The following is a 53,328-nucleotide window of genomic DNA, read 5'->3' on the forward strand; positions in this document are numbered from 1 at the left end:
CATGTGGAATGGATTTAAAGTGATATTGTGAAAACCTTGAATGAACAGGATGTAACGGAAGATTGCTGCAACACCGAATGAAGGTGCAAAGAACCAACTATGCTGTCCTAAAGGATAAATAAGGAAAATACTTGTGAATACTGCGATTACTGCTGAGAAAGCTAATGCGTTGTAAGGTCTAATTCCAACAAGGCCAGCAATTTCAAACTGACGAAGCATAAAACCTATAAGGCCGAATACTCCATGTAATGCAACGAAGTTCCAAAGACCACCAAGTTGTAGCCATCTTACGAAACTACCTTGGGCTTCAGGACCCCATAAAAATAGAAGACTGTGTCCCATGGCATCACCAGGGGTACTTACAGCTGCTGTTAGGAAGTTACAACCTTCAAGGTATGAGCTTGCAACTCCGTGTGTGTACCAAGAGGTAACAAATGTTGTTCCGACAAACCAACCGCCTATTGCAAGATATGCACAAGGAAGTAGAAGTAGTCCGGACCAACCAATAAATACAAAGCGGTCACGCTTCAACCAATCATCAAGGACATCGAACCATCCTCTCTGTGGGGCGCTACCAACTGCGATCGTCATGAGAAATCGTTTTTAGCTTCGGGATACGCAGTGACTGTAACAAAGATTGAGAGTAATGTGGGGAAATATTTGTATATCTGAAATGCCTTGTAAAGCTTTCCTGACTTTTTTATTAAAAAATAGGTAAGAATACTCCCTTAATTTGTTAAATTATCAGAACTAGCCTAAAAAAAATAGAAAATGCAATCTGACATCACGTCTTTCGATACAATCGAACAAAAAATAGATGGTTCAAGAAAAATATCTAATTACATTATTGGTGGAATGCTTACGATTGGAGGGGTTGGGTTTCTTTTGGCATCTATTTCTAGCTACACGGGTAGGGATCTATTACCGCTAGGTAATCCATCAACATTATTATTTATACCTCAAGGGATAATTATGGGTGCATATGGAGTAATAGCTAATTTATTAAATTTTTATTTATGGTATCTGGTTTATATTAACTTTGGTTCAGGAACTAATTCTTTTGATAAATCATCAAAATCCGTGGCAATCAAAAGAAAAGGGTTATTTAAGGACATTGAAGTCAAGTTGAATTTCGATGAAATTAAATCAGTTAAATTGGATATAAGTGAAGGCTTTAATCCTAGAAGAAGAATCGCCTTAGTACTCAAAGGTAGAAAAAAACCATTACCTCTAAGTGGTGCAGGCCAACTTAAACCACTTCTTCAAGTAGAAGAAGAAGGTGCCAAGCTAGCTAAATTTTTGAATGTTAGTTTGGAGGGTTTAAAATAAAAAAACGGTATATATTAAAATCATCTTCTCTCATTCAGTGTTTGTTTTTGTTAACAAGCTGTAGTTTTAAAAATGAGGTTGATTCAACTTATTATTGCCGAAAACTTAAATTAAACTGTATTGAGGTTAATAAGATAGTATACTTTCAAACTTCAAAAGGTGATTTTAAGGTTGAATTATTTGGTAAAGATAACCCAGTAACAGTTTCAAATTTTCTTGAAAATATTGAAAATAATATCTACGTAAATAAAAAATTTTATAAAATCATTAATTATCCCCAATTAAAATTTATACATGGAGGTGTTAATCCAGAAAATAAATTTTATTTTGAACGAAATCTAAAACTTAATAAGACAAGTCCTTCGATTCCTTTAGAAATAAAATTCAAAGAAGAAATTAAGCCCAGATATAATTATCAAATACAGGATCCTTATGAGATTAAAAATTTAGCTAATACTTTTGAAAGTGGTTCAATCGCTATGGTTAAGAGTGGCAAGAATAACTCATCCTCTACTGAATTTTTTTTTGTAAATAATAAAATCTCTGAATTAGACGGAAGATATTCGATTTTTGGAAAAATTGTTAATGGATTAGATGTACTTGAAAAAATTCAAGAAGAAGACTATATCAAAGAAGTCCGATTATCTTATTAGATTTCTAGAGAATATTTGTTGATCTTTAACATTTCTGTATTGACTCCTGAAGAGCGTTTAAGAGCTACCTTGCCAGTTCTTGCTATCTCAAGAATACCGTAAGGTTCTAGTAATTTCTCTAAAGCAACTAATTTACCCGGATCCCCAACAACTTCTAGTGTCAATGCTATATCTGAAACGTCTACAACTTTTGCACGAAATATTTGAACGATATCTAGGATGTTACTTCTTGTATCTTCTTTCGATGAAACTTTTAATAACATCAATTCTCTTTCTACGGCTGCGAGATTTGTAAAATCAACAACGCCTAGAACATTAAATAATTTATTAAGTTGCTTAGTCATTTGTTGAAGAGTTTCATCGTCACCTTCTACAACCATTGTTAACCTTGAAATACCTTTAGATTCCGCAGGGCCTACTGCAAGGCTATCTATGTTGAATCCCCTCCTAGCAAATAGGCCTGAGATCCTACTTAAAGCTCCAGATTCGTCTTCTACAAGAACTGATAATGTATGTTTCATATTTTAAAAGTTTTTAAATCTTTAATCCATTCATAAGAGATTTTATTAAATATTGAAGGATCTTCATCATGGATACAATGACCTGAATTGGATACTATTTTTAATTTTACCCATCTATGGAAATTTGCAATCTTTTTACCAAGAAACAAAGGTATGAAATTATCTTTTTCTCCCCAAATTAACAAAAATGGAACTTTTTTTGAGGTGCAAAGTTTTCTTAAAAGGTAAGAGGACTGATATTTTTCAACTCTAGAAGACATTCCAATACACATTGCTCTTAATGATCTTGCTGAAGTTCGTCTTAAAACTGGTTTTGTCACCAAATCTATAAGTTCGCTATCAATATTCTTTTTTTTGAAATAGGCAGAATTTAGTCCCAGTTTTATAACCCCTAATTTGGTAATTAAAAATAAAATAATCTCTAAGGGGAAAAATATAAAAAATATTTTTATGAATCTATTTCTAAATTTTTTTAATAAGCTGTTTCCCTTTATTTTTTTTTGGGTTTCCTGTATTTGATCCGGCAGAGGCGATGCAATAACTGATGCAATCTGATCTTCTAATGAAACAGCACATGTTAAAGCCACTAATGATCCTAGGGAATTACCAATAAGAATTACTTTCGCAGAGTTCTTTGGTCTTATAACCTGTTCAATAAAGTTTTTCACTTGTTTAGACCATATCTCATTATCTAATCTTCCAATTTGTCTTATCCCAGGTTGATCTGAATCTCCAAATCCTATTAAGTCTAAAGAATATGAGGCGCAATTCCTTTTTGCAAAATATTCTAAATTGTTTCTCCAATGTTTTCGACTAGCCCCAAATCCATGAAGAAAGATAATTGGAATTTCATTATCTTCGCCTGTAACACTCCAACAAATTTTAAAACCATTCCAATTCCAATAATTAGGAAAGTTAATATTTTCTTTTTTGGAACAGGTATTCATATATTCAAAATTTTCAAGATATTTGCATTATCTACTTTTTTAACAAAAAAATGTATATTAAATGTAAATTATAGTAATCATTAAATTTTACTATGGCTAAGGAAATTTTTAGTATTGCAGCAGTTTTTTGGATACTTATTCCAATAGGATTGGTTGGTGGTGCTTTATTATTGAAGTTTCAGGGTGATTGATTCTCACGAATACATAATAAATTGAGTTATGGTCTACAGGTTAAGTAAATCTTAAATATGAAGATTCTTTTAGTAGGAGCAACAGGCACACTTGGTAGGCAAATAGCAAAGCAAGCTATAGAAGAAGGACACGAAGTAAGATGCTTTGTCAGAAATCCAAGAAAAGCTTCCTTTCTACAAGAGTGGGGATGTGAACTAACAAAAGGCAATTTATTAAATTCTTCTGATATTGAATATGCTTTGCAAGATATTGAAGTTGTTATTGATGCAGCTACCAGTAAACCAGATGATCCTAAAAGTATTTATGAAATAGATTGGGATGGAAAACTCAACTTATTTAATGCTTGTGAATCTTTAAATATAAAAAGAGTAATATTCCTTTCAATTCTTTTAACAGAAAAATTTAGAAATGTTCCATTAATGGATATTAAATACTGTACTGAAAAACTTCTTGAGAAATCTGATCTAGAATATACCATTTTCAAATGTGCAGCTTTTATGCAAGGAGTTATAGGTCAATTCGCCATCCCAATTTTAGATAGTCAAGCAGTATGGATGAGTGGAAATCCAACTAAAATTGCATACATGAATACTCAAGACATGGCAAAAATTATTGTCGCAGCAGTTAATAATCCAAAAACTCATAGAACAACATTGCCATTGGTTGGTCCTAAATCTTGGGATTCAAACGAAGTTATATCCTTATGTGAAAAATTTAGCGAAAAGAAAGCTAAAGTTTTTAGAGTTTCACCTTTTCTGATAAGTGTTACTCAGAAAGTAGTTTCCTTTTTCCAAGATTCTTTAAATGTTGCTGAAAGATTGGCTTTTGCCGAAGTAACTAGTAGTGGTGAATCATTAGATGCTGACATGAGCAAAACTTACGAAATACTGGAACTTAAAAAAGAAGATATGACCTCACTAGAAAGTTACATAAAGGAGTACTACCAACAAATACTTAAAAGATTAAGGGAAATGGAAGCAGATCTAAATATCGAGGAAAAAAAGAGATTACCATTTTAATGTTGCAATTGCAGACTTATATAGTATATTTGTACTATATATATATTATTGATTATGTCTGTTTCTAAGTCTAAAAATCTTGAACGAAAACTAGATAATTTTGCAAAAGAAGCAAAAAATGAATTAAATAATGTTTGCGGATCTTCACTGTGGGAAAGCCTTGGGTTTGTGTTTTTTGATCAATTAGAAGATTCTGAAAAAATTGCCAAAGCAAATTTTTATTATGGTCAACTTCAAATAATTAATGAAATTAAATTTTCTATTTGAATTGAATTTCATATTTTTACGTATTTAATTTTTCTTAAATTAATTTTGGCCAATCTTTTTCTGATAATATGAATTTAGTAAAAGATTAATTAATGATTGAAACTTCAGGTGTAATAGAAAAAGAGCAGGGGAATGGATTTTATTTGGTTACTTTAGAACAACCTGAAGGACATCAATGTTTATGCAGAGCTGCAGGCAAATTGACTAAATTTAGAATTAAATTATTAGCTGGAGATAAAGTGTTAGTTGAGATTAGTCCTTATGATCTTTCTAGAGGGAGGATAACTTATAGAGAAAGAAATGCAGGTGGTTCTAAACCTACTACTAATAAAAATAACCCTAAGAGAAATAATAAATAAAAAGATAATTTAGATAATATTTTTTATCGCTTCTTTAAACTCACTTCTTTGCTTAACACCTTGCCATTGTTTTTTTAATAATTTTTCTTTAAAAAGTTGAACTGTTGGTGTGCCATTAATACCAGCTTGTTTTGCAATATCTTGATCTTTATCAATATCTATTTCAACGCCAAGAACTGCACCATCAAGTTCTTTAATTACTCTTTTTAACTGAGGTTTCAAAACATGACATGGACCGCAACTTGGAGAACTAAAAATTACTAAGATAGGTTTTTTACTCTCGTGATAAAGTTTCCTTAATGCATAACTCCCTTTTTGCCATTCAGAATTTGAATCGAAAGTATCTTCATTAACTTCTTCTTCATTAAAATCTGATGAATTAAGTTTTTTTTCTGGTTCAGGTGTTTCTCTGACTATAGTTTTTGCTAAGTTTTTCTCGGCTAGCCACCTTTCGGTAGCTAATGCTGCCATGCACCCAGTTCCTGCAGCGGTAACTCCTTGTCTCCACTCAGAATCGACAACGTCACCTGCTGCGAAGATACCTTCAATAGATGTTTCTGGTCTTCCCGATTTGCAGGCAATATATCCTTTATTATCTAAATCAATTTTGTGGTTTAAGAACTTCGTATTTGGTGTGTGCCCTATCGCGTAAAAAAGACCTTTTATATTGATTTCCCCTTTACCATCTTGAGAGTGAATAGTTTCTATTTTCTCAAGCCATTCAGAGCCATCTGCTTTATCAACTTTTGTGTTCCAATGAATTTCTATCTTTGGATTAGCTTTTACTCTATCTACCATTGCTGCGCTAGCCCTTAATTTTTCTGACCTAACAATCAAATGCACTTTGCTTCCATACTTTGTGAGATATGCTGCTTCTTCACATGCAGAGTCGCCCCCTCCGATAACAGCTAATTCTTCACCTCTAAATTGTGGGGTCGCTCCATCACATATTGCACAAGCACTTATTCCTTTACTCCAGAATTTATCTTCATTTATCACACCTAATCTATTTGCACTTGCTCCAGTTGCAATAATAATTGAGTTAGATTTTATAGTTCCTTCTAAAGTTTTTAATTCAAAGGGATAAGAATCAGTATTTATTGAGACAACATCACTTTCGTATAAATTAGTGCCCCATCTTTCGGCTTGAGCTTTCATTAGATCCATTAATTCAGGACCAAGTACGCCATCTGGAAAACCTGGATAATTTTCAACAAATGTTGTAGTCATTAATTGGCCACCAGGAATTCCACCAGAATTAAATCCTGTAACGAGCAATGGTTGAAGATTTGCTCTTGCTGCATAAATTGCAGCTGTATATCCTGCAGGACCTGAGCCAATAATTACAACATTTTCTACGTTTGAAGTTTTCTCTTTATTCTCCATTTATTTGCTAATTTCACTTTTAATAATAATAAACAAACCCAAATAATGTAGGGCGGGTTCCACTCGATCGATTTGTTATTTAATCGTTGATTTTTTGGTCTAATAATTTTTTTAATTCCTTTGGGAAGTTTAAAACAGAATCTTTAAAATTTTCGTTCTTTTCACCAATATGTAATATCCACTCTCTAAATTCTTCTGCAATTGCGTAACTATCTTCATATCTTTCTAGAGTATCCATTGCAGAAATTCTGTTGGTTGCCCAACAGGTTGCAATATCGATCCTTTTTCTAATGAAATTTTCCATTGAAGTTCAAAAAGTTGTATATAGATAAACACATCAAACAGCTTGTGTATTGTCTAATAAGTTACAACTTCGTACTTCCAAACAATAATTTAATCTTTAATTTATATTTGAGCAGATTTTTGCGCTAATTATAAAGAAAATATAAAGAAATAGAATTAAACAGCCTCGCTATGATTTGCAAGAAGCCTTTCGACTTCCTCGAAACCCTCTTTGGCTGAATTTATAGCAAGTTCCTCGCTAACTTTTTCTTCTGAAACTAATTTTGAAGATATTTTCTTCAAAAGAGTTTCTTTTTTTTCTCTCAGTGAACTTACAATTTCTTCTTCAATTATAGATTTTATAGCTTTAGAAATTATTTTTTTGTCATTTGCTTCCTCGAATGTTCCCTGAACTAATTCCTGAATAAATAATCGATGAACCTCACTACTCCTTAGAAAGCTTTCTGTTGCATTAATAATTCCTTCAACAAGAGCTTCATCCGGTTCAGAATCATTTTCTGCCAGCTTAAATTCCCAATCTAGATGTCTTCTTTGCCAGCCAGCTGAGTGGAGACTGGGCATGACTGTCTGCGAATAAGTATCAACTGACATTTCATAAATTCTCTCTGCTAATTTCTCGCACCAGTCTTTACCATGCTTTTCTAGGTTTTTCTGCATAGCTTGCCTTGGAACAGCATGTCCACCATGATGACTGTGACATACTCCATCAGGACATTCGATTGCTTTTATACTCATTTGATTATTTAGTACCTTTATATTCTAGATAGCTATTTTTTATAGAAAAGAAAATATATTTTTAACAAAAATCCAAGACTTTTGACTTTCTTCAATTTATATTTATTATGTTTAAAAAATAAATAAATTGACAAAGATACTTATTCCTTCCGAAACAAGCTCTGGTGAAAGGAGAGTTTCAGCTACACCAGAAGCGGTAAAGAAATTAAAAAGCCTTGGATGTGATGTTTATATTGAAAGTTCAGCTGGAAAATTATCAGGATTTAGTGACTTATCATATGAAGAATCGGGCGGAACAATAATAAACAACATAGATCAAAAAATTTGGGGTGAAGCTGACTTAATATTTTGTGTTCAAACTCCATCAGAGGATAATTTAATTAAGTTAAAAAAAGGCGCTATTCTTCTTGGTCTTCTTAACCCATATGGGAATAAGGAGCTTCTTGAAATTATAAATAGTAATAAGATTTCAGCTTTATCACTAGAGTTGCTTCCTAGGATTAGTAGAGCTCAATCTTCTGATGTTCTTTCTTCACAGGCCAATATTGCTGGATATAAAGCAGTTCTTTTGGCTGCAAGTGAGTTAGATAGATATTTCCCAATGCTTATGACTGCAGCAGGGACAGTTCAACCTTCCAAAGTAGTGGTTCTTGGTGGAGGCGTTGCAGGATTACAGGCAGTTGCGACGGCGAAAAGACTTGGAGCAATAGTATTTGTATCTGATATTAGGCCTGCGGTTAAAGAACAAGTAGAGTCCCTAGGAGCAAGATTTATAGAACTTCCTGAAGTTGAGGAAAAGCCAGGAGAGTCCGGAGGTTATGCAAAAGCTGTAACACCCGAATTCCTCTCAAAACAAAAGGCAATTTTAACTAAATATTTATCTGAAGCTGATGTTGCTATATGTACTGCTCAAGTTCTAGGTAAAAAGGCCCCTGTTTTAATAGACTCACCCATGATTGAAAAAATGAGGCCTGGAGCAGTAGTTATTGATTTAGCAGTTTCTCAGGGAGGGAACTGCGAAGGAACAAAATCAAATAAAACTATTATCAAAGATGGGGTAAAACTTATAGGAGCGGGCGAATTACCCTCTTCAGTTCCTTATGATGCAAGTTCACTTTATGCTAAGAACTTAACATCTTTGATTACACCATTTATAAAAGATGGTGTAATTAAATTAGATAAAGAGGATGAACTCATTTCTGGTTGTTTATTAAGCGATGAAGGAGTTGTTCTTCAAAATGAAGTTTTTGAAAATTGAGGTTTTAAAATTATGTCTTTTATAAGTCTTCTTTGGGTTCTTTTACTAGGTAGTTTATTAGGTCTCGAGTTAATTGGAAAAGTTCCTCCTACTCTTCACACACCCTTAATGAGTGGGGCAAATGCAATTTCAGGAATAACAATGCTTGCAGCCTTGACTTTAATTGTAAAAGCAGAAGGTAACGTACCACTTTTAATCATTGGCTCAGTTTCTCTTGGATTTGCTCTTTTCAACGTTGTAGGCGGTTTCTTTGTAACTGATCGAATGCTCGCGATGTTTAGTCGTAAACCATCAAATAAGAACTAATTTTTAATATGAATCTACCTGTAATCATTAAATTCGTTATTGACCTTCTAGCAGTACTTTTACTGGCTTTGGGAATAAAAGGATTGTCAAAAGTAAAATCAGCAAGGGATGCCAACAGATTAGCTGCATTTGCAATGTCGCTATCAGTAGTAGGATTACTTTCTTATTATTTAGGCACTTCTGGAATTGCTATTCAGTCTTGGATTTGGATAATAATTGGATCAATCTCAGGTAGTTTATTCGGAGCAATTCTTGCAAAAAAAGTACCTATGACCTCCATGCCTGAAACAGTGGCATTGTTTAATGGTTGTGGAGGAATGTCATCACTTTTAGTGGCCTTAGGAGTAGCTATTTTTCCTATATCTAGTGGCCAAGAAAATTTTGATATTTTTAAGTCACTGATTAACGAGCTTTCAATATCTGTTTCTATATTTGTTGGTGCCATAACTTTCACAGGTTCAATTGTGGCGATGGCAAAGTTACAGGGTTGGTTGTCAACTCCAGGATGGACTCAGAGCAAAGTTAGACATTTTGTAAATATTGTTTTTGCAGTTGCTTCCTTGATAGCCTTTTTTGATTTGATAAACGGTAATACAAGTTCTATTTGGCTTTTAGTTATAGTTTCTTCTTTATTAGGTATTGGAGTTACTTTGCCAATTGGTGGAGCTGATATGCCAGTCGTTATATCTTTGTTAAATAGCTATTCAGGGATTGCAGCAGCAGCAGCAGGGTTCGTTGTAGATAGTCAGCTTTTGATAGTAGCAGGCGCAATGGTTGGAGCGGCAGGTCTAATTCTTACTCAAGTAATGTGCAAGGGTATGAATAGATCATTGGTCTCAGTTCTTTTTGGAGGATCTTTATCTGCACAAAGTACAGCCTCTTCTGGTTCAGGAGAATATACAAATATAACTTCTTGCAGTGTTGAAGAATGTGCATTGACTTTAGAGGCAGCTAATAAGGTAATTATTGTTCCTGGTTATGGTCTAGCGGTAGCTCAAGCTCAACATACTTTGAGGGAAGTGACAAAAAAACTAGAGCAAAACGGTATTGAAGTTGTTTACGCAATTCATCCTGTAGCAGGGAGGATGCCTGGACATATGAATGTACTTTTAGCAGAAGCAGATGTTCCTTACGAACAACTTAAAGAGATGGACGTTGTAAATCCTGATTTTCCAGCAACGGATGTTGTTTTAGTTTTAGGAGCAAATGATGTGGTTAATCCTCAAGCTAAAAATGATAGCTCTTCTCCTTTATATGGGATGCCAGTTCTTGATGTGCAGGAAGCAAGAACGGTATTTGTAATTAAACGTGGTATGAGTGCAGGTTACTCAGGAATAAAAAATGATTTATTTGATTTGCCAAATACCTCAATGGTCTTTGGTGATGCAAAAAAGGTGCTGAATGATTTGATTGGAGAATTAAAGGATCTTGGGGTTGGGGAGAAATAATAGTATATCTTTTAGTTTTTCAGATTACTTAAAAAATAAGCCATTTCGAGAAGTTTTACCTTGGATAGGTGGCGACTTACAAACTTTGAGAGATACTTTTGTTATTGATTTTGGCAAATCAAAAAAAAATAAAAAAATATTCTTTCCGATTAATAAAATTCTTTCAAAAAAATTTGAATGTGATTATCTTCTAGGGTTTTTAGAATTACCTGAAAACTTAGTCTCACTTAAGGGTTTTGTAATCGTTACACATGGTTTAGGGGGCTCAACTAAACGGTTTGGTTTAAGGAGAATCTCTAGGAAATTAGCAAATAATGGTTTTGGAGTTCTTAAATTAAATCTAAGAGGATCTGGATCTTCGAGATATTTAGCTAAAGGAAATTATTGTGCTAGATGCTCCAGTGATGTTATTTCAGCAATTAATTATTTTAAAAAATTCATTAATTTAGAGTTTAAAGATCTCATTAAGATGAATAATCTTCCAATTTACGGAGTTGGATTATCTTTAGGCGGAACAATTCTTTTAAATGCCTGTTTAGATTACGATGAAAACAAAGGAGAAAAACTTTTAGATGGCCTAGCTTGTGTAAGTAGCCCTTTAGATTTATCATCATGCAGTCTCTGTATTGAAAAATCTAGAAATTATATCTACCAAAAATGGTTACTTCATCGCTTAAAAAATCAGTTATGGGAGGGATTTAATGATGAAGGCAAAATTCTTAATAATGAGAAATTAAGAAAAAAAATTAGAGCTTTAAAAAGTATAAGGGAATTTGATCAGAAATTTACAGCTCCAAGTTGGGGATTTGATTCTTTAGAAGATTATTATGTTAAAGCTTCTCCAATATTTAGAATCCAAAACTTAGTAAAAAAATTACCTCAAATGCTTTTTATTCATGCCAAGGATGATCCTTGGGTTCCATATAATGCAACTTTGAATTTAAGAGGAAAATTTATTGATAAATTTACTATTTTTATAACTGAAAAAGGAGGTCATAATGGTTTTCACTCTATTAATGGCTGCTGGTCAGACGAAGTAGTAAAGAACTGGTTTATTAGTATCTAGGACTATTTAAAAATGGTGTTTTTTTAAAAATCCATTTTTCTATTGGCTTACCGTTAATAATATGTGAGGTAAAAATTTCTGAAATTTTTTCTGGAGAAACTTTCTCGTACCAAATACCATCAGGCCAAATAAGAAGAATTGGGCCGTTCTTACATATCCTTAAACAGTCAGCTTTTGATCTTAATATATGAATGTTTTTTGTACAGGGATCATTCTCAAATTTTTTTAAAGTCTTTTTAAGACATTCCCATGTTTTTTGACCTTCATTGCCTTTAAAGCATTTCTGTTTTGTGGGTGTTGCGCATAGTAGAAGATGCTTTTTAATATTCACTTTTATCCAATACTTACGTATTTTTTCCCTTTTTTAATTTCTTGCTTAACAAAAAGTCTAGCCCAATTATCTACTTCAAGAATATCCTCCAATTCTGGACTTAAATTCAAATTCTCCATATGTGATTCACATGCTTTACTTATAAATGTTGGGATTTCTTGAAAAGAAATTTTTTCTTTAAGGAATTGTTCAACAGCCATTTCATTAGCAGCATTTAAGACTGCAGGCATAGTCCCAGAAGATTTTCCTGCGGCATAGGCAAGTCCCATGCATGGATATTTAAACTCGTCTGGCTCTTTAAAAGTTAATTTTCCAATTTCACTTAGTTTTAATCTTTTCCAATTTGTTTTAAATCTTTCAGGCCAACTCATCGCATATAAAATAGGTAGCTTCATATCTGGCCAACCTAATTGAGCTAATACTGAAGAATCTTCCATCTCAATCATTGAATGAATAATACTTTGAGGGTGAATAACTATTTCGATATTTTCGTAAGAGGTCCCGAATAAATAATGAGCTTCTATAACTTCTAATCCTTTATTCATAAGAGTTGCAGAATCTACAGTTATTTTTTTTCCCATATCCCAATTAGGATGTGAAGTCGCATCTTCCACTGTGACATGCTTTAAATCCTCAACGGCCCAATCTCTGAAAGCACCGCCAGAAGCTGTTAAATGTATGGCTTTTAAACCCTTAGGCATCTCTCCTGTTGAAAAATCTGCATTTTCATAATTAGGTAATCCTTGTAAACATTGAAAGATAGCAGAGTGTTCTGAATCAGCAGGTAAAAGCCTACTATTATTTTTCTTTAATGCAGGAATAACAATTGGCCCTGCTGCAATTAAAGTTTCTTTATTAGCAAGTGCAATATTTTTCCCCGCATTAATTGCTGACATTGTTGGAATTAAGCCTGCACAGCCTACTATCCCTGTTACCACAGTATCTGCCTTATCCCAAGCCGCAACTGCGTTAATCCCCTGCTTTCCACCTAAAACCAAGGGAGCACCATCCAAATCTAAGTTATTAATATTATCTTTTAAATCTTCTATGAGATTTTCATCCTCAATTGCAACTACCTCTGGTTTATGTGTTTTAACTTGTTCAGTTAATAAATTAATATTTCTTCCCGCAGAAAGGGCTACGGCTTTAAACTTATCAGGTTGCTCACTAGCTATTTCGAGAGTTTGAGTCCCTATTGAACCAGTAGAACCGAGCACAGTAATGTATTTCAATTTTCTCTGATATTTCTAATATCTTCCCATTTAAAGGTGTATTTAAAAAACAAAAATTTCAAATTGGTTTTTTTCTTAAAATTTAGACCCTTATCCATGTTGTTATATCCTTTGATTGATCAATAAGTTCAATACCTTTTTCTTTTAACAAATTCCTGATTTCATCCGCCTTCGCATAATCCTTTTCCATTTTTGCTTTCAATCTTTCATTAATAAGCGATGATATTTCTTCTTCTTTTATTTTACTTTCTTTTACTAAAACCTCTTTTTTAAGACCAAGTACCTCAGTCAACTTTTCAAGAGTTTTAAAATTCTCAAGTAGAAAGAGTTTTTCATTTAGGTCTATTTTAAAACCATCAACCCTTTGAAATTGGTTTAAAAAGTTTTTTAATGGTTTCGCTAAATCGTAAATAATTGCTATAGCACCTGCTGTATTAAGGTCATTTCCAAGAGCCTCAGAAAATTTAAGCTTTTTTTGAAATAATTCAAAATTTATTTTCTCTTTATATTCTTCTTCGAGAGTTTCATTTTTATCAATATATCTAAAAGCACCTTTTGTAAGGTCCATAAAAGAAAGGGCTACATTAATGTTTTTCCAAGCTTCTGAAGCACTCCTCAAAGCTTCTTCAGTAAAATCAAGTGGTTTTCTATAATTCACCGTCATAACAAAATATCGCAAAGTCATAGGGCTTATACCTGACTTAATCAGCTCTCTAATAGTTTTAAAATTTTTAAGTGATTTACTCATCTTTTGTCCATTTACATTGACCATCCCATTGTGTAACCAATAGTTCGCTAGCTTTTTGCCATTGGCTGCTTCTGATTGGGCGATTTCATTCTCATGATGCGGAAAAATCAAATCAGAACCACCTAAATGGATATCAATAGTATCTCCTAATTCATCTTTAACCATTGCTGAACATTCAATATGCCATCCTGGCCTACCTTTACCCCATGGCGAATCAAAAAATGGTTCATCCTCTTTGGCTTTTTTCCATAGTGCAAAATCTTGCGGATTAAGTTTTTTACTATTTTCCTCATTAGCCATTCTTCCTTGCTGATTTATATTTTGTTCTTGTATTTTTTGATTACTTAGCTTTCCATAATTTTTATTTTTAAAAACAGAATAATAAACATCTCCATCCCTAGAATATGCATAACCTTTGTCCTCAAGGATTTTTATGAAGGAGCAGATATTGCATATATGATTCGTTGCTCTTGGCATACTATCCGGACGCATTATCCCTAAAGAATCCATATCTTTATGAAATTCAATAATATTTTTTTCAGATACTTCCTTCATTGAACTGCTTTCTTCTTTAGCTCTTTTTAAGATCTTGTCATCAATATCTGTAAAATTTTGAACATACTTCACTTTGAAATCACTGTAAATTAAAAATCTTCTCAATACATCCCAAGCTATATAACTTCTGGCATGACCAAGATGACATAAATCATAAACAGTTACTCCACAACAATAAATTTTTACTACATCATCAATAGGCTTAAAAACCTCAACTCTTTTGCTTAAAGTATTAAAAAGTTTGATCATCTTAAACTAAGTATTTCATAAGGTTTATTTTGTCTCCATCCAATTGTCTCCAATTCCAATATCAACTAAAAGAGGCACACTTAATTTTACACAATCTTCCATAGTCTTTTTTACTAATTTTGTCGTAATTTCCAAAGAATCTGGTTCAACCTCAAACAATAATTCATCATGTACTTGTAAAAGCATTTTTGCGGGAAGATTCATTTCTATGAATTTCTTATTTAGTTGAACCATTGCAATTTTAATAATGTCTGCACTTGAACCTTGAATTGGTGCATTGGCTGCGGCTCTTAATGACTGTGCTTCCATACCAGCTCTTCTTGCAGATTGCAGGTCAATTTCGTAAGGATCTTTCCCTATTAATCTTCCAAGTCCATTTTTATCAAACTTAAATTCTCTTTTTCGACCAAAAATTGTCTTTACATAACCTTTTGATAAGGCAAGCCTTTCTTGGAGTTCAAGAAATTTGAAAATTTTTGAATATCTTTCTTTGTATTTTATTAGGAATTCTTTTGCCTCTGGAGTACTTACTCCTGTTGAACGGGCAAACTTTTTAATACCCATTCCGTAGATAACTCCAAAATTTATTGTTTTCCCAACTCTCCTTTCGTCGGATGATATTTCTTCTTTCTCGAAAATTAATCTTGCAGTCAAAGAATGAATGTCATCATTTTTATGAAACGCATTAATTAGGATTTCTTCTTCCGCTAAGTGAGCAAGTATTCTTAATTCGATCTGAGAATAATCTGCTGATAAAAGTTTCCAATTTTTTTCAGGCAAGAATGCTTTTCTGATTCGCCTACTAAATTCAGTCCTAACTGGGATATTTTGAAGATTAGGATTGCTACTACTTAGTCTCCCAGTCGCTGTAGCAGCTTGATTAAAGTTTGTATGAACTCTTCCTGTCTTTTCGTTAATAAGACTTGGAAGAGCATCAATATAGGTACTAAGTAATTTGCTAAGAGTTCTGTGTTTAATTAAATGATGAATTATTTCATGTTCGTCGACTAATCTTTCAAGAACTACTGCATCTGTACTCCATCCTGTTTTTGTTTTCCTTGATTTTTTCTTATCCAAATTTAATTTTTCAAACAAGATCTCACCAAGTTGTTTTGGTGAAGATAGATTAAAAGTCTCCCCTGCTAATTCATAAACTTTACTTTCAATATCTTCTAAGGTACTTTTTAGTTCTTTTGAGAGTTTATCTAAATAAGGGATGTCGATGGTTATTCCATTCATTTCCATTTGAGACAATACTGGCTCTAATGGCAGCTCGATTTCTTCGAACAATTTGATTAATTCATTTTTTTCTGTTGAAAATCGTTCTTTAAAAATTTTGACGATCTTAAAAGTTAGAAATACATCATAACCGCAGTAAATACTAGCTTCATCAATATCAACAAATGAAAAGTCTTTATTTTTTCCAACTGTTTCCTTAAATGAAGGAGGCTTAAATCCAAATAATCTAAAACTAATTTCACTTAACCCATGCTTCTCCTGATTATTTAAAAGATAGTCTGCTAACAAGGTGTCAAAGGTTACGCCTTTAAGATCAAGTCCGTGATTAAAAAATATTTGCCTGTCAAATTTAGAATTTTGGAGTGCCTTTTCTTTTTTTGGATCTTCTATCCAAGTTCTTAGTTTTGAGAAAACATATTCAATCGATAATTGATTGGTAGTCTCTTTTTTTGTTTGATGACCAAGAGGTATATAAAATAAATCATCAGTTTCTTCTCCAAGACACAGTCCTATCCCAACAAGTTCCGCATCGATTGGATTTAAACTATTAGTCTCTGTATCTAAAGAAACTATCTCATTGGTCTTTTCTAATCTTTGAATTAATTTATCAAGTAATTCAAAATCATTTACTATATTTACTTTGATTTTAGGGATTTTATTTTCACTATTTTCTAATTCAATTTTACTAGAGACCTTTGGATCTTTCTCCTCCTCTTTAGCCACGTTATTTTTGTCAAAACCACCTCTACTAAAAGTTGCATTGAAAATATCAACTTGCCGAAGTAGCGTTGATAATTCAAGTTTTTGCAGTGACTCTGACAGAAGTTCTTGATTTATATTTTTTAATTCATAACCATCATTTAATATCAAAGGCACTTCAGTATTTATTTTTGCTAAATCCCTGGAAAGAAAAGCATTATGCTTGTCGTTTCTGAGCTTTTCTATAACAGAACCTTTGATGAATCCTTTATATTTTTTATCATGGTTCTGCTGAATCTTGTCCAAAGCCTGATAAATCCCATCAAGTGTATCGTTTTCTTTTAGTAGATTAATTGCAGTTTTTGGACCTACCCCTTTAATACCAGGAATATTATCAGAACTATCACCAGTTAGAGCTTTAAGATCAACTACTCTTTCTGGCGCAACACCTAATTTTTCTTTTACTCCATTTTCATTCATAAGAGTTGGATTACCACTTTTTGCATATGGACCACCACCCATATAAAGAACATAAATATCTTTTTGATCATCTACTAATTGAAATAAGTCCCGATCCCCAGAAAGAATATTCACACACCACCCTTTAGAAGAAGCATCATTTGCAATTGTGCCTAGGAGATCATCTGCTTCGTAACCTGGAGATTTAAAAATTGGTAAATTAAGGCTTTTTTTTAAAATGATTTCAAGTTGTTCAATATCTTGAAAAAAAACATCTGGTGCTACATCTCTATTGGCCTTATAATTTGGATCTAATTCATGTCTGAAAGTTGGTTTTTCGGTATCAAAAGTAATACAAACACCCTCAGGACTAATATTTTTGCAATTATCAAGAAGGCTTTTTAGAAATCCATAAGTCACACTTGTTGGGAATCCCTCTTTAGTTGTTAAACCTCCATCAATCCCTTTGCTGAATGCATAGAAGCTTCTAAATGCAAGTGAATGACCATCGACTAAAAGTAAAATTGGTTTTTTAGAGTTTTCAGATTTTAAACTCATTTTCTCTTCTTAGCCCAAGGTGGAATATCAATAAAGATTTGCTCTCCAGGTTCTAATCCATCAATTACTGAAGTTTTATTTCCACTACTGATCCCAATTTCAATTTTTTCAAATTTGGGAGAATTGTTTTTATCAACTTTCAAAATTCCCTTTTCACCTTTTTCAGTGACAATAGAAACTGTTGGCACTAAGATTTTTTCTTCATTACCTTCGATTCTAAATTCAAGATCTGCAGTCATTCCAATTTTAATTTCTTCAGAAATATCTTTAAAATTTAAAGTTACTTCGAATGAGGTTACATTATTATCTTTTACAGCTCTTGTAGCTATTTTTTTAACTATGGCACTATATTTTTTTGAGGGATAGGCCTCAATTCTTACTGAGGCTTCTTGACCTATTTTTATTCTGCCAATGTCACTCTCAGGAACTTTAGCAACAATTTCTAGGCCCTCAGATAGTTCAAAAATAAAGTTTTTGGTTTTAGGGTCTGAACTTAAGTTTGTACTTGGTGTGACATAAGATCCTATCTCCGCATATTTTGCAGTAATCTTTCCTCCATAAGGAGCTTTAATTAGATAGAAACTTTTTTCAGCTTTTGCATCATTAAGTTTGGCGCTACTAATGTTGTAGGTATTTTTATAACTTTCGTAATCTTCTTTGCTTACTGCCCCTTCTTGATATAAATATTCTCTTCTTAAAAATTCAGATTTTTGTTTTTCGACATTTAATTCAAGTTCTTCAATTTTATAGATAAAGTCCTCATCATCAAGTGAAGCTAAAATCTGATCTTTTTTTACAAGATCACCCTCATCTACTTTGATTTCTTTTATTACACCTTGCTTCCGAGGTCCAATATTGCTTGTCCTGATTGCTTTTACTTCACCACTTGTATTAATTGAATCTGAGAGGATTCCTTTTTCAACTTGCACTACAAAATCAGAAATGTCTTTTGATTTGTTTTTCTTGAAGGAATTGGTTATGAAAACGAAAAAAATAGTTAAAGAAACTAATATAATTCCACTTCTTAGATTTATATTTTTTTTTATTAAATCAAGCATTTCTTTTGAAAAATAGTAATTCAGAATATTTGGGAACTAAATAAATAATCAAGTCGATTATAATTAACTTATCCAAGATTGGTTAAGTAAATACTATATTACTAGAAGATGTTTTCTGAATAATTTTTCCATAAATTTTTTCAAATGTTAAAAGCCGGTATTATTGGATTACCAAATGTTGGAAAATCAACTTTATTTAATGCACTTGTAGAAAATGCTAAAGCTCAAGCAGCTAATTTTCCCTTTTGTACTATAGAACCTAATAAAGGTATAGTTTCTGTCCCAGATCAAAGGTTACAAGCGTTAGGTGATTTAAGTTCTAGCCAAAATATTATCCCAACAAAAATAGAATTTGTAGATATCGCAGGACTAGTAAAAGGAGCCAGTAAAGGTGAGGGTTTGGGAAATAAATTTTTATCAAATATTAGGGAGGTTGATGCAATAGTTCATGTTGTGAGGTGCTTTGAAGATAGTGATGTAATTCATGTTTCCGGTAAGGTAGATCCCTTGGATGACATTGAGATAATTAATCTGGAATTGAATTTAGCTGATTTATCCCAACTTCAAAAAAGAAGAGAAAGAATTAAAAAACAGGTTAGAACTAGTAAAGAGGCAGCAAAAGAAGATAATTTACTAGAAAAAATTGAAGAAGAGCTACAGAAAGGACTTTCAGTTAGATCATTATCTTTGAGTGAAGAAGAAAATTTAATAATTAAGCAACTAGGCTTCCTTACTGCTAAACCAATTATTTACGCAACAAATTTGAATGAAAATGATTTAGCTGAAGGTAATAATTTCTCATCAAAAGTTCAGAGTTTTGCAAGCAATGAAAAAACAGAATGTATAAAAATATCAGCGCAAGTCGAATCTGAATTAATAGAGTTAGAACCAGAAGATAAAAAAGATTATCTTATTGGTTTAGGAGTAGAAGAAGGGGGATTAAGTTCTTTAATTAGATCAACATATAAATTATTGGGATTAAAAACTTATTTCACTACTGGAGAAAAGGAGACAAAAGCATGGACCATAAAAGATGGGATGACTGCGCCACAGGCAGCAGGAGTAATTCATACAGATTTTGAAAAAGGATTTATAAGAGCTCAGACTATTTCGTATCAAAATTTAATTGATTCAGGTTCAATTGCTAATGCCAAAACTAAAGGTCTTTTAAGAAGTGAAGGTAAAGAATATATTGTTAATGAAGGTGATGTAATGGAGTTTTTATTTAATGTTTAGTAAGTCTCTTAAGGCTTGCTATTTTGATTTTTGAATTTAAATTCAAAAAATGAAATTAATAAAATTAAGATACATCCTAAGCAACTTCCTATTAAACCAAAAACAATTGTTGTAAAGCCATCATCGTAGCCATATTGTAGTTGTGGTAAGTGAGGGGGTATTGGCATTATTTTTCAACAGAATTTTCAATATCTTCCAGTAAATGTTTAGTTGATCTACTAAAACCATTTGTTTTTAAATAGTTTTGAGCCTCTCTAAACTTTTCAGCTACTCTTTTTGCATAAGGAGTATTCATGGAATTTTGAGTCATGTTCAAAATGCGACTCATTTTATAATCTGATTAAGGTAAACCCTTGATAAGTATTCAAAAATACAAGAATATAAAAATAGGATTTTTTACTTACTAAGAAATTTATTGTGAAAAGTTCTTGATTCTCCAATTTAAAGTTTTTTCAAATTAGAAAAATTGATAATGACAAATATATTATTAATTCTTTTTTTTGTACTTTTATTATTATTATTTTTTTATTCAAAACGAAATAGAGGGTTAGCCCAAAAAACAACAATTATTCCAACTTATGTAACTTTTTTAAAAGAACAAGAATTTAATCCTGACATAAGTACTGATAATTGGGATTTACACAAACTTAGATTAGATAAATTTAAAAGATCACAATATAAGGGATTAACCTTCTTCGTAAGTTCAGAAAATAGAATTTACTATCTTTCTGAAGAAGGGGACAAGGTGTATTGCTAACAAATGAAATTAATTTTATAAATAAGAAAAGCCGATAGAAATTAAAAATATTAATGAAGTATTTTTTTTTATTATCAGAAAAGTTCTATAGGTTTATTGAATGGGAGTGGAATACTTTAAAAAATCTAAGAAGAACAAAAAGAAAGAATTTTTTTCTAAGAGGATCATTTGCTTTATTTAGTTTATTCTCTATTCTTTTTTTAATATTTTCTCCTCCTATCGCTTTTGGATTGTTATTTGGAGAGGGATTGAAATTTAGTGCTTTTTTTATTTGGATATGGATTTTAAATTTGAAGTTTTTTTGAAAATTTATAATTTATTTCTCTAGATTATTTAGAATTAAGAATATAAAAATTTACCCTATGCCAAAAATATTCAAACAAAATAAGTTTGCTTTGTTGGGAGCCAATATATTAATAATTTTACTTTGGGTAAATATATCTTCTTTTTTGATGAATTTATTTCAAAGTGAAAATGCCCCATTTTATATATACAAAATTTCTTTTTTAATCAGATTCCTTCCTCCTATTTGGGTTACATGGTTCCTATGGATAAAAAGAGGTGGTTTAAAAAGATAAATTACAAAAGCATTTTTAAGGATTTACTATAAAAACAAATCAGTTAAAATCTGGAAGCTTACTTGAAATTTTCATGTAAGAATTAGGTAATTGAGAGATTGTTTTTAGCTAAGAAACAATCTCTTTTTTTTTATAAATTTTTTTTCATAAAAAAGTGTTTGTCAGTATCCCTATTGACAAACACTCATGACGATCAAATTTTTAAAAATTAAACAGGTAATCTATTATCAATTTCCACCACTCCAGAGTCCATAAGACGGCCGATTTTAATAACTAAAGCCATATCTAGCCTCGAGAATTCAGATTGATGGTTAGTTATCCAATCAAGTTCAGAGAGAGTTATTACTCCTAAAGTATTTACTTTAAGAAAAAGTAAGCCTAAATTCATTTTAAAAAATTCCTGGGATTATCCAGCCGAATAAGCCATAATTTACAACTAATGCAAATAAGCCCATCATTGCCATTCTTCCATTAGTCCTCTCGGCGTTTTGCCAATAAGTTGGTTTTGAATTTTCCATTTTTTTTGGGGTATAGGTTTATTAAATAATTTGTTTTAAACGAAACCAGGAATTATTTGACCTGTTGTTAGGTATGCTCCAATAGCAGCAATTAGTCCAAGCATTGCGAATCTTCCGTTAAGAGTTTCAGCAACAACTTTTTCTTTTTCGATTGTTTTGGTTTTTGTGTTTGTGTTTTTCATTTGATAAGAAGATAAATAGTTTAAATTTTCATTTTGAAATTGCTTGGTTAGATAAGCAACGAGGGTGGCTGTAAAGAATACAATTACGGCTAAAAAACCTGAAAGTGGACTCATTAAAAAATTCCAGGAATAATTTGTCCAGTTGAAACGTAAGCACCTACTAATGCAACAAGGCCAATCATTGCCCAACGTCCATTAACTTTTTCAGCATTTTGCGGGTAGCTGTCGTATGAAACAGACTCATCTATGTAAGGACGTGTTTCAGTAGGAAACATGTTCTGTCTGCCACCTGATTCAGTAGTAACGTTTGAATTAGCCATTTAAGTTTTGTAATTGTTAATTAATGTAACACTACTATTAATAAATGTAAAGTATTAACTCAAAATTAAGTTATTTTCCTACTTTATACTACATAAATGTAACATAAACATGACATAAAAGTTAAATAATTGTTTTTTTGGCTTACTAAGCTTTACAGATTGGCTCGAAAGCTATTAAAAGTTCAATTTGTTGTTTAAGTATTTATTTTAAATCTTTATAAAGATATCAATTTGGTAGAAAAAACTACATCATTCTGAAATTTGAATAATTAGTTTTTAGATATAACATTATTCACTTTATTATGGAATTCGCAAAAAAAATTATGACCGAAAAAGCTGAAAAGCTTAATGGTAAAGCCGCAATGCTTGGAATGTTTGCTCTTATAGGGGCTTATTATTTTACTGGTCAAATTCTTCCAGGAATTTTCTAGTTACAATCCTTTTTAAATTTTTTTCAGGGCTTTATCAAGCCCTTTTTTACTGGATGATTATATTATTCCTTGTTAATTATCTAATAATTCAAATAATTTACTTATTAAAAGCTTTCTTTTAAAAAGAGTTTTATCAATATATTTTTTATTCTCTTCTTTTAAAATTTCCTGACCATTTGAGCCCAACCCTTTTAAGACAAATTCTTTATCTTCTTTAATCCACTTATTTATCATTTCTCCTGTTGTCTCTACGTGGAATTGCAATCCGTAAGCCAAATTACCAATCCTAAAAAACTGTTCCTTACAACGTGCACTACTTGCAATGAGTACTGCTTTATTAGGTAATAAAATCCTATCTCCGTGCCAATGCAGTACATGAAAAGGGTCTTCAAACAGTGCTTTAAAGTCTTTATTTGATTTATTAATAAAAATTTGAGACCATCCAATTTCTGGTAATGATTTTGGAGGTGATCCATATTTAAGAATTTCTACATCTCCTCCAGCAGCACTCGCTAGCAACTGAGCACCTAAGCAAACACCGATTATAGGTCTTTCATTTTCTAATTCTTTTTTTATAAAGTCTCTCTCTAACTTAAGCCAGGGATATCTGTCTGTTCCAATATCTTTAACTCCCATTGGTCCACCCATAATTAAAATTAAGTCACCTTTTTTTGTTTGTGGCAGAGAATTTTTATTATCTAAACGAATAATTTCAATTTTCAAATCTCTTTCTTTAGCAAATTGTTCAAAAAGACCTGGCCCCTCTATTGCTAAATGCTGCAAAACTAATACGCGTCTTATTCTCTTCATTCACTTTCCATTATTTCAGCTGATTCAGAACAGATATTGACGCTAAACCACTTCATTGCCGACCAAGTATTTTCTTGGTATGTCCCTGCTGCAATACTTACAAAACAGTCATTTTCATACCAACTCCGATAACTGGGAGTTACTCCCGTTCCTTTTAATCTATTTTCTAATCCTTTTCCAAATTTTTTAACAACAAGATTTATAGCTTCATTCTCAACTTCTCTTTGCTTTTCATTAGCAAAACTTACTTGTGGTATAAAAAATAGAATTGATGCAAAAAGTAAACGTATCATTGAGTCTTTTCTTTATATGCAGTTAATTTCATATAGATTAATTAATTTTTTAAAATCATCAACTCTATTTTGTCCATTTTTTAGTGGTCTTGAGGAGTCAAGAACGGATGCACAGCATAATTGCCAGCTAGATTTTTCATCTAATCCTAATTTCTTACATATATTTTTTGGGGCTTTGATAACTGTATTTATTTCTGCTATGTGTTGAGTAATTTCCCATAATTCTCCTTCAAGAAAGTCAAGTTCAATGCTTGATAATAATTCTGTAGCAACGTAATCCTTAACTAGCTCAGTTAATTCCACAATATTTTATTGGAGCAGAAGAAGTTAAATTATCTCTTAGTATTTGTATAGCAAGATAAAAAAAAAGGAGCTAGTTTCAACCTCATCTTGAAACTCCTATCGATAATTAAGAAACTACATCATTTCGTATTGATCAAGTTTGGTTTTTAATTTTGTTGCTTGTTTAATTAATGACAAAGATTCTTTTCTGCCAGTTGAATTATTAGCCTGGACTATAAGATCAGCGTATTTCTTTGCGATTTTTTTTTCCATGATTTAAGGTATTTAAGTACCGTTTTTGAATCTTTCAACTAGCGAGTAACAACTAGAAGTAGATAAGGAATCAACGGTTAAAACCTCAGAGTCAACAAATTGGAACGGGTTAACTCGTATTTTTAATTTATAATCAATTAATAAAAAAGCTGTTGGTATCTACGATTACATTGTTTTCAAACCCTGATTTAATTTATAGTTATCCATAAATTAGATTAAAAATTTCAATTTTCTTTTTAATGCAATTAATAAAAAAAAGGGGGTTAAACCCCCCTTCGGTTTATTAAAAGACCTAATTTACTAATTACCTAAACCTAGAGGAGCCCAAAGAGTTGCTTCAGAACCTATAACAGGGACAATCCCTGTAGTTTTTGAATTAGAAACTTTATTTTTAACAATAGGAGTATCTTGTTCTCCTAAAGCTGCCCATAAAGTTGATTGATGAGCGATAACTGGTTGAACTTTTAATGGTTGAGATTGAAAAGAGGGCTTTTGGGTTCTTATAAGTTGGACTCCAAGAGAACCAACAATAAATGCTCCAAGAAAGCCTGCAAATACAGCAGTAATATTGTTACTACTTACTGAGGTAGATACGTTATTAGACATAATAGTTATGTGACTAAATTTCATTTTTGACTGAAGTCCCCGTTCCTTGGCTTCAATCTTAATGCGGCTCGTAAAACGAGATGAACGTTTATTGTAGTCTACGCTACATTTTAACTATAAGTACAATTTAATTTACAAGATGTTAATGGCAATACAAAAACTTATTAAAAAATAAGAAATTAAATTTTAAAGTGAAGAAAATATATTTGAATTTTTTTGAGTAAAAAATAATTGATTATTTTCATAATTGTTTGCAGAATAACTTTCGGAAACAACAGTTCCGTGAGTTACCCCAAAAATAAAACCAAGTAAGATCGCTAAACGCATCCAAGTATATAAATTTGAAATTAATTTCCCTCGAATTAAGAATATATGATGTTGTTATTTATACTAAATAATTTTTTATCCCCCAAGATATGACATTGATGGATGAATTTTTTGATTTTTGTCAGTTGTTTTCTCTAATACTTTAAATCGATCTTCACTATAGTTATCTTCTCTAGCTTCCCAAATGCTCTTGATTTTATTTTCCAATTCATGGAGATTAATTGGTAGAGACAACCATGGTTTTAGATTTATACCTTCATTAGAAAAAAGACATGTATAAGCATAACCATCGCTAGTTATCCTCAATCTATTACAATCCGAACAAAAAGGATTACTTATTGAAGAGATTGTACTTACAAAACTATTTGAATCACTCATGTACCATCTATTAGCAGTTTGACCCTCCTTTCTTCCGTATTCTTTTAATCGATGTTTCTTCTTTAATAGCCTAATAATTCTTTCGGAGAAAAAAACATCTGACGGCTGCCAATTATTAGATATCCCTACGTCCATATATTCAATGAAACGAATTTCTATAGACCTTTTTTTTGCAAAATCAACTAATTCAAAAATTTGATTATCATTAATCTCTTTTTTTATAACTGCATTTATTTTTAATTTTCCCGCCTTTGGATTAAATCCAGCATTAATTGCATGATCTATTCCTTCAAGGACAGTAAATAATTTTTCTTTGCCAATAATTTTATTTTCCTCTCCAATCATGTTTGAAAAAATATCAGGATCAATCGCATCTAAACTGACTGTTATGCGGTCTAAACCATTTTTAAAAAGCTCATTAGCTTTTTTCTTAGAGAGCAAATATCCATTTGTGGTTAGAGAAATATCCTGTAAATTAGCTACTGGATTTGATTCTTCTAATCTTTGCGATTTAATTTCATACAGAAGTTCATCTAATTGAGGACTCAATAAAGGTTCTCCTCCAGTGATTCTTAAAGAATTTATCCCTAATCGACAACTGACTAAAATTAACTTTTTAAATTGTTCAATATTTAAAACATCCAAACTATAGTTCTCAGGCTTACAGTAGATACACGAAAAATTGCAATTTTGTTTAAGAGATAACCTTAAAACTTTTAACTTTCTTTTTCTATTATCCTCCAATTGCTTAAATCCCATTATTCATATTCAAGAATTCTCTCTTGGAATTTATATTAATCAAATCTCCATTGTTTGCATAGAAATATTTATGGGGAATTTGATCAACCCATCCGAGAAAATTTTTCTTCCCAGAGGATAACTTTTTTTTTAATTTAAAATGATTTTCTTCATTGATGGGATAAATTCCGAATAATGGTTGTGCAAGAATTCCATCATGGGATATTACCGCAAAATTTTGGTTTTCTTCCCATGATTTAAAAAGTGAATAAATTAATTTTGTATTCAAATTAGGCATATCGACTGGGATAATTAGGATATTTTTAGTAGTTTTTTTAAAAGATGAAAAAATTTGTTCTATACAAGTTAAGGGTCCATCAAAGGGTTGGGCATCTGAAATAAACTCAACATTATTCCTTTTATCAACCTCCTTTGAATGAGAAGTATAATTTGATATTACAAAAGTCTCTAAATTAAGGTTATTTAATATTTTTATTTTGTGAGTCAGCCAATTGCCTCCTTCATGATGTTTAATTAATGCTTTATCAGATCCCATCCTTGAACTCTTGCCACCAGACAAAATGAATGCTTTAAATTTTTTATGTTTTATTTCCATAACTTAGGTAATATTTTCCCACGAGTATTTTATGTATCGGATAATACCAATAATCAGATTACTAATTGCTCCCAATTTTGATTTTATTAGTGCTGACTATACATTCTAGTCTTTTAAAAAAGTTGTATTTCTTAAAAACCAGATTTCGTATTAAATAATACAAATGAATGCATTGATCGAAATATAAATTGCTTGAAATTAATCTCGAAAAAATTTTATGTTAAGTGATGTTTGGTCTTTAAATGGCAGATATAGAACTCTTCACCTCACCTGGTTTGCCTTTTTTCTTACTTTTGTTGTTTGGTTTAACCTCGCACCTCTTGCAACTACTGTTAAAGCCGATTTAGGTTTATCTGTTGCTCAAATTAGAACAGTAGCAATATGTAATGTTGCTTTGACTATCCCTGCAAGAGTTTTGATTGGAATGTTATTGGATAAATTTGGCCCAAGAAAAACTTACTCAACAATCTTGATATTTTCTGTCGTCCCATGTTTATTATTTGCTAGTGCTCAAGACTTCAATCAACTTGTTATTGCGAGATTGCTTTTGTCAATAGTAGGAGCAGGTTTTGTTATCGGAATAAGAATGGTATCTGAGTGGTTCCCTCCCAAAGAAATTGGTTTGGCTGAGGGAATATATGGAGGATGGGGAAATTTTGGATCTGCTTTTTCTGCCCTTTCTCTTGTTGCCGTAGCTGGATTTTTGTCTTTTTCAGGAGGGTTTGAGTTGCCAACTGGAGCTGTACTTAATTGGAGGGGAGCTATTGCTCTTACAGGAATTATTTCTTTCGTTTATGGAATTATTTATTTCTTTAGTGTGACTGATACACCTCCAGGAAAACCTTATCAAAGGCCTGCAAAAACAGCTGGTTTAGAAGTAACGAGTATAAGAGATTTTTGGGGTTTAATTGGGATGAATGTCCCATTCGCAGCAATTCTTTCAGTCCTATGTTGGAGACTTCAAAAAGTAGGTTTCCTTACTTCATCTACTTATCCAATAGCCTTAATCGCAGTTTTAGCGTGGTTTATTTTCCAAACTTGGGGAATTATAAGAACGAATATTGAATTATTAAATGGAACTAAAATTTACCCTAAAGAAGATAGATATGAATTCAAACAAGTAGCTATTTTGGAATTAACTTACATTGTGAATTTTGGATCAGAATTGGCAGTAGTTTCAATGCTTCCTAGTTTCTTTGAATTTACATTTGATTTACCTAAAGCTGTAGCCGGAATTCTTGCATCATGTTATGCATTTGTGAATTTAATAGCTAGACCTGCCGGAGGATTGATATCTGACAGAACAGGCAATAGAAAAAACACAATGGGATTCTTAACTATGGGATTAGGGTTTGGATATCTATTGATGTCTTTAATAAAACCTGGAACTTTCACAGGATCAGCAGGAATTCTTATGGCTGTATTTTTAACTATGCTTTGTTCATTTTTTGTTCAATCAGGAGAAGGTTCAACTTTTGCTTTAGTTCCCTTAGTTAAAAAAAGAGTAACAGGACAAATAGCTGGATTGGTTGGGGCTTATGGAAATGTTGGTGCAGTAACTTATCTAAATATTTATAGCCTTTTACCTTTATGGATGGGTGGAGGTAAAGATCCTTCTCCAGAAATAATTGCTGCTTCAAATAGTGCCTTCTTCCAAGTCTTAGGTATAGCAGGATTAATAGTTGGATTCTTCTGTTATTTCTTTTTAAAGGAACCTCAAGGATCATTCGCGGATGCTTATGAAGGCGAAAAAGCTGAAAATTACGTTTAACCAACAACTATTGAGATATTTATAAAAGAAATTTTATGAATTTTACTAAAAGTCAATGCCCATATTGCGGTGTTGGCTGTGGTTTAAAAATGAAGCCTAAAAGTTCGGTTTCTGATGATAAATGGTTAGTCAGTGGAGATAGGGATAGTCCTTCAACTCAAGGTAAATTGTGCGTAAAAGGAGCAACAGTATGTGAGACCTTAAAAGATGGGAGATTAAAAGAACCACTTTACAGGGAAAATTTAAATGAAGAATTTAAAGAAATTTCCTGGGACGAATCATACGAAATTATGAAAGAGAATATTTTGAGTTCTATAAAAAATTATGGACCTGATTCAATAGCTATGTATGGCTCAGGTCAATTTCATACTGAAGATTATTACGTAGCCCAAAAGCTTCTCAAGGGGGCAATAGGCACAAATAATTTTGATGCTAATTCAAGACTATGTATGAGCTCAGCAGTAGCTGGATATAACAGAAGTTTTGGCTCTGATGGCCCACCTTGTTGTTATGAAGATATTGATCATTGCTCTTTAATTTTATTAATAGGGACAAATACTGCAGAATGTCATCCCGTTCTTTTTGATCGAATTAAAAAACGTAAAAGAAACGTAAATGATAATTTAAAAGTAATAGTAATTGACCCAAGAGAAACTGAAACTTCATCCATAGCAGATTTTTATTTACAAATTTCTTCTGGAACAGATCTATTTTTATTTATTGGGATTGCGAATTATCTTTATAAGAATCAATTAACTGATCAAAATTTCATTGATAAGTCGACCGAAAGCTTTTTTGATTTTGTAAAACATATACAAAAATGGGATTTAAAAAAAATAAGTGAAATTTGCAATATATCCGAGAAAACAATTATTGATATTTCAAAATTATGGGGAGAAAGTAAAAATGTTCTAAGTCTTTGGTCGATGGGTTTGAATCAAAGGCAAGAGGGTACAGCAGCAGTAAATGGGCTAATAAATCTTCATTTAATGACCGGCCAAATAGGCAAAGAAGGTTCTGGTCCTTTTTCCTTAACTGGCCAACCAAACGCTATGGGTGGGAGAGAAGCAGGAGGACTATCGCACCTTCTTCCAGGATATAGATTTGTAAAAAATAAAATAGATAGGAATGAAATTGAAAAAATATGGGGGTTCCCTGAGGGAAAGATATCTGCAAAACAGGGTCTATCTGCATTTGAACAAATAGAAGCTATAAAAAAAGGATCTGTGAAAATTTGGTGGATTGCAGCTACGAACCCTTTGGTTAGCATGCCTAATTTAAACTTTGTAAAAAAAGCACTTTTAAAATGTCCTTTGATTATCCTCAACGAATCTTATGAACAAAGTGAATCAATTAAATATGCTCATCTAGTATTGCCCGCAGCTCAATGGAGCGAAAAAGATGGTGTTATGACAAATTCAGAAAGAAGAGTAACCCTTTGCCCATCTTTCAGAGAATCGAATAAAAATTCAAAACCAGATTGGCAAATATTTGCTGAATTAGGACAGAAGATAGGCTATTTCAAACAATTTGAATATGAATCTTCATCGGAAGTTTATGATGAATTTTTAAAAACTACCACAAAAAGATTATGCGATATGAGCGGATTATCATATCAATTATTAAAAAATCATGGTCCTCAACAATGGCCTTATCCTAAAGGCAGCTTACCTAGTACATCTTCAAAAAGATTATATGAAGATGGTTATTTCCCAACTGAGACTGGCAAAGCAAATTTTTGTATTGATGATCCTATTGGGTTGGCTGAACCTCCTTCAGATGAGTACCCACTAATTTTGACAATTGGAAGATATCTAAGTCAATGGCATACAATGACAAGAACTTCTAAAGTTCCAAAACTTACAAAAAAGAATCCAGAACCGTTATTGGAAATTAATTCTAAAGATGCTTTATCTTTAAAAATCAAAAATGATGAAATAGTAAAAATTAAATCCAAAAGAGGGGAAGTTCAAGCAAAAGTTCAGATTACTGACAAAATTAAAGCAGGTACAGTTTTTTTACCAATGCATTGGGGTTTTAGTCAAAAAAATATGTGTGAAGTAAACTCTTTGATGCATGAAAAGTCATGCCCGATATCAAAACAACCGGAATTAAAAGCATGCTCAGTAATAATTGTTCCAAACTAGTCAATAATCTTATTTCAGAATCTCATCAAATGCTCTATCCAAATTGTTGTGTTCATGGCTTGGTCTAACTAATTTGCAAAAAGCAAATCTATCTAATTCGTTTAAATTTCTCCATTTTTCAACTGAAATATTAATTCCCCTTGCTAGTGCCGATTTTAAAACTTGTTCAGGAACTTTATTTTTATTTTGCCAAGGTTGATTAATTGAAATTTCTATTTCTTTTGCTTCTCCATATTTTGAATTAGATGTAATTTCTTTTAAAAAAGTTTTTAAATCAATGAGATCTTTTTTTGAATCTGGCCAATCTACTATCTTATTTTTTTCAATTAAATTAAAATCTTGCCAATGAGTAAGTTTTAATTTTATTCCAATTAAATCAAGTTTCCTTCTTACACATAAAGGAATGCATCTTAAGTCTTTAATAAAATCATCCTCGAAATTAAAATAATGATTTGATTGACTGTTAACCAAAATTAAATAGATATTTTATTAATAAATTAATGCTAAGTATAAAAAATTGATATTAGCTTTATTAAAAATTTTATTTTTTGTATTATTGAATAAATTGCTAAATGGAAATGGATAAATCTTTAACTCATATTAATGAAAGGGGAGAAATGAACATAGTTGATATTTCAGATAAAGTAGAAACTAGAAGAGAGGCTTTAGCAGAAGGATATATTAATTTAAACAAAGAAATATTAGAAAAAATAAAAAATGAAAAAATTAAAAAAGGTGATATTTTTGCAGCGGCTAGATTTTCTGCAATAAATGGTGCAAAAAAAACCTCAGAACTTATTCCTCTCTGTCATAATTTATCGTTGAATAAAATCACAATTGATTTTGAAATTTGTGAATCAATGAAAGCAATTAAAATTATTGCTTTTTGCAAATCTCATTCTAAAACAGGTGTTGAGATGGAGGCTCTTACATCAGTTTCAATTGGTCTTCTCACTCTATATGACATGCTCAAAGCTTTAGATCCTTTTATGACTATTGATAATATTCGCCTTTTAGAAAAAAAAGGTGGTAAAAATGGAATATTAAAAAGAAGTTAAGTACTCACAATAATGGGAATTGATATTAACAATCAGGGTCTTTATTTAAACGATGCTATTAAAAAAATCTTGGAAGAGATGGATACTTTAATGGTGAATAATGAAATTTTACATAAGGAAGAGATAAATTTAGATGAAGCACTTGGAAAAGTTTCTATGGAGGAAATCTTATCTGAGGAAGATATGCCAGGTTATAGATCATCAGTTATGGATGGATATGCGTTAGGAGAATCAACTAAAGGGAATAAATGGAAAATTGTCGGAGAGTCTTTTCCCGGAAAGCCATTTAATGATCTTCTTAAAAAAGGTGAAGCTGTAACTATTAGCACAGGTTCATTTGTGCCAGATAATTGTTTTTCTGTGATTCCTCAAGAACAAGTTTCTTTAGAATTATTAAAAGGAAATGAGTATATTATTAAAAAAGAAACATCATCTAATAACTCTTGGATTAGAGAAAAAAATGATCAAGTATTTAAAGGTGAAATATTAATCAAGAAGGGGGTAAAGATTACACCTGGGATTTTAAGTAAATTAGCAAGTTGTGGGATAAAAACTATAAAAGTTAGTAAAACTTCTAAATTGGGTTTACTAATTACTGGAGATGAACTTATCAAATCAGGAACTGTAAGAAAGAAAGGAGAAATATGGGAAAGTAATAGTATTTTGATAAAATCAATTGCAAAAAATCTTGGATTTGAAATTAATGAAATTCATATAGAAAAGGATAATTATCAAAATATAAAAAATTCTCTTAGAAATATTTCTGAATTTAATGATGTGGTTATTTCAGTTGGCGGGATATCAGTGGGTAAAAAAGATTTTTTAAAAGATATTGTTAACGAGATAGGAGAGATTAAATTTTGGAAACTATTTTTAAAGCCAGGAAAACCCTTTGCTTTTGGATTGATAAACAAAAAAATTCCTTATTTTGGATTACCTGGGAATCCCGTTTCAGCAGCTATTACTTTTATCCAACTTGTTTGGCCCGCACTTCAGAAACTTGAAGGAATTACTAATATTGAATTCCCTCTTAGGATTAAGGTTAAGCTGAATTCTGATTTGAAAAGAAGAAAAGGGAGACCTGAATTGCTTAGAGGCAAACTTATCGTTAATGAAGAAGGTGAATTAATTGCAGATATTTCTGAAGAACAATCCTCATCAAAGATTAGTTCAATATCTAATTCAGATTTATTAATAGAAATACCTTCTGAAATTGATTTTTGTCAAAAAGGAAATTTATTATGGGCACAACTTTTAAAAAATAATTTTTTATAATTCAAAGCCTAATTCAGTATTCTTTTTTACCCATGAGGATCCTTTGAAAGTCCATTCTTTTTTCCAAAAAGGAACTTTGTATTTTGTAAATTCAAGTATTTCTTGGAGATATTTATTTGCAATGCCTCTATGATTTGCACTTACTGCTATTAAAATAATAGGTTCGTTAGGGTAAATAAAACCTATCCTGTGTAAGAGAAAAATACATAAATCATCCTGTTTTTCAGAAATTTTCATTAAATATCTTTTAATATAATTTTCGGTCATTCCTTTATAATGAACAATTTCTAGTTTCTTTAAATCATTTCCAAATTGATCAAAAGGCCTTACTCTTCCAATAAAAAGAGAGTTTGCTGAATTCTTATTGACCTTCTCCCAAAGTTCGAATTCTTTATAAGGATTAAAAGTTTCTTCTAGGATTTTAAATTGTATTCTTAAATTATCCACCGGTAAACATTGGCATAAATGCCACCTCATCATCTGGATTAATCTTCGCATCCATATCTGTAATTTCTTGATTAATAGAAACGATAATATTATCTTTAGGTAAATTAGAATTAATTAATTTCCATACAGAAAAAACCTTCATTTGAGAGCCTTCAATTGTAAGAAATTTTTCATTCCATCCTAGATCTTCAGCGATACTAGATAATAAAACCACCTTAATTTTGTTAGATTTTTCATTTTCCATCTATAGTGATCTAGTAACTAATGGTTTAATTTTAAGTGGTTTCTATAGCTTTGCTTACTGTTTCTGATACTCGTAACACAAAAAATGATGAGAGTGGAAATTATCTACTTCAAGAGGCTGAGAAATCAGGACACAATATCTTTAATAAGATAATTTGCAAAGATGATATTTATTTAATTAGAAAATATATAAGCGATTGGATCTCAGATCCAAATATTGATGTGATTATTACAACAGGTGGTACAGGAATTACAGCTAGGGACGTTACTCCTGAAGCTGTTAGACCTTTATTAGATAAAGAGATTGATGGTTTTGGGGAAACTTTTAGATTTTTATCATTTAAAAAGATAGGAACAAGTACTTTACAAAGTAGGTGTATTGCGGGGTCTGCAAATGGTAAGTTTTTATTCGTTTTGCCTGGATCTAAGGATGCTGTGATGACAGGTTGGCAAGATATAATTTCTTATCAACTTAATGAAAATACAAAACCTTGTAACTTAATAAATCTCATTGATAAGCTAAAACAATAATTCTCTAGTTTATTTATTTATTAGAAATTGATTTGAGATTACTTTTTGATTTTTTATGCATTTAAGTAGAGAAGGATCTTTTATTTCATTTTCTAATTTTGATAATTGTTCAAAACTATTATCATTCCAAATACTCCCTAAAGAAAAAATTGCATATTTAGCGATTTCTAATTCTTTATTTAAAGAATATTTATAGAGCAATTTACAAACTATTTCGCTTTCTCTTCTTTTTAAGATAGAGATTATCTTGTAGTTGATTTTGAAATTATCGTAAATTTTTATTTGATCAATAAAATATAATAATTTTTCATCAGTTAATTGATGAGCTTTGAAATGGAGAATATTAAGGCCTGCAATCCAAAAATCTATTTCGCAAATATCGAATATTTCTCTTATTAATTGAAGTTCAATTTCTCCTCCCCAGGGCTCTAAAGCATTAATTATATGAATATTTAACTTATTATTTTGATAAAGATTTTTTAGTAAAAGATCTTTTGCATTTTTTTCATTTGTTAATTTAAGGGCCTCAATTAATTCAACTTTAAGGCCAAATTTTTTTATCATCTTTTCAAGTAAAAAATATCCTTTCCTTTCTTGCATACCTATCTTTTCCGCAATAACTTTACGAATCTCAAAAGATAATTCCAATGAATAGTAGGAAAATAGAATATCAAGATCTAATTTTTTTGAACCTAATCCATTTAAAACTTCTAATATTTCAGATTCACTTTTGCTCATTAATATGTTTTTAGGTTTTTAACTTTGCATTAAATTTGTTGATTAAAATTTCTTTGATTAAATTATAAATTTCATGTTTACTAACTTTTTTAAATTCGGTTTCACCTAAAGTTTGCAGGTGATCTTGTCTTCCTCCAATACTGACATTATATCCATCCTCAGTTCCACCTCCCTCTTTTTTTACCTTTGTGCCGGTCATGCCAATACCACCCATATGAGCTTGCCCACAATTATTTGGACATCCTGTCCAATGGATTTTAACCTCCTCTGATAATTCAAGTTCTCGATCTAATTTTTCAGAAATATTCCTTGCTATATCTTTGGTATTTGCAAGAGCAAAGCTACAATAACTACTCCCTGTACATGAAACGGTACTCGCTGAAAAATGGGATGGATTTAATTTGAATTTATTAATAATTTCTTCATTACCAAATTCTTCTAAAATGCTATCTTTCAGGCCAACAATAATTAGATTTTGATCTTCGGTTAGTCTTACTTCACTTTGTCCATATTTTTCACTTAATCTTGCAATTTCTTGTATGTCTTCTACACATAATCTTCCTACAGGAATATGTAATCCAGCAAAGTAAAGATTGTTTTGTTTTTGTTTATTAATCCCAAATAAACTTCTTTGTTTTTCATTGAAAATTGAGCCTGGATCGTTCGACAAAGTTCCAAATTTTTCTTCTACAAGTTCTCTAAATTTTTCAATACCTATAGAGTTTAAATAATATCTAAATCTTCCTTTATTTCTTAGAAATCTATCTCCATTATCTCGCCAAAGGGAAGTAATAATTCCAGTTATTTTACATATATCTTTTTCTTCTACCCAGACATCTAGAGGTATAGCATAAGCATTTAAATTTGCTGATAAAATTCCTCCAACCCAAACACCAAAGCCTAATATTCCATTTTTAAAAACAGGATGAAAGATAAGATCATTATGTAGAAGAAAATTATCTTTTGCTCCGGCAACTGCAGTATTCCACTTCCTCGGTAAATTGGAGAATTCGGGGTTACCATTACCAGAATTTGTTAAGTAATCTTCTAATTCAGAAGTATATTTTCTTGTATCAATAATTTCTTCAGGATCAATTCCCGCTAGTGGATTGCCAGTAACATTTCTTGGATTATCCATTCCAGACTGAACGGATGTGATATCAACCTCTCTAAGTCTTTTAATAATATCTGGTAGATCATTTATCAAAACACCCCTTAATTGAATATTTTGCCTAGTTGTTATATCTGCAGAACCGTCTTCTCCGTATCTAGCAACTATTGAAGCGATTACTCTCAACTGATTAGAGTTTAAAATTCCATTGGGAACTCTAAGCCTCATCATAAATCTTCCAGGAGTTTTTGGTCTCCAAAAAAGGCCATACCACTTTAAGCGCATTTGCAAATCTACTTCATCCATCTCTTCCCAGCCTTTAAGAGCATAATCATCTAATTCTTCAAAAATTTTCAGACCATCTTTCTCCGCCTTTTGCTTTTCAATCTTATTTAATTTTTTATCATTTAAATAATATTGCATATTAATTTTTATTTATTTACTTTTATAAGATTTTAGACAATTTAATGTTTTCTCATATACAAATGTCAATAAATATTGATTATTTATTTTTGACACCGAATTCCATATTTTAGGAAACTCTTAAGCTCATAAAAACATAAAGGCTTTTTCTTGACAGGATCACTTATCCGTAATTGTGAGACACTTCTGTCCATCCTTTTCGGTGAAGTTCGTGCCACTTTTTCCAAGCTGAATCTATGTTGAGTTTTTCAGAGGATTTGTACCCTCCTGGTTCTCCAAGGTGATTTGTGTAGAAAAGATGAGTATGAATTTTTAAATTAGGTTTGGGAGAATTTTTGCATTCTTCGAAAAAGATCATTCTGCTGCCTTCGGGATTTAGTAGACATCCGTTGGGTTTGCTAGTGCTACAACCAAATGAGTACTTAGGCTCCATAGTTTATCTTATAATCGGCTGGTTGATTATTAATACGTTTGTACTATAAATTATATCCTCCTTGTTTTGCTGTCAATCCTTTTAAGGTAAAGTACTTATTTACTAATAATTATTTTGTTTTTTAATAAATAAGATAATTTCTTTAAGCTTATGAACTACAGGGAAGATCTAGAAATCAAACTACAAAAAGTAACGCTTGCAATGCAGGAAGTTGCAGATGATATCCACAAAACTAATCCTGAGAAGCAAAGAATAATTTCTAAACTTATTGAATTTAAAGAAGCAATCATTTCAAAGGGAATTGAACTTAATATTGAATTAGAGGCAGCCTAGAAAAATTCCAAATCTCATGAATGTTTAATAACTTTTAGAATAATGTTATTAACAAAGAAGGGTTATTTATCAAATGCAGCCTGGTACTTTTGAATTATTGATCCTAGTATTTATCTTTTTAGGTCTTCAAGCCTGGTGGATTATCCCAATAGTTATTAAAAATAATAAATTAAATAAGAGAGGTAAGGATTTAAGAGAGGAAATTAAGCAATTAGAAAAGTTATATAAGAAATAAATTAGTTTATTATTTTTGCAAACTACCTATTATTAGTGAAACTTAAATATCTAATGCAAATAAAAACATTTATTCCATTTTGTTTCCTTTTTATTGGGACTTTAGCTTTGCCACAACCTTCTCTTGCTGAAGAAAAGATTGAAGTTATACCTATTATTCAAAGTTCAAAAGGACTTAGTGGTAAAAATTTTAATTATCTCGAGGGGAAGCCTGTATTAAGACTTTTAAAAGTAAAGATTCCGGTTGGCTTGAAAACTCCAATTCATACGCACCCTTCCCCAATGTTGATTCATGTCACCAGAGGAAGATTAAAGCATGTGAGGGGTGAAGAAATTTATTTCTTTTAAGCAGGCGGAGCATTTATAGAGAGTAATAATGGAGGCCCCACTATTTAAAAAATGTAGGAAAGAAGCCAGCCATACTTCACGTGGGAGTTGTATCAGTAGTAGGAATGCCTACAGCCATAAATAAATAAGTTTTTTCTAAGTTATTCAATCTGCATTTTGAGGATTCAACATTTAAGAAGAACAGCTGTAATGAGAGATGCCTCCGTAGTTAAAATATTGACTTGGCCTTAAACAATTATATTTTTGATCTGTTTCTGAGGATTGTTCTATATATGGGTTACTGAAAACATCCTGCAACTCTTTTATTTTTTTGTAATTTCCTTTTTCAGCTTCTTCATATGCAGGGACGACCATCCATTCACGCCATGTATAGACTGGATTAAGAGATTTCATCGAGTCCGATTTTACTTTAATATTTCCCTCTTTTTTCAAGACTGATTGCCAGTTTTCAAGCCATACTTCCCACCTATTATTGAGCTCATCATTAATTGGTAAATAAAAACTGTCTTTTAAAGAATCTAATTTATCCGGTATTTCAGAGAGTTTACGGAACAAAATTGTATAGTCTGCTTTTGAAATGACCATGAGATTAAAAAAATCATTTATTAGAGTTTCGTTGTAGTGTTCTAAACCAAGCTTGTTTGCCCACATTTTCTTCAACTCTTTGTTCATTAATTCTGAAAAATCCTTTTCGATTTGATCTAACTTTTCTTGATCTTGTTTGCTTTCTGAAAGTAACGGACTAAGAGAGGAACAGAATGTTTTAAAGTTAATTGCCGCAGCAGAAGGTTGGTTGAAAAATGAGAAATGTTCACCTCCACCTGTCCATGGTTGATATCTTGGATCAAATAATTCACAGAATCCAAAGGGGCCATAATCCAAGGTATAACCTCCAGCAGCACAATTATCACTATTGAAGTTACCCTGGCAATAACCAACTCGCATCCAGTTGGCTATAAGTGATATAAGTCTTGATCTGTATAAAGAAGCCAGTTTTATTACCTTACTTTCAATTGAAATCTCACATTCAATTTCATCTTTATAATTTCTATCAATAAGATGTTGAACTATCATCTTTAGTTCATTGAAGGCCTCGTCATGCGCATTATTACGAACTCGTCTTGCAAAAAGTTCAATCTGGCCTACACGTAAAAAAGATGGAGCGACTCTTGTAGTAATTGCAGCTTGATTATCAATCATGATGTCAGGTTCAAAATACCTGGAACCTTTTGAGTACCACGGTCTTCTAACTATTTCTGAACGTGAGACATAAAGTGTTAAAGATCTTGAGGTAGGGATACCCAAGGCATCCATTAATTCTTGTGCAAGAAATTCTCGTACGCTAGACCTTAAGACAGCTCTACCATCTGCTCCACGACAGTAGGGAGTTGGACCTCCTCCTTTAAGTTGCATTTCCATTCTTTTCCCATTGAATAAACCTTCAAAAACAGAAATTGCTCTGCCATCGCCATAACCATTGCCAGTGCCAAAGGGACATTGCTGGGTATATTCAGTCCCGTAAATTGATAATGCATAACCTGTTGCCCAACCAACAGGACTCATTGGATAATTAGCAACAGAAATATCACCTGAGAAAAAACGACAAAAATTCTTGTCTTTAGTAAGATCTGAGCTTAGCCTTAGTTCTTTAAAAAGTTTGTTGCTATGGGAAATATATTCTGGTTCTGGGATAGCAGTTGGAACAACTGGTACGTAATGACCCGAATATACTGAACGCGGCTTATGATCATTTCCATCTTTTTTTGATTGAGGATCTGCTTTAAGAGAATCCATAAAAGAATAGTCAGATAGTTGAGAAAATTCAGAAAAATTTTCTGTAAGCTTTTCTTTTAATGAATCAGATTTGGTTGACATCAAATTTGTTATCTATTCTTTAAGGTGCCCTAATTTCTTTAAATTAAACACCTAAATGTATTTTATATAGATTCTATTAGGGATGTTTTTGCCGATACGTTTGAGATTTAAAATAAGTTAAAATTTTATACTTAATTTAAAACAGGGTCAGCGCTAAGACATTTTTTTTTGGAAAAAATTTTTTGGCTTTTAAAAAATAAAAAATAACTTCTCCGATATATTAATTTTTAAGCAAGAACCACTGTAAATACTTATATATTGACGAATTTTTTTTAAGTTTGCTTTAAAATAATGTAAAAAAGTTTCACAATTTAATTTGTTGATCGACTTATACCACCCCCCTTATTTCTGAACTATATTACTTTTAAAAATTTTCTAACTTACCCAACCTTTGAGCAAATCAAACACACTAATAAATAGTCCAAAACCAATAATTGGGGGCGCAACCCATCTTGTCATGAATTTCAAATAACGTGTCGTTTTGATTCCTACTTTTGAATCACTAAGTTCTTCATTAAACTTTCCAGGAACTACCCATCCCATAAAGAAAGTGACCAAGAATCCACCAAAGATAAGTAATACGCCTCCAAAAATCGAATCAATAGTTCCAAGAGTGTTTAAGTTCAGTGCAGAAGGAATGCCTGCTAAGAACAGGAAAAGAGTTATCAGCCAAACAGATTTTTCTCGTTTAAAACCAAATTTATCCATTAAAGAGGAAACTGGAACTTCCAATAATGAAACAGAAGAAGTTATTGCTGCAATATAAGCTAATGCAAAAAATGCAACAGCTACAATTCTTCCAACCGCTCCATATGAACCAAGGCCTGTAGGAATTGATATAAATAGGGCGCCAACTGTTGATTCAGAAATAGCATCACTTAAACCAAATGTTAAAACAATAGGAAAAGTAATAAGTCCTGCCATAAGACCCACCAAAGTATCCAATGAAGCAACTCCAACACTTAGTTTTGGAAGATTACTCTTTTTATTTAAATAGGAAGCATAAGTCACCATAACTCCAATTCCTAAACTTAAAGAAAAGAAAGCTTGTGTAAAAGCATTTCTTATTGTTTGAGGGTTCCTTAATTCATCAAAGTCAAACTTAAACAAAAATGTTTTGTATCCTTCCCATGCGCCTGAAAGTGAAGTGGCCCATATTGCTAGCGATATTAGAATTATAAAAAGTATAGGCATAAAGAATCGTGTCACCTTTTCGATCCCTTTTTTTATCCCGGATGAAACTATTATGGCTGTAAGAACAAGACTTAATAGGTGCCCCAATAAAACACTGCTACCACTACTAATTGAGCCAAAGAAAGTTTCTGCTTCACTTAAATTTTTTGGTAATCCAAAAAATAATGAATGGAACAAGGTATCTGCGGTCCACCCCATAATGACTGAATAATATGATGCTATTCCTAAGGGAGCTATAAAGAAAAGAATTCCTAATGGATACCAATTTTTCCCAGCTAACTTTACTGGTGCAAGCAATGTGCTGACAGTTGCGTTTCTTCCTAAAGCCATTTCAGCAACAAATACCGGAAGGCATACAATTAACACTATTAGTATGTATAAAAGTACAAAAGCAGCACCTCCACCTTGAGAGGCTCTGTAGGCGAAACCCCAAAGGTTACCGAGGCCTACTGCGCTACCAGCAGCTGCAAGAATGAATCCCAACTTACTAGTCCATTGTTCTCTTGGAGAAATTTTTGAGTCCAAAATTAAAATCTGTTTTTTTATAGTTGATTTATAACCCATAAATAAAAATTAGTTAATACATTGCTTAATAAAAACTAATCTTTATTCAATTATTTTTTTTGCAAAAAGATTTAAAATCTAAAAAACATCTTATTATTGCTATGACTATTGAAACGACTATTCTAGATTTTCAACTAAGTAATACGTTTGAACAATATGAATCTCATATGAATGCTGAGGAACAGCAGTCGATGTTTAAAGAAATGGGAGTTAAAACATTTTATATTGGTAAATCCTTAGATGATCCTCAAAGGGCAACTGTAATTTTTCAAGGACCAGAAAATGTTCTATACGATATTTTTATGAATCCTGAAACAAAACCTATTGTTGAAGCTTCAGGGCATATTTATGGGGGGACAAAAATAACTCGATGGATTTCTTGAAAAAATAAATATTTTATGAATTATCAACTTTTAATTGAATCATACTCATTTGGGACATCCCTTTCTGAGCAAGAAATAGAACTTTTAAGTTTGGAACTTGAAACTCAAATTATGAACATTAATATATCAACAGAATTTAGCTGTTTTAAATCTGCCCCCACCCATATTTGCGAAGGTCTAAATTTAAAAAAAGATACATATTGGATTATGTGCCTTGCTGAAATATTAGATTTACATAAGCCCCCTAAATTTGGGAAAACGAAAAGTGTGGAGGTTTTCGATTTACTTCTTGAAAAAGGACTTGTTATTGGTTAATTATTTAATTATTTGAGTTTTAAAAAAATAAGTTATTTTTCTTTATCCTGATAGGATTAGCTTGAATTTAGAAAAAAAAACAAAAATGGAAGATTCTGGTCAATTGATATTGGTAAATCTTATTAAGCTAACCAGATCAAGTGAAAATAAATTTAAACTAGGAAATTTTAAAGGAGCAATAAATGACAAAATGAAGGCTAATGCAATATTGAAATCAAAATCTTGTGATGAAAAAATTATTGAAAAATATAGAGAAGAATTATCTAGTTTATATTCCTCAAAATTTGATCTTATATTCGATCATAAGATGAAAATTGATGAAATAAAGAGAAATGAAATAGTAAAAATGTTGGAACAAAAAAGTAAGGAAAGATTAAAAAATCTTGATTATAAGGGAGCAATAAAAGCATTAAGGAGGGCAGAAAAATATTTTTTAAATTAATATCAACCTAAATCTCAAAGATTTTATAAGAAAACAAAATTATTAGTTTGAGTATAAAAAAATAATGCAAGGGTTGATTTTTCTCCAGAATTCGTTTTTCTAAAGATATATCATTTTTGGTACTTCTCATGGTTATGCCCCAATCTACATTGGAAAGCTTATTATTTTTTTTGATACTTTCTCTTGTTGCAACCTATATTGTTAATTTAAAGTATTCTTCAAAATTAAAAATACAGAAGTAGTTATTTATTTACCTTTTTCTTATATTAAAATTATTTCCTTGGATCACTCCAAGTCTCTTTGTATAACCAGCTCAAAAAAGTAAGAGTAAGTATATTTCCAAATGCATAAGTTATTCCTAATAGTGGGTCATAAATATTGGCAATAATCGTCGACATTATAAAGATTATTAACCCTGAAACAACCAAATCCTTAATAGGTAAATGGTTAAAATTTACAGAATTTATCATTTGATAATTGTTTTTTAATAGATTAAATTTATTATAAAACCAACAAGTACCTTATTTATTTATAAGGCAATATAATCTAAGATATGAATAATTTTAGAATTGCTAAAATAATTATAGTCTTTTCATCGTTATCGTATTTGAGCGCTTCTTTTTTAAGAAATTATAATTCTCCAGAAAATATAGAAAAAAGATGTATTCTTAAATTTGAAAAAGATTTTAAAAATAATTTGGAATTATCTCATGAAGAATGGAATCAAATTTTAGATTTAGCTGATAACAATTATTTAAAATGTATGGGAATTCCTTAGTATTAATTATGGGAGAGGCAAAGAGAAGAAAAAATTTAGGTATTCCGCCCAGAGAAAAAACTGAAGATATAAAGTTGCCTCAACTTGATAAAAAAGCCATACAACAAAAAGTAAGGTCTACTTTATATAAATATCCAATTATCCCTTTTCTTTTTTATGGAGCTGCAATATTGATCCTAATCGGAGGTTTATTTTATGTTTCCAAATCCTTCAATATAGTTTAATTAAAAGGATTATTAATTTTGATATTTATGATTTTTTGGCATCATCAATAAAAAAAATTTAAGGATAATAAATGAGCAATTTTTATTATGCAAATATAAGCAAAGAAATAATATATGAGAATTATTTAGGATTGACACATTCTTGAGGTGCTGTAATTTTAGATTAATTTAAAACTATTTATGAAAAAAATAAACAAAAAATATGCTGAAATAATGCGCCAAGCTGATAATGCAGTTGGAAGAAAAGAAGTAGTTAGTTTATTAAAAAAAGCTGCAATAATAATGTCTAAATCTGAAGAAAACTTAGCTGCTTAAATTAGAAAACTATTTTATTAGGATAAATAAAAGACCATAAAGAATGATTGATGAGGATGTAGCCATAATTATAAATGGTAGGATCATGCCTGAGTTTAACCATCTTAAAAGTCTAATTTTTTTGTTAATTACTCTTGGCATTTCTTCAGAATCCCTTAATTACAACTTAACAAGTAAATAAATGGTGTAAATGATTATTTAATCTTTTTAAATATCATTCTTTAGCTATTTAGGAATTAAATTTTCTAGAGAAAAATATTTTAATTACATACGAATTTTTTGTTTTGAAAGAAATTTTTAGGTAATTAATACCTTGTATTCTGCAAATTTCTCAAGCAAAATTTAGAAATATTTGATTTCTAAATAATGATTCAAAATTTAAAAGAGAGCACTGAAGAATTTAAAGATTATGATTCAGAACTGTTACTTAAGATTCTGCATAAAACATCACTCGAGAACAAAAAAGGTGATGATAAAGAACTATTTGTAGATGAAAATTGGAAAATTAATTCAAAAAATATGAGTAATATAATCCCTTCAGATAATTCAAATTTGAAAAGAATATTATCAGATATTTTTCCAAATAAAAAAATAGTGATTCAGGATAATAATGATGGGTCGCAAACAATTTTCTTATCCTGATTTAGGAGATATTAAAACCTTATTTATACTATCTATTCAATATTTATTTTTTTGAGAAAAAATTTAGTAAAAATTACTCTCGCAGAATTATTTTAAAGATGTTATCGTTCACTAACGTTCATCCAAGTTTATATCTCTGGACGCATGAAATGGGAGTAAGGAACGGGATTCTCATTAACTGCAAAAAACCATGAATAACCTCTTACAAATAAGAGAAAAAATCAAAAGAGCTAATAGGCTATATGAAGCCCAGCTTTTGGCTACAAAAAGTGGAGAAGTTACTCCATACAGAAGATCCGTCTTCGAAGAAAGAATCAGGCAAACTCAAAAGGAAATTAAATTGAAAGATTCAAAAAATTAAATTTTTTTTTGTAACTGATTAAAAAAGAGGGATAAATCCCTCTTTTTTTCGGAATATATAAAAAAATCTGTTTAAAAAATTTTATTTTCTTTTTCTGTATTATTAAAAGAACATAATTTTGCTGATTTTACTATTGATTTAAATTATATAAATGGCAAATTTAATTCAGTAATTAAGAGTTAAATAAAGATGTTTAAAAAAAAATATAAACAATTTAATAACTCATCAAATAAATCAAGCTTAGATCAATTCTTGTGGTTTATAGAAAATTATTTACCAAGTAAGAAAGATCGAAGTGTTCAAAAAAATTTGTATATGGATAATCTAGAAGTGGAGACTATTAAGAAATTTTCTAAATTAGCCTCTATTCGTTCTAAAACATTATTCCCAACTCCAAAAAATACGATAATCTCTTTTACCTTTGGTAGTTGGGCCTTACCTTACCTAAAATTGCTTAAGAAAATAGGAATAGCTAAGTAAGAAAATTGTGATGAACTAGGACTATATTTATCCCAAAAAAATAAATAAAGATTAAAAACTCTCACAAAGTTCTTTTCCAAATTTAAGGAGTAATACTTACTTTACATAAAAAATACAATTGCTAAGTTTAAATTAAGAGATCTATGCATTATGTTTCTAAATTATCTGCCTAGTGAGATGGTTGAAGTTGTTGGTTTAACAATGATTTTTTCATTTCTGGTGGGAACTATATTAATTTTGTTATTTACATCAGATCAGGCAAATACAAAGAATTTGTATTTAAAGAAGGCTAAATAAATTTTAAATAATTTATCCTCACATAAAGAACTAATTAAAAAAAAAATTAACTCGCAGGATTAGAACATAATTTTTATTATTGATACATAAACAAACACAAAATTATGGGCGAGGCTAAAAGAAGAGAAAAATTAGGTTTACCGCCTAGACAAAAACAATTTGAAACAAACAAATCTGATAGATATTTTTCGTGGCTTCCAATTACTAAATCTAGAATTAAAAAATATCCCTACATGGGAGTAGCTACTATGGCACTTGGAGCTATAATTTTCTTAGTCAGTGGTGGAGCAAATAGTATTAATTAATTAATTAGATTTTTGATTTAGCTTATAATGTATTTAAGCTTTTTTTTGTAATAGTCTTAGGCCGGAAATAATAGAGATTATTGATGCTATACCAAGAAATATCGAGTAAAAAGGTTGCAAATTGATAATGCCAAAATTACCTGTATGCCATTTGATTAACCAAAAAACATCTACTCCTAATGGTTGAAGAATACTATAAATAGTTCCAGATAAAATAGTAATTAGTAAAGGGATTGCTGAAATTGCAGTAATTTTTCTGTGAATTTTTCTTTTATTTGTTTTTAATCTTTCCATCTATCTCCTCAAATAAATATGTAATTCTTTTTCGTTTTTGCATGGCATCCATTTATCTTGGTTCTTATGTATTCCTTCACAACCAAGTTCTAAAGATCTTTTTTCAGCGTCCTCTTCAGAGAGAAATGTACCCCTCATATGCGCATGAGAATAAATATTGAAATTTAGAGATAAGAAAAATAAAAAAATAAAAAATTTAAAATTTCTAAGAATAATATGCATTATTTCAAATTTAATATTTGTATTAAGGAGAGATTTTATCAAATATTTTTGTTTTGCCAGTTTTACTAAATGAAACTACTTTGTAGTTCTCATAATCATGAGAGTGTGAGTCATGAGAATGCATTTCCATTCCAGGAGAGCCAAATGGCATGCCAGGTACAGCTATCCCATTGATATTTGGTTTTTCTCTAAAAAGTTTGTTGATTGATTCAATCGGGACATGTCCTTCAATCGTATAGTTAGCTATTTCAGCAGAGTGACATGATCTCAAATTATTGGGAATTTGATACTGGTTTTTTATTACTGAGACATCTTCAAGGATATTATCAATAACTTTTAATCCATTATCTCTTAAATGATTGACCCATTTTTTGCAACAACCACATGATGCTGATCTGTAAGAAACAACTTTTGGGATATCTATATTTTCTTGAGTAGCTGCACTAATCCTATCAACGTTAATTGTATTTGCAAAAAGAATTCCAGAAAAAATTAGATAGTTTAAAAATTTTCTTTTAATAAATACTTTATCAAATGCCATACTAATTAAGATGATTAAAATTAATATTTAAATCAACCATAAATGAAAATTTATAAAATTGCTATTTAATCAAAATCAAGACACTCATAATTGTCATTAAAAGATTTTCGATAAAACTAATAATTCCCAAAGGAGTTTTTGCATATCCACCGATACATGCACAATTTAATTTTAATTTATCCAAATAAACGGCCTTAAATACTGAAATCATTCCAGAAATTCCTAAAACTAGAGCAATAAAAATAATTGGAGAAGGTGGAGAAGAATTCAGAAAACTTATCCCAATTATTAATTCAAAAAAAGGATAAATATATATCCAGCTATCAAATTGAGAAGATATTAAATCATATTTCTTATAACTTGTTCCAAAAGCTTCAATATCCATAAGCTTAAGCATTGCTAAAAGACAAATTGATATACCCATAAAAATTTGGAAACTTTTAAGCAATGTAATGGTTATCAGGAATGAAGTACCAAAGACTGCAATTAAGGGTGTAAATGACTTAATCTTCATTTTTAACTTTTAAGGATAGATTCACAAATACTAGATGGATTTGCTTGTTTAACTATTTTTAGTCTTTTGATAAGTTTGTCTCGAGCTACTTGATGTTTTAAATATTTAATACATAGATTTTTTTCCTGATATACCTCTGCTATTGGAGCAATCTTTAAAGCAATAGCAAAAGTACCAATAACTAAAAGAATGTTTATAGCCAGTCGAATATTTGGTCGAAAATTTGATTTCATTCGGATTCTTTATTTTTGTCTATAACTTCCTTTAAGTATATATATCTTTAAGCTCGTCATTGTAACCATTTTCTTTTACAAATTTCTCTAATTCCTTCAACTCTTTTTCTTTCATTATGTAGATTTGGATATATTGTTTTTCATATCTTCAATTTGGTTGATTAATTCATCTAACCATTCTGTATTATTTTCTGATCTTTTCTGAAAATATCTAATTTTAGGTTGATTGATTTCTAGTGTCTCATAATCTCCACTCATAAATTCCCCCTCAATTTATACTCTGCATAATTTATCTAGAGAAATTATGCTCATCAATAGGCTCTAATACTTATTTGACGTTTCCCATGGGTTACAAGTCACTTTTTTTAATAGTATAAATATCAAGGAATTTATCTCTCAAAAATATGGCAACTAATGAAGAACTAGAAAGAAGAATTGAGACTTTAGAAAAAGAAGTACAACACCTAAAAGCTGTTCTGCAATATCAAATGAGAAATAAGAAAAAGTGAGTTATTAAAGCGGCATATTTATAATTATTTGCTGTTTAGTTTGTTATGGAGTGAAAGTTTTGCCTACTCATTATTCAAACTAAAAATTAAGATGGAGGAGATAGTTTTATTTTAGGAAATTGAATTTGAATATTGATATTTAAGATAAATTTGTTTCTATATGTATGTATATATAAGTATTTAAAATGATTAATTCAATAGCTATTCCATTATTAGTATTAGGCTTTTTAATCGCTTACAAAAGATTCAAAAGAAAGAAAAGGCAATTTCATGCACCTCCTACAAATCAGCTTCCTAGTTAAGTATTAAATTCCGTCTTCGTCTTCTCCAAAAGGACTGTATCTAATATCCCAAATAAGAACTACTGCTATTGATAATAACAATAGACAAAAAACAACTTGAGAAGGTGGAAATATCATAAATTCAATCTAACAATTATCTATAGTATTTGCTGATGGAAATTTAAGGTGTAAGCACTATTGTTAGGTGCAAAATGTTTTAAATAATATGTTACTGAGCAATCGACTCTCTCAATGATCTTTCTTTTTTTATTAAAGAATTATATAAAAAAAAGGGCGTTAGCTTCGCCCCAATTAAATTAAAAAAGCGGGATAATCCCCATCACCCAGCCTTTTTCAAATCCTAGCACTACATATGGTGTTTGTAAGTAATAAATATTACCTATTGATGGGGTTGTTTGTTTTTATTAAATTTGTCATTATAGGAGTCCCCATCACCCAGGCTCGTAAGAGTCTTTTTTTTTGGTTATTTTCTTTATTCAGGCTTATTAACTTGTTAATTAGTGTTTAAAGACTTTTTATTTAATTTTTCAATTCGATAATTAATAATTAAATAAAAGTTATTTTGTTAATGCAAACATACATAGTTCACTGGCAATTCCCAGATCAAGAAAGTCATATGCAAGGTGCTGAAGCTTTCGCCGGTTTTGTAGAAGGAGGATGCGAAGGTGATGAATTTGATGGGTTTAAAGTTGTTAATCGAGTAGTAAATCCTGAGGGAGCTAATGGTTGGGCAATTGTTGAATCTTCAAACCATCAGAACATTTGGAAATGGAGTAATATCTGGGTGGATAATTTTGGAGTAGAAATTGAAGTAACACCAGTTTTAACAGATCATGAATTTCTCTCTGTCCACAAAGAAATTGCGGTAGCCTCCGATTAGTGGTGAATTTTTTAATGATTAACTTTCGTTCTAATACAGACTGACTAGACTTATTTTTTTATGGAAAAATTCTCTTCTCAAGAAATTGAAAGTCAATACAATTTAATAAAAATCCTTTTAGCTGAACCTAAAAAGTATAAAGATGCAATTGATGCAATTAAGAAAGACGTCGCTTATATGCCAATAGAGCTTAAAAAAAAACTTAAGGAAGAAAATATAACCTTATGAATGAAAAACTATATATTTAAATCTAACCAAGAGAATCTAAGTCTCTTCTATGGTGAACTGTATTAGCTTCATTACTTGAAATTTGCTGTTCTCTCATTAAATCCGCAAGTGTTGGAAAGTCTTTTTCATTTTCAAGATCTGTTGAATTTTTATCTTGGATTGCAAATTGCGATATTTTAAAATTCATGATTAATTACCTCAAAATTTTTGTTGAATTCTGATTACAGAATCTGGATGGTCATGAATGTAAGAGTCGAATTCTCTAGCAAGAATTAGACAATCATGCGCATTGATAGCGTAGAAACCGACTTGATGAGTTTTGTTAAATGAATCTTTGTAACTCAAAACAAATTTATTACAAGATTGAATTGGTGTTGAAGGCATTCAAATAGTTTCTTAACTAAATATGTTCTAGCTAGGCGCAACAATATTTTGATTTATAAGAATGTACGGTTTGAGGTACAGTAATATACGGATAAAGGATCAACAATTAAATCTTGAAAAAGATATAATATCAAAAATTTTTTATGAATTTACAGAAACTTTTGATCCTCATTTGTTAGAGAGATAATGCAGAATCATTAAAATAATACAAAATGATTCTTGGTAAATAATCCTATATATGCAAAAACATTTTAAAACTTGAGATTTTGAAAACCATTTATGAAATCTTGAACAAAGCTTAAATAAATAAAATTCAAAAATTTGGGACCTATTAAACAAATAGAAACTCCATATAGTAAGTCAATTTTTAAGTATGAAGAACCAAAATTTAGTAAGTAAATGATGAAAACCAAAGGCGCTATTATAAGTTGAGCAAATATTTTTAGAAAAAAATTCATATCGCTATCCCCCACAGAATTCCAAACACTTAATCCATCTCCCTTACTTGGTATGGCATTCATTCCAATTGAAATAGAAATAATTATTCTTAAAAAATCATGCCAATTCAAGTTTGCTAATCCAGTTGTTGATAGTTTATTTATGATCGTTGGGTAAGCTACTAATCCTCCCAAAAACGAATTTAAAAAAAATGGAGCGGTTGAAATTAAAATATCCTGATACAAATGTTTAGGTCTATTATGAAGTACATATCCTGATGAATCTTTGAAATTGTAGTAGCAAACATCTATAACCTTTGCCTTGAAAATAATACAAAACAAATGATGTGAAAATTCATGAATAATTACTCCCGGCATATAGAAAATTGACCTTAATATTAATTTCATTTGCTGATTAAGAATCCTCCTCTTGTCATTAGGTTATAAATCATACATAAAATTTTGATTAATTAAAATATAAAGTCTAAATCAAAATATAAATATTACTGGGTAATGAAATTTCTTCAATTGGAACAAAAATAATATTTGGGTCTAGAGGAGCCTTGGGCTTTCTTGAGAGAAATATTAATATTTAATTAGGCGAATATAAAATGTGACGAGACATATATTACTAGAACAATATTATGTGTTTTATGTATCAAATATTTTGTGAAAATTTTTTTGTAAGAGAATGTGTTTGGTACTTTTTATCATGTTCGAACTATTAAGGCATGTAATTTTGCTTCTTTTCTAACTCTAAACGCATTTCATCTGACTTCCTTAAAGGTTCCATTCTTATTTCTTCTTCTTCTTCTTTTAATGAAGAATCAAAACCTTCACTTTCTATCTTTCTTATTTTATCAATACTTCTTTTTTCTCCCATAGTGAGATCAGTAACTAAAAGCAATTCTTGAGTTAACCTCTCTATGTCTGGCTTTTTAAAAAGATCGATTTGAATTGTAGCTTGTTTACCATCTGCATCAAAACCTTTAACTATAAAACTGTACCTATGTTTCTTCCCAAGAAAGCCCAAGGCTCCAATAGGCCCAAAAATTATTGTTGTTGTTACACCAGTATTTACTCTTCTGTTTGAATAGCCACTTTTTATCCAAGAAGTAACTCTAGTAACTGGTATGGATACGTCAGGAGAAATTATTTCTTCACCTGTTATTTGAATTGGAACTCTGCATTCCTTAAAAGCTTTTTCAATTCTTCTTTCAACAGTATCGGGCGGACCATTCTTTTTAAGATTTCTTCTTGGCTTGAAATTCTTCCTGATATCAGCTTCTATTTTTGCAAACTTCTTTGCTGGACATGTTGATTGGTAAGCACCTGCATAAGCAGCTGATATATCAAATACTGAAGCAAATAAAAGGATTAAAGTAAGGAAGGCAGAGTTTTTTCTCATTAAAGAGATGAAATTATTTTTAAATCTTAATTGAATTAAATATTGACGTCTAAAGTGTTAATAATTATTTATCCTTATGAGAATTAATTTACTTCGCTAAAACTTGTATTAATTTGAGTATCATTTTCTAAAAATAATAATTTGCGGCATAGTTATAAAATTAATCGCTAATCAACAACCTATTGCTTAACTAAAGGGCCGCTATTTTTTTTCTTTCATATAGTCTCTAAACTCTATAGCTGCTTTATAAATTATTGAATAAACTTCGATTGTTACCCTTAAGATTACAACAGAAAGAAGACTAATTATAAAACCAGATAAGTAAAAACCTTTCAAGTATGAATTTGAAATCAATGCATGAATCCAATCTACAAAAAATCCAAATGCAGCTCCTATTCCAAGACCTTGGCCAACCGCATAGAAAATATTGAAGAGTTGAAGTGTTATGTATTTGTCAAAGACATAATCATCTTTCAAAGTTTTAAAAATAGATGCGAATGGATTTTCTGTTTGTTTTTTGCAAAATCTCCAAAGCGTAAAAATAGCGCATAAAAAACTAAACCAAGCGGGAGCAGATAAATAAGGATTTGACTGGCTAATTTCTTTAAGTCCCACAAGAATAAATAGTAATACTGAAGCACCTACAAAATAAATAATATATTTCTCTTTCTTATCCCTTTTGGCTAAAGCTGAAGAGAGATTCTTTTTTTCAGTCATTAATAAACTTTTTCTGTAATTAAGTAATCTATAGTATCATTCTGGTTGAACTAATTGCATTGTGGACGATTTTTCCAAACTGGTGAATTGCAGTTAATTTTTATGGATGTTTTTGTTGATGACTTGACCT

Annotated in this window: 77 protein-coding genes and 1 pseudogene (2 of these 78 cut by a window edge); 33 read left to right on the forward strand and 45 right to left on the reverse strand. The window is 30.8% G+C overall.

Annotated features, from left to right (window positions below; translation table 11 throughout):
• A protein-coding gene (gene psbD / locus JJ842_08340) for a photosystem II D2 protein (photosystem q(a) protein) (protein ID MBO6971918.1) crosses the window boundary here: on the reverse strand, positions 1-591 show its 5' portion. Its footprint begins 486 nt before the window's first position; only the first 591 of its 1,077 coding nucleotides appear in the window; its start codon is at positions 589-591; its stop codon lies beyond the left edge, outside the window.
• A gap of 180 nt (positions 592-771) precedes the next feature.
• Here psbD and JJ842_08345 point away from each other — a divergent pair, with 180 nt between their 5' ends.
• A complete protein-coding gene (locus JJ842_08345; protein MBO6971919.1) occupies positions 772-1,329 on the forward strand; it encodes a photosystem I assembly protein Ycf4 in 558 nt (185 codons plus the stop codon).
• A gap of 47 nt (positions 1,330-1,376) precedes the next feature.
• Positions 1,377-1,982, forward strand: coding sequence for a peptidylprolyl isomerase (locus tag JJ842_08350; GenBank protein MBO6971920.1), 606 nt, complete (start codon positions 1,377-1,379; stop codon positions 1,980-1,982).
• Here JJ842_08350 and ilvN read toward each other — a convergent pair.
• Both ilvN and JJ842_08360 read right to left on the reverse strand, forming a co-directional pair.
• Positions 1,979-2,503, reverse strand: a complete 525-nt coding sequence (ilvN, locus tag JJ842_08355) for an acetolactate synthase small subunit (GenBank protein ID MBO6971921.1) — start codon at positions 2,501-2,503, stop codon at positions 1,979-1,981. The genes JJ842_08350 and ilvN overlap by 4 nt on opposite strands.
• A complete protein-coding gene (locus JJ842_08360; protein MBO6971922.1) occupies positions 2,500-3,450 on the reverse strand; it encodes an alpha/beta fold hydrolase in 951 nt (316 codons plus the stop codon). Before JJ842_08360 ends, ilvN begins: the two co-directional genes overlap by 4 nt.
• A 92-nt stretch (positions 3,451-3,542) precedes the next feature.
• Here JJ842_08360 and petM point away from each other — a divergent pair, with 92 nt between their 5' ends.
• The 4 genes from petM to infA all read left to right on the forward strand — a co-directional run bounded on the left by petM (position 3,543) and on the right by infA (position 5,287).
• Positions 3,543-3,641 (forward strand): cytochrome b6-f complex subunit PetM, encoded by a 99-nt coding sequence (gene petM / locus JJ842_08365; GenBank protein MBO6971923.1) that lies wholly within the window; start codon positions 3,543-3,545, stop codon positions 3,639-3,641.
• Between the two features lie 57 nt (positions 3,642-3,698).
• Positions 3,699-4,661: an NAD(P)H-binding protein gene (locus tag JJ842_08370; protein MBO6971924.1), complete on the forward strand. Its 963-nt coding sequence runs from the start codon at positions 3,699-3,701 to the stop codon at positions 4,659-4,661.
• Between the two features lie 54 nt (positions 4,662-4,715).
• Positions 4,716-4,928: a hypothetical protein gene (locus tag JJ842_08375; GenBank protein ID MBO6971925.1), complete on the forward strand. Its 213-nt coding sequence runs from the start codon at positions 4,716-4,718 to the stop codon at positions 4,926-4,928.
• Between the two features lie 92 nt (positions 4,929-5,020).
• A complete protein-coding gene (gene infA, locus JJ842_08380) occupies positions 5,021-5,287 on the forward strand; it encodes a translation initiation factor IF-1 (GenBank protein MBO6971926.1) in 267 nt (88 codons plus the stop codon).
• Between the two features lie 9 nt (positions 5,288-5,296).
• Here the strand turns inward: infA and trxB are convergent, their stop codons facing one another.
• From trxB to JJ842_08395, 3 genes are all read right to left on the reverse strand, one after another.
• The gene (gene trxB, locus JJ842_08385) at positions 5,297-6,673 is read right to left on the reverse strand and encodes a thioredoxin-disulfide reductase (GenBank protein MBO6971927.1); all 1,377 of its coding nucleotides are present in this window, start codon (positions 6,671-6,673) and stop codon (positions 5,297-5,299) included.
• A 79-nt stretch (positions 6,674-6,752) separates the two neighbouring features.
• Positions 6,753-6,977 (reverse strand): hypothetical protein, encoded by a 225-nt coding sequence (locus tag JJ842_08390; GenBank protein ID MBO6971928.1) that lies wholly within the window; start codon positions 6,975-6,977, stop codon positions 6,753-6,755.
• 155 nt (positions 6,978-7,132) lie between these two features.
• Complete coding sequence (locus JJ842_08395; protein MBO6971929.1) at positions 7,133-7,711, reverse strand: EF-1 guanine nucleotide exchange domain-containing protein; 579 nt, start codon at positions 7,709-7,711, stop codon at positions 7,133-7,135.
• A 127-nt stretch (positions 7,712-7,838) separates the two neighbouring features.
• On the opposite strand from JJ842_08395, the gene JJ842_08400 reads away from it, so the two are divergent.
• Genes JJ842_08400 through JJ842_08415 form a run of 4 tightly spaced genes read left to right on the forward strand, consistent with a single transcriptional unit; the run spans position 7,839 to position 11,789 of the window.
• A complete protein-coding gene (locus JJ842_08400) occupies positions 7,839-8,969 on the forward strand; it encodes a Re/Si-specific NAD(P)(+) transhydrogenase subunit alpha (protein MBO6971930.1) in 1,131 nt (376 codons plus the stop codon).
• Positions 8,970-8,981: 12 nt separating this feature from the next.
• A complete protein-coding gene (locus tag JJ842_08405) occupies positions 8,982-9,275 on the forward strand; it encodes an NAD(P) transhydrogenase subunit alpha (protein MBO6971931.1) in 294 nt (97 codons plus the stop codon).
• An 8-nt stretch (positions 9,276-9,283) separates the two neighbouring features.
• Entirely contained in the window at positions 9,284-10,723 is a 1,440-nt protein-coding gene (locus JJ842_08410; protein MBO6971932.1) for an NAD(P)(+) transhydrogenase (Re/Si-specific) subunit beta, read from the forward strand.
• A complete protein-coding gene (locus JJ842_08415; protein MBO6971933.1) occupies positions 10,704-11,789 on the forward strand; it encodes an alpha/beta hydrolase in 1,086 nt (361 codons plus the stop codon). The genes JJ842_08410 and JJ842_08415 overlap by 20 nt, the downstream gene beginning before the upstream one ends.
• Here JJ842_08415 and JJ842_08420 read toward each other — a convergent pair.
• The 5 genes from JJ842_08420 to JJ842_08440 all read right to left on the reverse strand — a co-directional run bounded on the left by JJ842_08420 (position 11,779) and on the right by JJ842_08440 (position 18,917).
• The gene (locus JJ842_08420) at positions 11,779-12,120 is read right to left on the reverse strand and encodes a (2Fe-2S) ferredoxin domain-containing protein (GenBank protein ID MBO6971934.1); all 342 of its coding nucleotides are present in this window, start codon (positions 12,118-12,120) and stop codon (positions 11,779-11,781) included. The genes JJ842_08415 and JJ842_08420 overlap by 11 nt on opposite strands.
• A 2-nt stretch (positions 12,121-12,122) precedes the next feature.
• Positions 12,123-13,352: a 1-deoxy-D-xylulose-5-phosphate reductoisomerase gene (locus JJ842_08425; protein ID MBO6971935.1), complete on the reverse strand. Its 1,230-nt coding sequence runs from the start codon at positions 13,350-13,352 to the stop codon at positions 12,123-12,125.
• An 82-nt stretch (positions 13,353-13,434) separates the two neighbouring features.
• Positions 13,435-14,904, reverse strand: coding sequence for a cysteine--tRNA ligase (locus tag JJ842_08430; GenBank protein MBO6971936.1), 1,470 nt, complete (start codon positions 14,902-14,904; stop codon positions 13,435-13,437).
• A 24-nt stretch (positions 14,905-14,928) separates the two neighbouring features.
• Positions 14,929-17,859, reverse strand: a complete 2,931-nt coding sequence (gene polA, locus JJ842_08435; protein MBO6971937.1) for a DNA polymerase I — start codon at positions 17,857-17,859, stop codon at positions 14,929-14,931.
• On the reverse strand, positions 17,856-18,917 hold the full coding sequence (locus tag JJ842_08440; protein ID MBO6971938.1) for an efflux RND transporter periplasmic adaptor subunit: 1,062 nt from the start codon (positions 18,915-18,917) through the stop codon (positions 17,856-17,858). The genes polA and JJ842_08440 overlap by 4 nt, the downstream gene beginning before the upstream one ends.
• Before the next feature lie 144 nt (positions 18,918-19,061).
• Between JJ842_08440 and ychF the strand changes: the two genes are divergently transcribed.
• Positions 19,062-20,153: a redox-regulated ATPase YchF gene (ychF, locus tag JJ842_08445; protein ID MBO6971939.1), complete on the forward strand. Its 1,092-nt coding sequence runs from the start codon at positions 19,062-19,064 to the stop codon at positions 20,151-20,153.
• An 8-nt stretch (positions 20,154-20,161) separates the two neighbouring features.
• Here ychF and JJ842_08450 read toward each other — a convergent pair whose 3' ends face one another.
• Complete coding sequence (locus JJ842_08450) at positions 20,162-20,320, reverse strand: hypothetical protein (GenBank protein ID MBO6971940.1); 159 nt, start codon at positions 20,318-20,320, stop codon at positions 20,162-20,164.
• Positions 20,320-20,463 carry a hypothetical protein gene (locus JJ842_08455; GenBank protein ID MBO6971941.1) on the reverse strand — a complete coding sequence of 48 codons (144 nt, stop codon included), beginning with the start codon at positions 20,461-20,463 and terminating at the stop codon, positions 20,320-20,322. Before JJ842_08455 ends, JJ842_08450 begins: the two co-directional genes overlap by 1 nt.
• A gap of 162 nt (positions 20,464-20,625) precedes the next feature.
• Between JJ842_08455 and JJ842_08460 the strand changes: the two genes are divergently transcribed.
• Together JJ842_08460 and JJ842_08465 are read left to right on the forward strand one after the other, a co-directional pair.
• A complete protein-coding gene (locus JJ842_08460) occupies positions 20,626-20,910 on the forward strand; it encodes a cytochrome B (protein ID MBO6971942.1) in 285 nt (94 codons plus the stop codon).
• A gap of 362 nt (positions 20,911-21,272) precedes the next feature.
• Positions 21,273-21,488, forward strand: a complete 216-nt coding sequence (locus JJ842_08465) for a hypothetical protein (protein MBO6971943.1) — start codon at positions 21,273-21,275, stop codon at positions 21,486-21,488.
• Between the two features lie 208 nt (positions 21,489-21,696).
• Here the strand turns inward: JJ842_08465 and JJ842_08470 are convergent, their stop codons facing one another.
• From JJ842_08470 to JJ842_08485, 4 genes are read right to left on the reverse strand one after another with little or no spacing between them, the layout of a single operon-like run.
• On the reverse strand, positions 21,697-21,876 hold the full coding sequence (locus tag JJ842_08470; GenBank protein ID MBO6971944.1) for a hypothetical protein: 180 nt from the start codon (positions 21,874-21,876) through the stop codon (positions 21,697-21,699).
• A gap of 1 nt (position 21,877) precedes the next feature.
• On the reverse strand, positions 21,878-22,006 hold the full coding sequence (locus JJ842_08475; protein MBO6971945.1) for a high light inducible protein: 129 nt from the start codon (positions 22,004-22,006) through the stop codon (positions 21,878-21,880).
• Positions 22,007-22,041: 35 nt separating this feature from the next.
• The gene (locus JJ842_08480) at positions 22,042-22,302 is read right to left on the reverse strand and encodes a high light inducible protein (GenBank protein ID MBO6971946.1); all 261 of its coding nucleotides are present in this window, start codon (positions 22,300-22,302) and stop codon (positions 22,042-22,044) included.
• Entirely contained in the window at positions 22,302-22,508 is a 207-nt protein-coding gene (locus JJ842_08485) for a high light inducible protein (protein MBO6971947.1), read from the reverse strand. The genes JJ842_08480 and JJ842_08485 overlap by 1 nt, the downstream gene beginning before the upstream one ends.
• 323 nt (positions 22,509-22,831) lie before the next feature.
• Here JJ842_08485 and JJ842_08490 point away from each other — a divergent pair, with 323 nt between their 5' ends.
• Positions 22,832-22,939 (forward strand): high light inducible protein, encoded by a 108-nt coding sequence (locus tag JJ842_08490; protein MBO6971948.1) that lies wholly within the window; start codon positions 22,832-22,834, stop codon positions 22,937-22,939.
• Positions 22,940-23,011: 72 nt separating this feature from the next.
• Here the strand turns inward: JJ842_08490 and JJ842_08495 are convergent, their stop codons facing one another.
• The 7 genes from JJ842_08495 to JJ842_08525 form a co-directional block, all read right to left on the reverse strand.
• Positions 23,012-23,749, reverse strand: coding sequence for a type 1 glutamine amidotransferase (locus JJ842_08495; GenBank protein ID MBO6971949.1), 738 nt, complete (start codon positions 23,747-23,749; stop codon positions 23,012-23,014).
• On the reverse strand, positions 23,746-24,042 hold the full coding sequence (locus JJ842_08500; protein MBO6971950.1) for a heat-labile enterotoxin alpha chain: 297 nt from the start codon (positions 24,040-24,042) through the stop codon (positions 23,746-23,748). Before JJ842_08500 ends, JJ842_08495 begins: the two co-directional genes overlap by 4 nt.
• Positions 24,043-24,054: 12 nt before the next feature.
• On the reverse strand, positions 24,055-24,345 hold the full coding sequence (locus tag JJ842_08505; GenBank protein ID MBO6971951.1) for an inward rectifier potassium channel: 291 nt from the start codon (positions 24,343-24,345) through the stop codon (positions 24,055-24,057).
• A 114-nt stretch (positions 24,346-24,459) separates the two neighbouring features.
• Positions 24,460-24,597, reverse strand: a complete 138-nt coding sequence (locus JJ842_08510; GenBank protein ID MBO6971952.1) for a hypothetical protein — start codon at positions 24,595-24,597, stop codon at positions 24,460-24,462.
• Positions 24,598-24,897: 300 nt separating this feature from the next.
• Positions 24,898-25,203 carry a hypothetical protein gene (locus tag JJ842_08515; GenBank protein ID MBO6971953.1) on the reverse strand — a complete coding sequence of 102 codons (306 nt, stop codon included), beginning with the start codon at positions 25,201-25,203 and terminating at the stop codon, positions 24,898-24,900.
• 402 nt (positions 25,204-25,605) lie between these two features.
• On the reverse strand, positions 25,606-26,667 hold the full coding sequence (locus tag JJ842_08520; protein ID MBO6971954.1) for a radical SAM protein: 1,062 nt from the start codon (positions 26,665-26,667) through the stop codon (positions 25,606-25,608).
• On the reverse strand, positions 26,657-27,262 hold the full coding sequence (locus tag JJ842_08525) for a molybdenum cofactor guanylyltransferase (protein MBO6971955.1): 606 nt from the start codon (positions 27,260-27,262) through the stop codon (positions 26,657-26,659). The genes JJ842_08520 and JJ842_08525 overlap by 11 nt, the downstream gene beginning before the upstream one ends.
• 217 nt (positions 27,263-27,479) lie before the next feature.
• On the opposite strand from JJ842_08525, the gene JJ842_08530 reads away from it, so the two are divergent.
• Entirely contained in the window at positions 27,480-29,033 is a 1,554-nt protein-coding gene (locus JJ842_08530) for a NarK family nitrate/nitrite MFS transporter (protein ID MBO6971956.1), read from the forward strand.
• 35 nt (positions 29,034-29,068) lie between these two features.
• Entirely contained in the window at positions 29,069-31,180 is a 2,112-nt protein-coding gene (locus JJ842_08535) for a nitrate reductase (GenBank protein MBO6971957.1), read from the forward strand.
• Positions 31,181-31,189: 9 nt separating this feature from the next.
• On the opposite strand, the gene JJ842_08540 is transcribed toward JJ842_08535, so the two are convergent.
• A complete protein-coding gene (locus JJ842_08540; GenBank protein MBO6971958.1) occupies positions 31,190-31,654 on the reverse strand; it encodes a nitrate reductase associated protein in 465 nt (154 codons plus the stop codon).
• A 104-nt stretch (positions 31,655-31,758) separates the two neighbouring features.
• Here JJ842_08540 and moaC point away from each other — a divergent pair, with 104 nt between their 5' ends.
• Complete coding sequence (gene moaC / locus JJ842_08545) at positions 31,759-32,238, forward strand: cyclic pyranopterin monophosphate synthase MoaC (GenBank protein ID MBO6971959.1); 480 nt, start codon at positions 31,759-31,761, stop codon at positions 32,236-32,238.
• A gap of 12 nt (positions 32,239-32,250) precedes the next feature.
• The gene (locus tag JJ842_08550) at positions 32,251-33,513 is read left to right on the forward strand and encodes a molybdopterin molybdotransferase MoeA (GenBank protein MBO6971960.1); all 1,263 of its coding nucleotides are present in this window, start codon (positions 32,251-32,253) and stop codon (positions 33,511-33,513) included.
• Here the strand turns inward: JJ842_08550 and JJ842_08555 are convergent.
• Both JJ842_08555 and JJ842_08560 read right to left on the reverse strand, forming a co-directional pair.
• Positions 33,508-33,960: a molybdenum cofactor biosynthesis protein MoaE gene (locus JJ842_08555; protein MBO6971961.1), complete on the reverse strand. Its 453-nt coding sequence runs from the start codon at positions 33,958-33,960 to the stop codon at positions 33,508-33,510. The genes JJ842_08550 and JJ842_08555 overlap by 6 nt on opposite strands.
• Positions 33,953-34,204 carry a MoaD/ThiS family protein gene (locus tag JJ842_08560; protein MBO6971962.1) on the reverse strand — a complete coding sequence of 84 codons (252 nt, stop codon included), beginning with the start codon at positions 34,202-34,204 and terminating at the stop codon, positions 33,953-33,955. The genes JJ842_08555 and JJ842_08560 overlap by 8 nt, the downstream gene beginning before the upstream one ends.
• A 35-nt stretch (positions 34,205-34,239) precedes the next feature.
• On the opposite strand from JJ842_08560, the gene moaB reads away from it, so the two are divergent.
• Positions 34,240-34,734 (forward strand): molybdenum cofactor biosynthesis protein B, encoded by a 495-nt coding sequence (gene moaB / locus JJ842_08565; GenBank protein MBO6971963.1) that lies wholly within the window; start codon positions 34,240-34,242, stop codon positions 34,732-34,734.
• Positions 34,735-34,743: 9 nt separating this feature from the next.
• Here the strand turns inward: moaB and JJ842_08570 are convergent, their stop codons facing one another.
• From JJ842_08570 to JJ842_08580, 3 genes are all read right to left on the reverse strand, one after another.
• Positions 34,744-35,472: a hypothetical protein gene (locus tag JJ842_08570; GenBank protein MBO6971964.1), complete on the reverse strand. Its 729-nt coding sequence runs from the start codon at positions 35,470-35,472 to the stop codon at positions 34,744-34,746.
• Between the two features lie 10 nt (positions 35,473-35,482).
• On the reverse strand, positions 35,483-37,006 hold the full coding sequence (locus tag JJ842_08575) for a ferredoxin--nitrite reductase (GenBank protein ID MBO6971965.1): 1,524 nt from the start codon (positions 37,004-37,006) through the stop codon (positions 35,483-35,485).
• A gap of 163 nt (positions 37,007-37,169) precedes the next feature.
• Positions 37,170-37,439 carry a DUF1651 domain-containing protein gene (locus JJ842_08580; GenBank protein ID MBO6971966.1) on the reverse strand — a complete coding sequence of 90 codons (270 nt, stop codon included), beginning with the start codon at positions 37,437-37,439 and terminating at the stop codon, positions 37,170-37,172.
• A 150-nt stretch (positions 37,440-37,589) separates the two neighbouring features.
• Between JJ842_08580 and JJ842_08585 the strand changes: the two genes are divergently transcribed.
• The 3 genes and pseudogenes from JJ842_08585 to JJ842_08595 all read left to right on the forward strand — a co-directional run bounded on the left by JJ842_08585 (position 37,590) and on the right by JJ842_08595 (position 38,482).
• The gene (locus JJ842_08585) at positions 37,590-37,772 is read left to right on the forward strand and encodes a hypothetical protein (protein ID MBO6971967.1); all 183 of its coding nucleotides are present in this window, start codon (positions 37,590-37,592) and stop codon (positions 37,770-37,772) included.
• 73 nt (positions 37,773-37,845) lie between these two features.
• Positions 37,846-38,007 carry a hypothetical protein gene (locus JJ842_08590; protein MBO6971968.1) on the forward strand — a complete coding sequence of 54 codons (162 nt, stop codon included), beginning with the start codon at positions 37,846-37,848 and terminating at the stop codon, positions 38,005-38,007.
• Positions 38,008-38,060: 53 nt separating this feature from the next.
• A pseudogene (locus tag JJ842_08595) lies at positions 38,061-38,482 on the forward strand (cupin domain-containing protein).
• A 43-nt stretch (positions 38,483-38,525) separates the two neighbouring features.
• On the opposite strand, the gene JJ842_08600 reads toward JJ842_08595, so the two are convergent.
• Both JJ842_08600 and JJ842_08605 read right to left on the reverse strand, forming a co-directional pair.
• A complete protein-coding gene (locus JJ842_08600; GenBank protein MBO6971969.1) occupies positions 38,526-40,229 on the reverse strand; it encodes a YdiU family protein in 1,704 nt (567 codons plus the stop codon).
• A gap of 375 nt (positions 40,230-40,604) precedes the next feature.
• Positions 40,605-41,948, reverse strand: a complete 1,344-nt coding sequence (locus tag JJ842_08605; GenBank protein ID MBO6971970.1) for a sodium-dependent transporter — start codon at positions 41,946-41,948, stop codon at positions 40,605-40,607.
• A 140-nt stretch (positions 41,949-42,088) separates the two neighbouring features.
• Between JJ842_08605 and JJ842_08610 the strand changes: the two genes are divergently transcribed.
• From JJ842_08610 to JJ842_08620, 3 genes are all read left to right on the forward strand, one after another.
• Positions 42,089-42,370: a DUF3764 family protein gene (locus tag JJ842_08610; GenBank protein MBO6971971.1), complete on the forward strand. Its 282-nt coding sequence runs from the start codon at positions 42,089-42,091 to the stop codon at positions 42,368-42,370.
• 15 nt (positions 42,371-42,385) lie between these two features.
• On the forward strand, positions 42,386-42,685 hold the full coding sequence (locus JJ842_08615; protein MBO6971972.1) for a hypothetical protein: 300 nt from the start codon (positions 42,386-42,388) through the stop codon (positions 42,683-42,685).
• Positions 42,686-42,770: 85 nt separating this feature from the next.
• Complete coding sequence (locus JJ842_08620) at positions 42,771-43,127, forward strand: hypothetical protein (protein MBO6971973.1); 357 nt, start codon at positions 42,771-42,773, stop codon at positions 43,125-43,127.
• Between the two features lie 272 nt (positions 43,128-43,399).
• Here the strand turns inward: JJ842_08620 and JJ842_08625 are convergent, their stop codons facing one another.
• On the reverse strand, positions 43,400-43,597 hold the full coding sequence (locus tag JJ842_08625; GenBank protein ID MBO6971974.1) for a hypothetical protein: 198 nt from the start codon (positions 43,595-43,597) through the stop codon (positions 43,400-43,402).
• An 83-nt stretch (positions 43,598-43,680) separates the two neighbouring features.
• Between JJ842_08625 and JJ842_08630 the strand changes: the two genes are divergently transcribed.
• From JJ842_08630 to JJ842_08655, 6 genes are all read left to right on the forward strand, one after another.
• The gene (locus JJ842_08630; GenBank protein ID MBO6971975.1) at positions 43,681-43,905 is read left to right on the forward strand and encodes a hypothetical protein; all 225 of its coding nucleotides are present in this window, start codon (positions 43,681-43,683) and stop codon (positions 43,903-43,905) included.
• Between the two features lie 8 nt (positions 43,906-43,913).
• Positions 43,914-44,129, forward strand: coding sequence for a DUF2839 family protein (locus JJ842_08635; GenBank protein ID MBO6971976.1), 216 nt, complete (start codon positions 43,914-43,916; stop codon positions 44,127-44,129).
• Between the two features lie 681 nt (positions 44,130-44,810).
• Entirely contained in the window at positions 44,811-45,086 is a 276-nt protein-coding gene (locus tag JJ842_08640) for a hypothetical protein (GenBank protein ID MBO6971977.1), read from the forward strand.
• A 190-nt stretch (positions 45,087-45,276) separates the two neighbouring features.
• Positions 45,277-45,447: a hypothetical protein gene (locus tag JJ842_08645; protein ID MBO6971978.1), complete on the forward strand. Its 171-nt coding sequence runs from the start codon at positions 45,277-45,279 to the stop codon at positions 45,445-45,447.
• A gap of 189 nt (positions 45,448-45,636) precedes the next feature.
• Positions 45,637-45,927 (forward strand): hypothetical protein, encoded by a 291-nt coding sequence (locus tag JJ842_08650; protein MBO6971979.1) that lies wholly within the window; start codon positions 45,637-45,639, stop codon positions 45,925-45,927.
• Positions 45,928-46,328: 401 nt separating this feature from the next.
• Entirely contained in the window at positions 46,329-46,529 is a 201-nt protein-coding gene (locus JJ842_08655; GenBank protein MBO6971980.1) for a DUF2839 family protein, read from the forward strand.
• A gap of 33 nt (positions 46,530-46,562) precedes the next feature.
• Here the strand turns inward: JJ842_08655 and JJ842_08660 are convergent, their stop codons facing one another.
• The 6 genes from JJ842_08660 to JJ842_08685 all read right to left on the reverse strand — a co-directional run bounded on the left by JJ842_08660 (position 46,563) and on the right by JJ842_08685 (position 48,591).
• A complete protein-coding gene (locus tag JJ842_08660) occupies positions 46,563-46,823 on the reverse strand; it encodes a hypothetical protein (protein ID MBO6971981.1) in 261 nt (86 codons plus the stop codon).
• Entirely contained in the window at positions 46,824-46,961 is a 138-nt protein-coding gene (locus tag JJ842_08665; protein ID MBO6971982.1) for a DUF3721 domain-containing protein, read from the reverse strand.
• A 106-nt stretch (positions 46,962-47,067) separates the two neighbouring features.
• The gene (locus JJ842_08670) at positions 47,068-47,586 is read right to left on the reverse strand and encodes a metal-binding protein (GenBank protein MBO6971983.1); all 519 of its coding nucleotides are present in this window, start codon (positions 47,584-47,586) and stop codon (positions 47,068-47,070) included.
• A gap of 61 nt (positions 47,587-47,647) precedes the next feature.
• Positions 47,648-48,100 (reverse strand): hypothetical protein, encoded by a 453-nt coding sequence (locus JJ842_08675; GenBank protein ID MBO6971984.1) that lies wholly within the window; start codon positions 48,098-48,100, stop codon positions 47,648-47,650.
• Between the two features lie 2 nt (positions 48,101-48,102).
• Positions 48,103-48,333, reverse strand: a complete 231-nt coding sequence (locus JJ842_08680) for a hypothetical protein (protein MBO6971985.1) — start codon at positions 48,331-48,333, stop codon at positions 48,103-48,105.
• Between the two features lie 114 nt (positions 48,334-48,447).
• Entirely contained in the window at positions 48,448-48,591 is a 144-nt protein-coding gene (locus JJ842_08685) for a hypothetical protein (protein ID MBO6971986.1), read from the reverse strand.
• A 1,121-nt stretch (positions 48,592-49,712) separates the two neighbouring features.
• Between JJ842_08685 and JJ842_08690 the strand changes: the two genes are divergently transcribed.
• Both JJ842_08690 and JJ842_08695 read left to right on the forward strand, forming a co-directional pair.
• The gene (locus JJ842_08690; protein MBO6971987.1) at positions 49,713-50,024 is read left to right on the forward strand and encodes a DUF3303 domain-containing protein; all 312 of its coding nucleotides are present in this window, start codon (positions 49,713-49,715) and stop codon (positions 50,022-50,024) included.
• 60 nt (positions 50,025-50,084) lie between these two features.
• On the forward strand, positions 50,085-50,252 hold the full coding sequence (locus JJ842_08695; protein ID MBO6971988.1) for a chorismate-binding protein: 168 nt from the start codon (positions 50,085-50,087) through the stop codon (positions 50,250-50,252).
• 22 nt (positions 50,253-50,274) lie between these two features.
• Here the strand turns inward: JJ842_08695 and JJ842_08700 are convergent, their stop codons facing one another.
• The 6 genes from JJ842_08700 to JJ842_08725 all read right to left on the reverse strand — a co-directional run.
• Positions 50,275-50,439 carry a hypothetical protein gene (locus tag JJ842_08700; GenBank protein MBO6971989.1) on the reverse strand — a complete coding sequence of 55 codons (165 nt, stop codon included), beginning with the start codon at positions 50,437-50,439 and terminating at the stop codon, positions 50,275-50,277.
• An 11-nt stretch (positions 50,440-50,450) separates the two neighbouring features.
• Positions 50,451-50,636, reverse strand: a complete 186-nt coding sequence (locus tag JJ842_08705; protein MBO6971990.1) for a hypothetical protein — start codon at positions 50,634-50,636, stop codon at positions 50,451-50,453.
• Positions 50,637-50,887: 251 nt separating this feature from the next.
• Positions 50,888-51,481: a DUF3267 domain-containing protein gene (locus tag JJ842_08710; GenBank protein ID MBO6971991.1), complete on the reverse strand. Its 594-nt coding sequence runs from the start codon at positions 51,479-51,481 to the stop codon at positions 50,888-50,890.
• A gap of 316 nt (positions 51,482-51,797) precedes the next feature.
• Complete coding sequence (locus tag JJ842_08715; protein MBO6971992.1) at positions 51,798-52,481, reverse strand: hypothetical protein; 684 nt, start codon at positions 52,479-52,481, stop codon at positions 51,798-51,800.
• Between the two features lie 201 nt (positions 52,482-52,682).
• Positions 52,683-53,198, reverse strand: a complete 516-nt coding sequence (locus JJ842_08720) for a hypothetical protein (GenBank protein ID MBO6971993.1) — start codon at positions 53,196-53,198, stop codon at positions 52,683-52,685.
• 50 nt (positions 53,199-53,248) lie between these two features.
• Positions 53,249-53,328: the 3' portion of a hypothetical protein gene (locus JJ842_08725; protein MBO6971994.1), read on the reverse strand. The gene runs 640 nt beyond the window's last position; 80 of the gene's 720 nt are visible here — the last part of the coding sequence; the start codon falls outside the window, past its right edge — the gene reads right to left on this strand; it ends in the stop codon at positions 53,249-53,251.

It is taken from the genome of Prochlorococcus marinus CUG1433 (genome assembly GCA_017644425.1).
Classification (GTDB): Bacteria; Cyanobacteriota; Cyanobacteriia; order PCC-6307; family Cyanobiaceae; genus Prochlorococcus_A; species Prochlorococcus_A marinus_U.

What these genes read in the sequence shown, in the direction of transcription:
- JJ842_08535 (MBO6971957.1), top strand. Translation starts at nt 29,069, where the DNA reads ATGAATTTTACTAAAAGTCAATGCCCATATTGCGGTGTTGGCTGTGGT.
- JJ842_08660 (MBO6971981.1), bottom strand. Translation starts at nt 46,823, where the DNA reads ATGGAAAGATTAAAAACAAATAAAAGAAAAATTCACAGAAAAATTACT.
- JJ842_08585 (MBO6971967.1), top strand. Translation starts at nt 37,590, where the DNA reads ATGAACTACAGGGAAGATCTAGAAATCAAACTACAAAAAGTAACGCTT.
- JJ842_08495 (MBO6971949.1), bottom strand. Translation starts at nt 23,749, where the DNA reads ATGAAGAGAATAAGACGCGTATTAGTTTTGCAGCATTTAGCAATAGAG.
- JJ842_08345 (MBO6971919.1), top strand. Translation starts at nt 772, where the DNA reads ATGCAATCTGACATCACGTCTTTCGATACAATCGAACAAAAAATAGAT.
- JJ842_08685 (MBO6971986.1), bottom strand. Translation starts at nt 48,591, where the DNA reads ATGAGTGGAGATTATGAGACACTAGAAATCAATCAACCTAAAATTAGA.
- ilvN (MBO6971921.1), bottom strand. Translation starts at nt 2,503, where the DNA reads ATGAAACATACATTATCAGTTCTTGTAGAAGACGAATCTGGAGCTTTA.
- JJ842_08705 (MBO6971990.1), bottom strand. Translation starts at nt 50,636, where the DNA reads ATGCCTTCAACACCAATTCAATCTTGTAATAAATTTGTTTTGAGTTAC.
- JJ842_08510 (MBO6971952.1), bottom strand. Translation starts at nt 24,597, where the DNA reads ATGGAAAAAAAAATCGCAAAGAAATACGCTGATCTTATAGTCCAGGCT.
- JJ842_08515 (MBO6971953.1), bottom strand. Translation starts at nt 25,203, where the DNA reads ATGTCTAATAACGTATCTACCTCAGTAAGTAGTAACAATATTACTGCT.
- JJ842_08530 (MBO6971956.1), top strand. Translation starts at nt 27,480, where the DNA reads ATGTTAAGTGATGTTTGGTCTTTAAATGGCAGATATAGAACTCTTCAC.
- JJ842_08520 (MBO6971954.1), bottom strand. Translation starts at nt 26,667, where the DNA reads ATGGGATTTAAGCAATTGGAGGATAATAGAAAAAGAAAGTTAAAAGTT.
- JJ842_08590 (MBO6971968.1), top strand. Translation starts at nt 37,846, where the DNA reads ATGCAGCCTGGTACTTTTGAATTATTGATCCTAGTATTTATCTTTTTA.
- polA (MBO6971937.1), bottom strand. Translation starts at nt 17,859, where the DNA reads ATGAGTTTAAAATCTGAAAACTCTAAAAAACCAATTTTACTTTTAGTC.
- JJ842_08700 (MBO6971989.1), bottom strand. Translation starts at nt 50,439, where the DNA reads ATGAATTTTAAAATATCGCAATTTGCAATCCAAGATAAAAATTCAACA.
- JJ842_08430 (MBO6971936.1), bottom strand. Translation starts at nt 14,904, where the DNA reads ATGATCAAACTTTTTAATACTTTAAGCAAAAGAGTTGAGGTTTTTAAG.
- infA (MBO6971926.1), top strand. Translation starts at nt 5,021, where the DNA reads ATGATTGAAACTTCAGGTGTAATAGAAAAAGAGCAGGGGAATGGATTT.
- JJ842_08600 (MBO6971969.1), bottom strand. Translation starts at nt 40,229, where the DNA reads ATGTCAACCAAATCTGATTCATTAAAAGAAAAGCTTACAGAAAATTTT.
- JJ842_08635 (MBO6971976.1), top strand. Translation starts at nt 43,914, where the DNA reads ATGGGAGAGGCAAAGAGAAGAAAAAATTTAGGTATTCCGCCCAGAGAA.
- JJ842_08650 (MBO6971979.1), top strand. Translation starts at nt 45,637, where the DNA reads ATGTTTAAAAAAAAATATAAACAATTTAATAACTCATCAAATAAATCA.
- petM (MBO6971923.1), top strand. Translation starts at nt 3,543, where the DNA reads ATGGCTAAGGAAATTTTTAGTATTGCAGCAGTTTTTTGGATACTTATT.
- JJ842_08375 (MBO6971925.1), top strand. Translation starts at nt 4,716, where the DNA reads ATGTCTGTTTCTAAGTCTAAAAATCTTGAACGAAAACTAGATAATTTT.
- JJ842_08360 (MBO6971922.1), bottom strand. Translation starts at nt 3,450, where the DNA reads ATGAATACCTGTTCCAAAAAAGAAAATATTAACTTTCCTAATTATTGG.
- JJ842_08620 (MBO6971973.1), top strand. Translation starts at nt 42,771, where the DNA reads ATGGAAGATTCTGGTCAATTGATATTGGTAAATCTTATTAAGCTAACC.
- JJ842_08720 (MBO6971993.1), bottom strand. Translation starts at nt 53,198, where the DNA reads ATGACTGAAAAAAAGAATCTCTCTTCAGCTTTAGCCAAAAGGGATAAG.
- JJ842_08615 (MBO6971972.1), top strand. Translation starts at nt 42,386, where the DNA reads ATGAATTATCAACTTTTAATTGAATCATACTCATTTGGGACATCCCTT.
- JJ842_08695 (MBO6971988.1), top strand. Translation starts at nt 50,085, where the DNA reads ATGGAAAAATTCTCTTCTCAAGAAATTGAAAGTCAATACAATTTAATA.
- JJ842_08625 (MBO6971974.1), bottom strand. Translation starts at nt 43,597, where the DNA reads ATGATAAATTCTGTAAATTTTAACCATTTACCTATTAAGGATTTGGTT.
- JJ842_08485 (MBO6971947.1), bottom strand. Translation starts at nt 22,508, where the DNA reads ATGGCTAATTCAAACGTTACTACTGAATCAGGTGGCAGACAGAACATG.
- JJ842_08500 (MBO6971950.1), bottom strand. Translation starts at nt 24,042, where the DNA reads ATGATACGTTTACTTTTTGCATCAATTCTATTTTTTATACCACAAGTA.
- JJ842_08680 (MBO6971985.1), bottom strand. Translation starts at nt 48,333, where the DNA reads ATGAAATCAAATTTTCGACCAAATATTCGACTGGCTATAAACATTCTT.
- JJ842_08395 (MBO6971929.1), bottom strand. Translation starts at nt 7,711, where the DNA reads ATGAGTATAAAAGCAATCGAATGTCCTGATGGAGTATGTCACAGTCAT.
- JJ842_08490 (MBO6971948.1), top strand. Translation starts at nt 22,832, where the DNA reads ATGACCGAAAAAGCTGAAAAGCTTAATGGTAAAGCCGCAATGCTTGGA.
- JJ842_08675 (MBO6971984.1), bottom strand. Translation starts at nt 48,100, where the DNA reads ATGAAGATTAAGTCATTTACACCCTTAATTGCAGTCTTTGGTACTTCA.
- JJ842_08655 (MBO6971980.1), top strand. Translation starts at nt 46,329, where the DNA reads ATGGGCGAGGCTAAAAGAAGAGAAAAATTAGGTTTACCGCCTAGACAA.
- JJ842_08575 (MBO6971965.1), bottom strand. Translation starts at nt 37,006, where the DNA reads ATGCAATATTATTTAAATGATAAAAAATTAAATAAGATTGAAAAGCAA.
- JJ842_08690 (MBO6971987.1), top strand. Translation starts at nt 49,713, where the DNA reads ATGCAAACATACATAGTTCACTGGCAATTCCCAGATCAAGAAAGTCAT.
- JJ842_08525 (MBO6971955.1), bottom strand. Translation starts at nt 27,262, where the DNA reads ATGGAAATAAAACATAAAAAATTTAAAGCATTCATTTTGTCTGGTGGC.
- JJ842_08630 (MBO6971975.1), top strand. Translation starts at nt 43,681, where the DNA reads ATGAATAATTTTAGAATTGCTAAAATAATTATAGTCTTTTCATCGTTA.
- JJ842_08390 (MBO6971928.1), bottom strand. Translation starts at nt 6,977, where the DNA reads ATGGAAAATTTCATTAGAAAAAGGATCGATATTGCAACCTGTTGGGCA.
- ychF (MBO6971939.1), top strand. Translation starts at nt 19,062, where the DNA reads ATGTTAAAAGCCGGTATTATTGGATTACCAAATGTTGGAAAATCAACT.
- JJ842_08560 (MBO6971962.1), bottom strand. Translation starts at nt 34,204, where the DNA reads ATGGAAAATGAAAAATCTAACAAAATTAAGGTGGTTTTATTATCTAGT.
- JJ842_08480 (MBO6971946.1), bottom strand. Translation starts at nt 22,302, where the DNA reads ATGAGTCCACTTTCAGGTTTTTTAGCCGTAATTGTATTCTTTACAGCC.
- JJ842_08370 (MBO6971924.1), top strand. Translation starts at nt 3,699, where the DNA reads ATGAAGATTCTTTTAGTAGGAGCAACAGGCACACTTGGTAGGCAAATA.
- JJ842_08440 (MBO6971938.1), bottom strand. Translation starts at nt 18,917, where the DNA reads ATGCTTGATTTAATAAAAAAAAATATAAATCTAAGAAGTGGAATTATA.
- JJ842_08465 (MBO6971943.1), top strand. Translation starts at nt 21,273, where the DNA reads ATGCCAAAAATATTCAAACAAAATAAGTTTGCTTTGTTGGGAGCCAAT.
- JJ842_08470 (MBO6971944.1), bottom strand. Translation starts at nt 21,876, where the DNA reads ATGAATTTAGGCTTACTTTTTCTTAAAGTAAATACTTTAGGAGTAATA.
- JJ842_08455 (MBO6971941.1), bottom strand. Translation starts at nt 20,463, where the DNA reads ATGACTCAAAATTCCATGAATACTCCTTATGCAAAAAGAGTAGCTGAA.
- JJ842_08710 (MBO6971991.1), bottom strand. Translation starts at nt 51,481, where the DNA reads ATGAAATTAATATTAAGGTCAATTTTCTATATGCCGGGAGTAATTATT.
- JJ842_08405 (MBO6971931.1), top strand. Translation starts at nt 8,982, where the DNA reads ATGTCTTTTATAAGTCTTCTTTGGGTTCTTTTACTAGGTAGTTTATTA.
- JJ842_08460 (MBO6971942.1), top strand. Translation starts at nt 20,626, where the DNA reads ATGACAAATATATTATTAATTCTTTTTTTTGTACTTTTATTATTATTA.
- JJ842_08640 (MBO6971977.1), top strand. Translation starts at nt 44,811, where the DNA reads ATGATTCAAAATTTAAAAGAGAGCACTGAAGAATTTAAAGATTATGAT.
- JJ842_08475 (MBO6971945.1), bottom strand. Translation starts at nt 22,006, where the DNA reads ATGGAAAATTCAAAACCAACTTATTGGCAAAACGCCGAGAGGACTAAT.
- JJ842_08715 (MBO6971992.1), bottom strand. Translation starts at nt 52,481, where the DNA reads ATGAGAAAAAACTCTGCCTTCCTTACTTTAATCCTTTTATTTGCTTCA.
- JJ842_08450 (MBO6971940.1), bottom strand. Translation starts at nt 20,320, where the DNA reads ATGCCAATACCCCCTCACTTACCACAACTACAATATGGCTACGATGAT.
- JJ842_08550 (MBO6971960.1), top strand. Translation starts at nt 32,251, where the DNA reads ATGGGAATTGATATTAACAATCAGGGTCTTTATTTAAACGATGCTATT.
- JJ842_08610 (MBO6971971.1), top strand. Translation starts at nt 42,089, where the DNA reads ATGACTATTGAAACGACTATTCTAGATTTTCAACTAAGTAATACGTTT.
- trxB (MBO6971927.1), bottom strand. Translation starts at nt 6,673, where the DNA reads ATGGAGAATAAAGAGAAAACTTCAAACGTAGAAAATGTTGTAATTATT.
- JJ842_08570 (MBO6971964.1), bottom strand. Translation starts at nt 35,472, where the DNA reads ATGAGCAAAAGTGAATCTGAAATATTAGAAGTTTTAAATGGATTAGGT.
- JJ842_08665 (MBO6971982.1), bottom strand. Translation starts at nt 46,961, where the DNA reads ATGAGGGGTACATTTCTCTCTGAAGAGGACGCTGAAAAAAGATCTTTA.
- JJ842_08645 (MBO6971978.1), top strand. Translation starts at nt 45,277, where the DNA reads ATGAATAACCTCTTACAAATAAGAGAAAAAATCAAAAGAGCTAATAGG.
- JJ842_08580 (MBO6971966.1), bottom strand. Translation starts at nt 37,439, where the DNA reads ATGGAGCCTAAGTACTCATTTGGTTGTAGCACTAGCAAACCCAACGGA.
- JJ842_08670 (MBO6971983.1), bottom strand. Translation starts at nt 47,586, where the DNA reads ATGGCATTTGATAAAGTATTTATTAAAAGAAAATTTTTAAACTATCTA.
- JJ842_08410 (MBO6971932.1), top strand. Translation starts at nt 9,284, where the DNA reads ATGAATCTACCTGTAATCATTAAATTCGTTATTGACCTTCTAGCAGTA.
- moaC (MBO6971959.1), top strand. Translation starts at nt 31,759, where the DNA reads ATGGATAAATCTTTAACTCATATTAATGAAAGGGGAGAAATGAACATA.